Origin of the sequence: Nitrosomonas sp. (genome assembly GCF_019752095.1) — a bacterium.
Taxonomy (GTDB): domain Bacteria; phylum Pseudomonadota; class Gammaproteobacteria; order Burkholderiales; family Nitrosomonadaceae; genus Nitrosomonas.
On the sequence record NZ_JAIEMO010000009.1, the window covers coordinates 1 to 57671 of the forward strand.

At 44.0% G+C, this 57671-nt stretch carries 64 protein-coding genes (1 of these 64 running past the window's edge); 44 read left to right on the plus strand and 20 right to left on the minus strand.

Annotated elements, in window-relative coordinates; all coding sequences use genetic code 11:
• The 13 genes from K2Q13_RS03775 to rfbB form a co-directional block, all read left to right on the plus strand.
• Positions 1-130 (plus strand): integrase core domain-containing protein (locus K2Q13_RS03775; RefSeq protein WP_292919452.1); only part of this gene is annotated, 130 nt, incomplete at its 5' end.
• Between the two features lie 580 nt (positions 131-710).
• Complete coding sequence (locus K2Q13_RS03780; RefSeq protein WP_292919330.1) at positions 711-1784, plus strand: calcium-binding protein; 1074 nt, start codon at positions 711-713, stop codon at positions 1782-1784.
• A gap of 108 nt (positions 1785-1892) precedes the next feature.
• Complete coding sequence (locus tag K2Q13_RS03785) at positions 1893-4385, plus strand: glycosyltransferase (protein ID WP_292919331.1); 2493 nt, start codon at positions 1893-1895, stop codon at positions 4383-4385.
• Positions 4382-6817, plus strand: a complete 2436-nt coding sequence (locus tag K2Q13_RS03790) for a glycosyltransferase family 2 protein (protein ID WP_292919332.1) — start codon at positions 4382-4384, stop codon at positions 6815-6817. The genes K2Q13_RS03785 and K2Q13_RS03790 overlap by 4 nt, the downstream gene beginning before the upstream one ends.
• The gene (locus K2Q13_RS03795; protein ID WP_292919333.1) at positions 6814-8064 is read left to right on the plus strand and encodes a glycosyltransferase family 4 protein; all 1251 of its coding nucleotides are present in this window, start codon (positions 6814-6816) and stop codon (positions 8062-8064) included. The genes K2Q13_RS03790 and K2Q13_RS03795 overlap by 4 nt, the downstream gene beginning before the upstream one ends.
• A gap of 43 nt (positions 8065-8107) precedes the next feature.
• Positions 8108-10243 carry a rhamnan synthesis F family protein gene (locus tag K2Q13_RS03800; RefSeq protein WP_292919334.1) on the plus strand — a complete coding sequence of 712 codons (2136 nt, stop codon included), beginning with the start codon at positions 8108-8110 and terminating at the stop codon, positions 10241-10243.
• 53 nt (positions 10244-10296) lie between these two features.
• On the plus strand, positions 10297-10950 hold the full coding sequence (locus K2Q13_RS03805) for a hypothetical protein (protein WP_292919335.1): 654 nt from the start codon (positions 10297-10299) through the stop codon (positions 10948-10950).
• Positions 10951-10975: 25 nt separating this feature from the next.
• Positions 10976-11530, plus strand: coding sequence for a hypothetical protein (locus K2Q13_RS03810; protein ID WP_292919336.1), 555 nt, complete (start codon positions 10976-10978; stop codon positions 11528-11530).
• 107 nt (positions 11531-11637) lie between these two features.
• Entirely contained in the window at positions 11638-12057 is a 420-nt protein-coding gene (locus K2Q13_RS03815; protein ID WP_292919337.1) for a tetratricopeptide repeat protein, read from the plus strand.
• Positions 12058-12232: 175 nt separating this feature from the next.
• On the plus strand, positions 12233-13120 hold the full coding sequence (gene rfbA / locus K2Q13_RS03820) for a glucose-1-phosphate thymidylyltransferase RfbA (protein WP_292919338.1): 888 nt from the start codon (positions 12233-12235) through the stop codon (positions 13118-13120).
• A complete protein-coding gene (gene rfbC / locus K2Q13_RS03825) occupies positions 13107-13667 on the plus strand; it encodes a dTDP-4-dehydrorhamnose 3,5-epimerase (RefSeq protein WP_292919339.1) in 561 nt (186 codons plus the stop codon). Before rfbA ends, rfbC begins: the two co-directional genes overlap by 14 nt.
• A 46-nt stretch (positions 13668-13713) precedes the next feature.
• Entirely contained in the window at positions 13714-14613 is a 900-nt protein-coding gene (rfbD, locus tag K2Q13_RS03830; protein ID WP_292919340.1) for a dTDP-4-dehydrorhamnose reductase, read from the plus strand.
• Positions 14597-15691 (plus strand): dTDP-glucose 4,6-dehydratase, encoded by a 1095-nt coding sequence (rfbB, locus tag K2Q13_RS03835; RefSeq protein ID WP_292919341.1) that lies wholly within the window; start codon positions 14597-14599, stop codon positions 15689-15691. Before rfbD ends, rfbB begins: the two co-directional genes overlap by 17 nt.
• An 86-nt stretch (positions 15692-15777) precedes the next feature.
• Here rfbB and K2Q13_RS03840 read toward each other — a convergent pair whose 3' ends face one another.
• The 4 genes from K2Q13_RS03840 to K2Q13_RS03855 all read right to left on the minus strand — a co-directional run bounded on the left by K2Q13_RS03840 (position 15778) and on the right by K2Q13_RS03855 (position 21048).
• Positions 15778-18540, minus strand: coding sequence for a valine--tRNA ligase (locus K2Q13_RS03840; protein WP_292919342.1), 2763 nt, complete (start codon positions 18538-18540; stop codon positions 15778-15780).
• A gap of 159 nt (positions 18541-18699) precedes the next feature.
• Positions 18700-19059, minus strand: coding sequence for a hypothetical protein (locus tag K2Q13_RS03845; protein ID WP_292919343.1), 360 nt, complete (start codon positions 19057-19059; stop codon positions 18700-18702).
• Between the two features lie 17 nt (positions 19060-19076).
• Positions 19077-19517: a DNA polymerase III subunit chi gene (locus K2Q13_RS03850; RefSeq protein WP_292919344.1), complete on the minus strand. Its 441-nt coding sequence runs from the start codon at positions 19515-19517 to the stop codon at positions 19077-19079.
• A 34-nt stretch (positions 19518-19551) separates the two neighbouring features.
• A complete protein-coding gene (locus K2Q13_RS03855) occupies positions 19552-21048 on the minus strand; it encodes a leucyl aminopeptidase (RefSeq protein WP_292919345.1) in 1497 nt (498 codons plus the stop codon).
• Between the two features lie 315 nt (positions 21049-21363).
• On the opposite strand from K2Q13_RS03855, the gene K2Q13_RS03860 reads away from it, so the two are divergent.
• The gene (locus tag K2Q13_RS03860; RefSeq protein WP_292919346.1) at positions 21364-22827 is read left to right on the plus strand and encodes a diguanylate cyclase; all 1464 of its coding nucleotides are present in this window, start codon (positions 21364-21366) and stop codon (positions 22825-22827) included.
• Positions 22828-22845: 18 nt separating this feature from the next.
• The gene (gene serB / locus K2Q13_RS03865; RefSeq protein WP_292919347.1) at positions 22846-23676 is read left to right on the plus strand and encodes a phosphoserine phosphatase SerB; all 831 of its coding nucleotides are present in this window, start codon (positions 22846-22848) and stop codon (positions 23674-23676) included.
• Between the two features lie 30 nt (positions 23677-23706).
• Here the strand turns inward: serB and K2Q13_RS03870 are convergent, their stop codons facing one another.
• Positions 23707-25317, minus strand: a complete 1611-nt coding sequence (locus tag K2Q13_RS03870; RefSeq protein ID WP_292919348.1) for an NAD-dependent malic enzyme — start codon at positions 25315-25317, stop codon at positions 23707-23709.
• Positions 25318-25709: 392 nt separating this feature from the next.
• Here K2Q13_RS03870 and K2Q13_RS03875 point away from each other — a divergent pair, with 392 nt between their 5' ends.
• On the plus strand, positions 25710-26135 hold the full coding sequence (locus tag K2Q13_RS03875) for a group III truncated hemoglobin (RefSeq protein ID WP_292919349.1): 426 nt from the start codon (positions 25710-25712) through the stop codon (positions 26133-26135).
• A gap of 24 nt (positions 26136-26159) precedes the next feature.
• Entirely contained in the window at positions 26160-27836 is a 1677-nt protein-coding gene (locus K2Q13_RS03880) for a diguanylate cyclase (protein WP_292919350.1), read from the plus strand.
• A gap of 4 nt (positions 27837-27840) precedes the next feature.
• Here K2Q13_RS03880 and K2Q13_RS03885 read toward each other — a convergent pair whose 3' ends face one another.
• Complete coding sequence (locus K2Q13_RS03885) at positions 27841-28665, minus strand: SH3 domain-containing protein (protein WP_292919351.1); 825 nt, start codon at positions 28663-28665, stop codon at positions 27841-27843.
• Positions 28666-29099: 434 nt separating this feature from the next.
• On the opposite strand from K2Q13_RS03885, the gene K2Q13_RS03890 reads away from it, so the two are divergent.
• On the plus strand, positions 29100-29570 hold the full coding sequence (locus K2Q13_RS03890; protein WP_292919352.1) for a hypothetical protein: 471 nt from the start codon (positions 29100-29102) through the stop codon (positions 29568-29570).
• Between the two features lie 289 nt (positions 29571-29859).
• On the opposite strand, the gene K2Q13_RS03895 is transcribed toward K2Q13_RS03890, so the two are convergent.
• The 12 genes from K2Q13_RS03895 to K2Q13_RS03950 all read right to left on the minus strand — a co-directional run bounded on the left by K2Q13_RS03895 (position 29860) and on the right by K2Q13_RS03950 (position 36772).
• The gene (locus K2Q13_RS03895) at positions 29860-30882 is read right to left on the minus strand and encodes a tyrosine-type recombinase/integrase (protein ID WP_292919353.1); all 1023 of its coding nucleotides are present in this window, start codon (positions 30880-30882) and stop codon (positions 29860-29862) included.
• On the minus strand, positions 30875-31087 hold the full coding sequence (locus K2Q13_RS03900; RefSeq protein ID WP_292919354.1) for a DUF4224 domain-containing protein: 213 nt from the start codon (positions 31085-31087) through the stop codon (positions 30875-30877). Before K2Q13_RS03900 ends, K2Q13_RS03895 begins: the two co-directional genes overlap by 8 nt.
• Positions 31088-31096: 9 nt before the next feature.
• Positions 31097-31303, minus strand: coding sequence for a hypothetical protein (locus K2Q13_RS03905; protein ID WP_292919355.1), 207 nt, complete (start codon positions 31301-31303; stop codon positions 31097-31099).
• A gap of 10 nt (positions 31304-31313) precedes the next feature.
• Entirely contained in the window at positions 31314-32003 is a 690-nt protein-coding gene (locus K2Q13_RS03910; RefSeq protein ID WP_292919356.1) for an HNH endonuclease signature motif containing protein, read from the minus strand.
• A 329-nt stretch (positions 32004-32332) separates the two neighbouring features.
• On the minus strand, positions 32333-32779 hold the full coding sequence (locus K2Q13_RS03915; RefSeq protein WP_292919357.1) for a single-stranded DNA-binding protein: 447 nt from the start codon (positions 32777-32779) through the stop codon (positions 32333-32335).
• A 12-nt stretch (positions 32780-32791) separates the two neighbouring features.
• Entirely contained in the window at positions 32792-33784 is a 993-nt protein-coding gene (locus K2Q13_RS03920; RefSeq protein ID WP_292919358.1) for a hypothetical protein, read from the minus strand.
• Positions 33785-33799: 15 nt separating this feature from the next.
• A complete protein-coding gene (locus K2Q13_RS03925; RefSeq protein WP_292919359.1) occupies positions 33800-33979 on the minus strand; it encodes a hypothetical protein in 180 nt (59 codons plus the stop codon).
• Entirely contained in the window at positions 33976-34572 is a 597-nt protein-coding gene (locus tag K2Q13_RS03930; protein ID WP_292919360.1) for a hypothetical protein, read from the minus strand. Before K2Q13_RS03930 ends, K2Q13_RS03925 begins: the two co-directional genes overlap by 4 nt.
• A 60-nt stretch (positions 34573-34632) precedes the next feature.
• Positions 34633-35490, minus strand: coding sequence for a DUF2303 family protein (locus tag K2Q13_RS03935; protein WP_292919361.1), 858 nt, complete (start codon positions 35488-35490; stop codon positions 34633-34635).
• A gap of 2 nt (positions 35491-35492) precedes the next feature.
• Positions 35493-35834 carry a hypothetical protein gene (locus K2Q13_RS03940; protein ID WP_292919362.1) on the minus strand — a complete coding sequence of 114 codons (342 nt, stop codon included), beginning with the start codon at positions 35832-35834 and terminating at the stop codon, positions 35493-35495.
• Positions 35835-35870: 36 nt separating this feature from the next.
• Complete coding sequence (locus K2Q13_RS03945) at positions 35871-36416, minus strand: hypothetical protein (RefSeq protein WP_292919363.1); 546 nt, start codon at positions 36414-36416, stop codon at positions 35871-35873.
• 47 nt (positions 36417-36463) lie between these two features.
• Positions 36464-36772, minus strand: coding sequence for a hypothetical protein (locus K2Q13_RS03950; protein WP_292919364.1), 309 nt, complete (start codon positions 36770-36772; stop codon positions 36464-36466).
• 294 nt (positions 36773-37066) lie between these two features.
• Between K2Q13_RS03950 and K2Q13_RS03955 the strand changes: the two genes are divergently transcribed.
• Positions 37067-37399, plus strand: a complete 333-nt coding sequence (locus tag K2Q13_RS03955; RefSeq protein ID WP_292919365.1) for a hypothetical protein — start codon at positions 37067-37069, stop codon at positions 37397-37399.
• On the opposite strand, the gene K2Q13_RS03960 is transcribed toward K2Q13_RS03955, so the two are convergent.
• Together K2Q13_RS03960 and K2Q13_RS03965 are read right to left on the minus strand one after the other, a co-directional pair.
• A complete protein-coding gene (locus K2Q13_RS03960; protein WP_292919366.1) occupies positions 37396-38028 on the minus strand; it encodes a BRCT domain-containing protein in 633 nt (210 codons plus the stop codon). The genes K2Q13_RS03955 and K2Q13_RS03960 overlap by 4 nt on opposite strands.
• Before the next feature lie 63 nt (positions 38029-38091).
• Positions 38092-38484: a hypothetical protein gene (locus K2Q13_RS03965; RefSeq protein WP_292919367.1), complete on the minus strand. Its 393-nt coding sequence runs from the start codon at positions 38482-38484 to the stop codon at positions 38092-38094.
• Positions 38485-38566: 82 nt separating this feature from the next.
• Between K2Q13_RS03965 and K2Q13_RS03970 the strand changes: the two genes are divergently transcribed.
• The 25 genes from K2Q13_RS03970 to K2Q13_RS04090 all read left to right on the plus strand — a co-directional run.
• Positions 38567-38809 (plus strand): hypothetical protein, encoded by a 243-nt coding sequence (locus tag K2Q13_RS03970; RefSeq protein ID WP_292919368.1) that lies wholly within the window; start codon positions 38567-38569, stop codon positions 38807-38809.
• A 19-nt stretch (positions 38810-38828) separates the two neighbouring features.
• Positions 38829-39098, plus strand: a complete 270-nt coding sequence (locus tag K2Q13_RS03975; RefSeq protein ID WP_292919369.1) for a hypothetical protein — start codon at positions 38829-38831, stop codon at positions 39096-39098.
• A 105-nt stretch (positions 39099-39203) separates the two neighbouring features.
• Entirely contained in the window at positions 39204-41564 is a 2361-nt protein-coding gene (locus K2Q13_RS03980) for a VapE domain-containing protein (RefSeq protein ID WP_292919370.1), read from the plus strand.
• Positions 41548-41808, plus strand: a complete 261-nt coding sequence (locus K2Q13_RS03985) for a hypothetical protein (protein ID WP_292919371.1) — start codon at positions 41548-41550, stop codon at positions 41806-41808. The genes K2Q13_RS03980 and K2Q13_RS03985 overlap by 17 nt, the downstream gene beginning before the upstream one ends.
• A gap of 36 nt (positions 41809-41844) precedes the next feature.
• Entirely contained in the window at positions 41845-42054 is a 210-nt protein-coding gene (locus tag K2Q13_RS03990; RefSeq protein ID WP_292919372.1) for a hypothetical protein, read from the plus strand.
• Entirely contained in the window at positions 42044-42247 is a 204-nt protein-coding gene (locus tag K2Q13_RS03995; RefSeq protein WP_292919373.1) for a hypothetical protein, read from the plus strand. Before K2Q13_RS03990 ends, K2Q13_RS03995 begins: the two co-directional genes overlap by 11 nt.
• A gap of 13 nt (positions 42248-42260) precedes the next feature.
• A complete protein-coding gene (locus tag K2Q13_RS04000; RefSeq protein ID WP_292919374.1) occupies positions 42261-42689 on the plus strand; it encodes a hypothetical protein in 429 nt (142 codons plus the stop codon).
• A gap of 51 nt (positions 42690-42740) precedes the next feature.
• Positions 42741-43070, plus strand: a complete 330-nt coding sequence (locus K2Q13_RS04005; protein ID WP_292919375.1) for an HNH endonuclease signature motif containing protein — start codon at positions 42741-42743, stop codon at positions 43068-43070.
• A 113-nt stretch (positions 43071-43183) separates the two neighbouring features.
• Entirely contained in the window at positions 43184-43639 is a 456-nt protein-coding gene (locus K2Q13_RS04010) for a phage terminase small subunit P27 family (protein WP_292919376.1), read from the plus strand.
• Positions 43611-45326 carry a terminase TerL endonuclease subunit gene (locus K2Q13_RS04015; protein ID WP_292919377.1) on the plus strand — a complete coding sequence of 572 codons (1716 nt, stop codon included), beginning with the start codon at positions 43611-43613 and terminating at the stop codon, positions 45324-45326. The genes K2Q13_RS04010 and K2Q13_RS04015 overlap by 29 nt, the downstream gene beginning before the upstream one ends.
• A complete protein-coding gene (locus K2Q13_RS04020) occupies positions 45323-46570 on the plus strand; it encodes a phage portal protein (protein WP_292919378.1) in 1248 nt (415 codons plus the stop codon). Before K2Q13_RS04015 ends, K2Q13_RS04020 begins: the two co-directional genes overlap by 4 nt.
• Positions 46539-47234, plus strand: a complete 696-nt coding sequence (locus K2Q13_RS04025; RefSeq protein ID WP_292919379.1) for an HK97 family phage prohead protease — start codon at positions 46539-46541, stop codon at positions 47232-47234. Before K2Q13_RS04020 ends, K2Q13_RS04025 begins: the two co-directional genes overlap by 32 nt.
• 8 nt (positions 47235-47242) lie before the next feature.
• A complete protein-coding gene (locus tag K2Q13_RS04030; RefSeq protein ID WP_292919380.1) occupies positions 47243-48421 on the plus strand; it encodes a phage major capsid protein in 1179 nt (392 codons plus the stop codon).
• Between the two features lie 55 nt (positions 48422-48476).
• Positions 48477-48683, plus strand: coding sequence for a hypothetical protein (locus K2Q13_RS04035; RefSeq protein ID WP_292919381.1), 207 nt, complete (start codon positions 48477-48479; stop codon positions 48681-48683).
• The gene (locus tag K2Q13_RS04040; RefSeq protein WP_292919382.1) at positions 48670-48894 is read left to right on the plus strand and encodes a hypothetical protein; all 225 of its coding nucleotides are present in this window, start codon (positions 48670-48672) and stop codon (positions 48892-48894) included. Before K2Q13_RS04035 ends, K2Q13_RS04040 begins: the two co-directional genes overlap by 14 nt.
• Before the next feature lie 20 nt (positions 48895-48914).
• Positions 48915-49484, plus strand: coding sequence for a phage head-tail connector protein (locus K2Q13_RS04045; protein WP_292919383.1), 570 nt, complete (start codon positions 48915-48917; stop codon positions 49482-49484).
• A gap of 2 nt (positions 49485-49486) precedes the next feature.
• Positions 49487-49840, plus strand: coding sequence for a phage head closure protein (locus K2Q13_RS04050; RefSeq protein ID WP_292919384.1), 354 nt, complete (start codon positions 49487-49489; stop codon positions 49838-49840).
• Positions 49830-50318: an HK97-gp10 family putative phage morphogenesis protein gene (locus K2Q13_RS04055; protein ID WP_292919385.1), complete on the plus strand. Its 489-nt coding sequence runs from the start codon at positions 49830-49832 to the stop codon at positions 50316-50318. The genes K2Q13_RS04050 and K2Q13_RS04055 overlap by 11 nt, the downstream gene beginning before the upstream one ends.
• Positions 50315-50659, plus strand: coding sequence for a hypothetical protein (locus tag K2Q13_RS04060; RefSeq protein ID WP_292919386.1), 345 nt, complete (start codon positions 50315-50317; stop codon positions 50657-50659). Before K2Q13_RS04055 ends, K2Q13_RS04060 begins: the two co-directional genes overlap by 4 nt.
• Before the next feature lie 12 nt (positions 50660-50671).
• On the plus strand, positions 50672-51607 hold the full coding sequence (locus tag K2Q13_RS04065) for a phage tail tube protein (protein WP_292919387.1): 936 nt from the start codon (positions 50672-50674) through the stop codon (positions 51605-51607).
• 14 nt (positions 51608-51621) lie between these two features.
• On the plus strand, positions 51622-51948 hold the full coding sequence (locus K2Q13_RS04070; RefSeq protein WP_292919388.1) for a phage tail assembly chaperone: 327 nt from the start codon (positions 51622-51624) through the stop codon (positions 51946-51948).
• Positions 51949-52022: 74 nt separating this feature from the next.
• On the plus strand, positions 52023-52322 hold the full coding sequence (locus tag K2Q13_RS04075; RefSeq protein ID WP_292919389.1) for a DUF1799 domain-containing protein: 300 nt from the start codon (positions 52023-52025) through the stop codon (positions 52320-52322).
• Positions 52267-55824 carry a hypothetical protein gene (locus K2Q13_RS04080; protein ID WP_292919390.1) on the plus strand — a complete coding sequence of 1186 codons (3558 nt, stop codon included), beginning with the start codon at positions 52267-52269 and terminating at the stop codon, positions 55822-55824. The genes K2Q13_RS04075 and K2Q13_RS04080 overlap by 56 nt, the downstream gene beginning before the upstream one ends.
• Positions 55821-56735, plus strand: coding sequence for a hypothetical protein (locus K2Q13_RS04085; RefSeq protein ID WP_292919391.1), 915 nt, complete (start codon positions 55821-55823; stop codon positions 56733-56735). The genes K2Q13_RS04080 and K2Q13_RS04085 overlap by 4 nt, the downstream gene beginning before the upstream one ends.
• 1 nt (position 56736) lies before the next feature.
• Positions 56737-57671, plus strand: partial view of a hypothetical protein gene (locus tag K2Q13_RS04090; protein WP_292919392.1) — the 5' portion only. 814 nt of this gene lie beyond the right edge of the window; only the first 935 of its 1749 coding nucleotides appear in the window; it begins with the start codon at positions 56737-56739; its stop codon lies beyond the right edge, outside the window.

The following is a 57671-nucleotide window of genomic DNA, read 5'->3' on the forward strand; positions in this document are numbered from 1 at the left end:
TGATGCAAAACAAGGCTTAGAAAAATATTTCATGTTCTACAACCAAAATAGACCTCACACCGCGCTTGACGACAAAACGCCAAATGAGTTCTACTTCGATAACCTGCCTGCAATGCAAAATACAGCGTAGGCATTACCGCGAGATTTCCACTTAAGAAATGGGAAAAACTGTCCAATCAAGTGCGGCCACCTCTATTCCCAATACTAACGCTCCACTTTCTTTAAACCTTAAGGGACCAAAGTTAAGCAGCGCCCGAACACTCGGATCTGTATTTCACTTACGTACCCAAGTACGCCAAGTTTCTATCTTCTGAACTATAAATAACTACCGCTGCCCATTCCGATTCATACTCATTCTGGTGTTCATGCGCTAGTCCGTTAGCCCGTTTCAGAACCCTTCGTGATTAATCTCATTTGTTTTTTTAATGCACTATCTACTCAAGAAATAGAGTCTATGGAGAATCCGCGAGATTTGTCCGATTGCCGAAGAAAATTTCACTTTTGAACTGAGCGTCTGACAAAAAATGTGACATCCAGCATATATCGTTCAGGCTGTCGGGACATTTTATCTAATATTTCACAAAAATACCTAAATTTGAGGGGCAAATGACATCTATTTCTTTAAAAGCTATGTTGGTAGAATCGCTCGCAGGTTAAAAAATAAAATATATTTCCTTGGCAGAATAGTAAAAAAATAAAGAGGAGTAAGTATGGCGACTACGAACTATAGTGTCACGAAGAGTGTTGCAGCAGCCTCATTAAATGCTTCAGATATACCTTCAGACATCGTAAACAAGATTTTAAGCAAGCTGGGCTCTACTGTTAAGGTGGTTCAGTTTGATTCTAACCTGCCGCTGACTAGCCCAACGGGAGCCTCGGTGAGTGGAAAAGATCTTGTTTTGATTGATCCAAACGATCCAGTGGATCTTTCTTCCATTTCAAAAGCAGATATTAAAGGAGTGGATGCTTTTATCTTTACTACAAACGAGAATGTTGATTTTACCTTGTCAGGCTCGAATACACGTACTTTTGACGGGGTGGTAGTTACGAATGCTGGCGACGATATAGTTACCCTGAATAGTAAAATTGGAGTTACCGTCTCCTCTGGTGATGGGAATGATAACGTTACAACTGGATCTGGCCATGATTATGTCAATCTTGGTGCGGGCGATGATACGGTTAATACAGGTGCTGGCAATGACACTATTTCTGCAGACGCAGGTAACGACAGTATAAATAGTGGTGCCGGCAATGATGCTATAACGGCTGGATTGGGCAACGATGTCATTTATACGGGTGCGGGCAATGATATTGTGTGGGCTGAAGGAGGTAACGATAGTGTAAATACTGGTTCGGGCAATGACACGGTGTCGGCTGGAGCGGGTGATGACTTAATATTTACCGGCGTAGGCAATGATATCGTAACGACAGGCCCGGGAAATGACAGCGTTTATACGGGGTCGGGGAATGATACTGTTTACCTGGGTTCTGGTAATTCACTCGTTAATACCGGTGCTGACAACGATATTGTTAAGTTGAATTCTGAATATATCGGAACACTTTCTCAACTCAACGGCAGTAGCGGAAGTATTGATAAGCTGGATTTAACCTTGGTAAATATCGATACGGTATCAAGATTCGGTCCGCAATTAACGATTACTCTCGATAATGGTTCTGTTGTTAAAGCAGCTAATTTTGAAAAATTTGTTTATGACAACAATGGAATTGATACCGAAGGAGGAATTGTAATAGTTGGAATTGATCAATTGGATGCTCATTTCTAGCAGTTAGTATCTATCAACGTTAAAAAAGTATTTTATTCTGGGCAAGCTTAAAAAGCTTGCCCAGTTTATTTTAAAACTCTTCGATAGGTCTGGATGAGTCCGAATAACATGAAATCTGTGCCAAGACTTCCTTATACACTTTCTGACTATTTGAGTATTGCGCTTGAGAAACTTGATGACAACGACCTGATCACTGCGTTCCGATATGCTGATCGTGCTTGTAGACTTACTAAACTTCCTGATGCGAATGCTCTGATTGTTCGATCTGCCGTTCTATCCAAAAGGGGCTATCTGACTGATGCTATCAATGATTTAAAGATCGTCAGCTTGATGATGCCGGGAAATCAAAACATTTTTTTCTCGTTGCTTCAATTGTGTTGGTCAGATTTAGAAAATCATCAAAAAATATTTAATCAATCACTTATTTCTTTATTGAGACAAGCGCCAAAACTCTGTTTCAACTCAGAAGTTGTAACCTGGATTGCAGGTGCAGGTATTTCTGCGATGGGCGCTGCGTGGCGCGAAGGTGAATTTATCACTGGTTGGGCTATAAATACAAATGATCCGGAATCAAGCGTGTTGATTGAACTTGATGGTAATTTTTTTTCTGTTGGAATTGGAATGCCCACGCCCTGGCTGGCAACTGCAGGTATAGGAAACGGCCACAATGGATTTCGCTTGAAACTGCCTGATTCGTTCAATTTACTTAGAATAGGCATCTCAGGCAGCAGCCTATGGGGTTGTCCTTTTGTGGGCAATAAACATTTAATCCCCAATCTTCCATCCTCAGTAAGACTCTCAAATATCGTCGATATTATTGTTCCGGTTTTTTTAGGTTGTTCAGAAACACTGGCTTGTCTAGAGGCTATCAAAGCATCGAATATAAGTGTTCCGCATCGAATAGTCGTTGTCGATGATTGCAGCACTGATGAAAATTTGCGCACTGCACTTAGACAAAGAGCTCAACGAAAGGAAATTGTCTTAATTTCGCGTCCCATCAATGCGGGTTTCTCGGGTGCAGTTAATACTGCGCTGACGCTGGATAGTACTCGTGATGTGATTTTGCTCAATGCCGATACGCTGGTTTATGGAGACTGGCTAGATCGGATGCAGGCAGCGGCGTATCAGAGCGATGATATTGCAACAGTTACTCCCTTATCTAATCATGGCGAGCTGGCTAGCTATCCTTTGCCCATGCAAAATAATCCAGTGTTAAGTGCTAAGCATGCAGAGCTGATAGATCAGTTATTTAATTCGATCGGGCCCAAAGAAGCGATTGATGTACCTGTCGGCGTGGGTTTCTGCCTTTACATAAAAAGAAAGGCATTGAACGAGATTGGTCTGCTCAACGAGGGTTCTTTTGGTCGAGGCTATGGTGAAGACACCGATTTTTGTTTGCGTTTACAAACATGCGGCTGGCGCAATGTGTGCGCAGCAAATATTTACGTTGTTCATTGGGGAAGTCGATCTTTCAATGATGAAAAACAATATCTGGTCGCACAAAATTTACCTAAGCTACATGCTGGATATCCGCATCACTCAGACGAATATGAACAGTTCCTCACCGATGATCCACTCTATGCTTTGCGCCGAAATGTCCAGCGTCTTTGGCTAGCCAGGGTTGTGCCACAGTACAAAGGAACTTTACAAATCGGTAACTCCGATTTTAATGAAGGGATAACGTTTACCCTCAGGTCTATCAAGAAGCGGCACGATCAATGGCATGTAAACTTGGCTATTTCCGGCATCACGGGTCTGGACAACATAGACTATGCATGGCCGCAACAATCATTAGAGTTGCGAGAGGATCTTTCAGCCGCAGGCTTTAAGAATCTTGAACTGAAAACATTTGGCGAATGGCCAGCCGATATTATCGATTACTTGACCGATGGTTCTATTCCTTATGATGTGACACTTGAAGACTACAGTGGATATTGTCCTCGAAAATACCGCTTGAAAAGCAATGCTGTCATTTGTGACGATCCTGTTGACACTAACGAATGCGCGCGTTGCATAGCACAGCTCGGGCCGCTGGTTTATAACTTCACAGGCATAGCTCCTTGGCAAGAGCGTACCCAGCATATACTTTCAAAAGCTAATAAAACCAGCGTACTAAATAATGAAATGCGCAATGCTTATATTCGACGATTCCCATCGCTTAGCGATCAGATTGTTACAGGAGCCTCTAATAATTTAGATAATTCATTCTCTACCCGTCAGAATGAGACACCACTAAAATCTCAAGCGACAGTACCGCTTTCCACAGAATTAAAAGAACCGATGAGCATTGCCGTGTTATCGGCTCGTTCCCTTGACGAAGGCTATTTGCAGTTAATAGAACAAGCGAATAAGGCTCTTGAACAACACTTGGCCATTATGTTCATTGTGCTTGGCGACACACTGAATGACGCCAATTTGCAACAGCTTCCCAACATTCACCTTACCGGAATAGTTCCTGAAGCTCAAATTCCTGATGTCCTGCGTTTGCATAATTGCTATGCCATCGGCAATTACTCTCCTTGCGCTCACAGAAGGATACAAGTTGCCAAGGAAGCTCAACGCTATGATCTTCCGCTAGTTCATGGTTGTTTAACCGGATGACGCAAGTTTTAAGTTTTCACCACAAAAACTATGAAGGAGCAGTGCTGGGGCGCTCTGGAAATTTCTTGATAGGATGGGCACGCAATCTGTCCCGGCCGGATGAAATCATCACCATCAATTTGATTGGTGATGATCAGTGGATAGCAACTACCCGTGCTGCACTAACCCTACAACTGGAAAGCTTGCAGCTAATTATGCCTGCCGAGGCTCATGGTCATGCATTTGCATTTAAAATTCAACCCCAGGATTGGCAGTCGATAGCTCGCTTTGAAGCCTGCGTAGCTAATGACGGACATCGTCTCGCCGGCGTAGTGTTCTCGCACCATGACCCACATAATGCAGCTCGAGTGCTTAGTACCCAGGTTGAAAATTATGATGGTTTGCGCTTATGGGGTTGGGCATGGGATATGCTAGATCCCGATGTCACTCAAACAATATATGCCTATGAAGCAGGACGATTACTAGCAGAGTGCAGTGCTGATCAATACTGTGCTGAGCTGGAAAATACTGGATGCGGCTATGCTTATCACGGATTTAGCCTGACATTGCCGATGGAGTTGGCCAATAGCTGCGTTCATCAAATACACGTAACTACCGCTCATGGTCAAATCCTGAATGGAAGTCCTCTTAGTGTAGTTGTCCCTCCGGTAACGCTGACAACCTGGGTGAATGCTTTAGTGTTGCCACAACAAGAACGCAGCTTTCTAACCGCACTTATGCAGCGTTATTCGTTGCATGTACCGCTCTCTATGGATTTTTCCGGTTATCGAAATTGGTTAGATCGGTTTGGCAGCGTCAATTCTTCCCCATGCACCGCAACTTCAATCACGTGTGTTATTGCAGGCGATGACGATGTGGAAACAACCTTGGATAGTCTGATCAGTCAGGCTCATCCACATTGGACTGCACTGGTATGCAGCGCATCAAGTTCGCTGAAGGATACGAGAATCCACCATGTAACACCCACAAAGTGGCTAGAGCATATTCGGACTGCAATCAGTCAAGGTGATGGCATCTTCAGTTTCATCATTGCGGGGGACACTTTACCCACGGATGCACTGTCATCTGTTGTTGCAGCGTTCGACAATCCCTTGGTGCAAATTGCCTTCACCGATTGTGACCAGATACTTGCGGATGGACAATCCCCACACCCTTGGTTCAAACCAGATTGGGATCCGGATTTATTCCTAGCCCAAACCCCGCTGCATCATCTGTTTGCTACACGTGCCTGCAATCTGCCCATCCAAAGCCCTTATATCGCTGAAGCCAATGCCTGGCCTTGGATTGCCGTGCAATCAGTGGGTGACAATCCTGAAGCGATTTATCACATACCCCGGGTTCTTTACCATCGTCGCAATGGCGCTGCATCACCTGCTCATATCGATGCACAGCACAGCTGTGATGCAATACTTGCACCGGGTTTACACCGGACTGTTGCCGATCATGGTGAAATTAGGCTGGTTTGGGAAAGCCCTGTGAAATGGCCAACGGTTAGCTTGATTATTCCCACCCGTGATCACTTCGAATTACTGCAACGCTGTATTGAAAGCTTGCTTAAGACAGATTATCCCAATATGGAAATAATCGTTATCGACAACGATAGCGTCGAACCCGATGCGCTTGCTTACCTTGATCACGTAAAAAGTAAGGGTGTCAATGTTATCCAACATCCCGGTCCGTTCAATTTTTCAGCCATTAATAACCGTGCAGTGCAGCATACCAAGGCTACTCTAATCGGCTTCATCAACAACGATATAGAAGCTATAGATAGCGGATGGCTTAAAGCCATGGTGCGGCATCTGCTCAGACCCAATGTGGGTGCAGTCGGCGCAAAATTATTATGGCCTAATGGCATGGTTCAGCATGCGGGTGTTGTACTCGGTCTTCATGGGCTTGTCGGACATACAGGAAATAATTGGCATAAAGATGACTTCGGTTATTTTGGATATAACCAGATAACGCGTAGTGCTAGTGCAGTCACTGCCGCCTGCCTGCTTTGTAAGCGCGAAGACTATCTTTCAGTAAATGGTCTGGATGAAATTGATTTTCCTGTCAATTTTAATGACGTTGATTTTTGCCTGAAGCTGCGAAGTATGGGCAAGCGCATTGTCTGGACCCCAGAGGCACAATTGATGCATGCCGAGTCGGCAAGTCGAGGGAGTGATGATACGGCACAACGGCGCGGGCGATTGGCGCGCGAGAAAAACCGGCTGATGCAAAAGTGGCATCAATGGATCAATGATGACCCGTTTTATAACCCCAATCTTAATCTTGATGCATATTGTTATGCCGGTCTTGCAATTTCTCCCCGTGGAAGAGCGGCGTTGCAAAGCTCTGGCAATATGAACGATCGTGAAGATTCAATTGAGTTTGCCGGGCCAGCTGAGCGTAACCTGAACTGCACTTCTAAAACAGATCAGCAGTACTCATGAAAATACTGTTCATACACCAGAACTTTCCCGCGCAATTTCGCAATCTTGCTAAGCATTTGGTTACAACGGGCAAACACGAATTATTGGCACTGAAGCAACCACCCAGTGCAGAATTTGACGGTGTAGGCGTAGCCAGTTACAAATTTCTCCGTAACCCGGAGCCAAACACGCATCCATTGCTTAAAGAAATGGAAGCCAAAATATTGCGGGGCGAGGCTGTGGCTGATGCCGCGCGGCGTCTGAAAGCCAAGGGCTACACGCCTGATGTCATTGTTGCCCACCCGGGCTGGGGAGAAGTGCTGTTTATTAAGGATGTATGGCCGAAAATAAAACTAATTTGCTATTTTGAATATTATTACAGTGCAGTGGGGCAGGATTTCGATTTCGATCCGGAGTTTCATGAATCCACATTCACTGGATTGGCACGTTTGCGTTTGAAGAATACCACCATGCAACAAGCCCTTGAAATCTCTGATGCCGGCTGGACGCCCACTCAATGGCAGAAAAAAACTATTCCTGAATGGGCGCACAGCAAAATTGATGTCATTCATGAAGGTATTGATACGGATTACTTCAGACCCAATGCCAAAGCAAGTTTTAATATCGCCAATAAGAATATCAACCTGACTCGCCAGGATGAAGTCATTACCTACGCCGCACGGGCGCTGGAACCAGTCCGGGGCTTTCATGTATTTATGCGCGCACTGCCTGAGTTACTGGCGCGGCGACCAAATGCACATGTCGTCATTATGGGGCACGAAAAATCATCCTACGGACCGGAGCCGGGAGGTAATAGCAGCTGGCTGGAAAAAATGCTGGGCGAAGTCGGTGCAGACCTTGATCCAGATCGAGTTCACGTTGTCGGTTATCTGGCTAGAGAACAATATCGTGCCGTCATGCAAGTTTCCAAAGCACACGTTTACTTGACATATCCTTTTATATTGTCGTGGTCTTTGCTGGAGGCTATGGCCTGCGGTGCGCCCATCGTGGCATCCAATACGGCTCCCATAAAAGAATTTATCAAGCATGGAAAAACAGGCCTCTTATTTGATTTTTTTGATACCCCTGAACTTGTCGAAGCTGTAATAAAACAGCTAGATGCCAAACGAAGTGAATCTTATAAACTTAACCTCACTGCAAGAAACTTAATTAAAAAAAATTTTGAGCAAGCTGCATGTGTTGAACGATTATTAAAATTAATTGAAGCTGAGGCTAGCACTGACAAAGGTGCAAAAGAGTGTATCTGACCGTACGGTCCAAATCCGATGAATTTAGTGAGTAACCATAATAATGGATGAAGAACAAAATAATAAACTGCTTCTGATTGATGCTATAGGAAATGCTTCACTTGAAGATGAAGAGCGCGGCGCACTTGCCCCAGGACAATGGCGACTCGTTCTGAGTCAAAATAACACTCAACTGCCTTTACTTTATCCAGATCAATCCTGGAATGCTGTTATCTGGCGTTTGGGTGATAATGCAATTAATATCAAACTAATGCAGGAAGAAGCTTACCGTTTAATAGGACCAGGTGGGCGGGTAATACTGATTGGCAAACTCAATGCACGTAAGAAGAACAGTGCAATTAACATAGCAGAATCGCTTGCCGGCAATGTGGAGGTAGTAGAGTTAGATGATGGGCGTTCCATCATCGTGTTTAATAAGCAATCGTTAGCCGAGTCCGGCTTTTCTACTACCGCGATCAGTAATGCTACTCTTAATGATTCAAATTGTGTTAGATCTATTATCGATCCTAATGATACAAAAGGATATTATGGTTGTATTGATTTAATTTCAGAGGAAGGAATTTATGGCTGGCTTCTAAATGGTGAAAACCCAACCGCTTCTATAGCTATTTCAATTTTTTTGAATGGAGAACTAATTGGGAATACTTATACAGCAACATTGCGAGAAGATATTTCAAATGTGCTTGAGTATCCTATTAATTGTGGTCTACATTTTAAATGGGCCGAAGCAACATTCCCTCTATGGATTGAGGAATATGATCTGCAAAATGAAGTAAATTTTACCTTTAGCGTAATTGGCAGCGAATTTTATTTGTCTTATCAAAAGGCAATGCCAACGTTTGAAAAATTGCTCAAATGGAGAGCAATGACACAATCGACTCGCACTGATGATAAATTAATAGGTAATGTCGATAATATAAATGGAAAAAAGATCGAAGGATGGGCGATAAGGCTTGATCGCCAAGATATTGCAGCTAGTGTGCAACTGTTTATTGATGGTCTGCTAATTGAAGAAACTAGAGCATCAAAATATCGAGCAGATCTACGTGAAGCTAATATTCGTTCAGGATTTGCAGCTTTTGAATTTAATATTCCAAACGAATTTTTTGACGGAACTGACCATAAATTTAATGTGATAGAAACAAGCAGTAATACTTGCCTTCCAGGAGTCTCAGAGTTTGCTTTTTATGATCCGGCAATAAGTACTACTCGGATGCAGTATTTCTATGAATCCGTTCTAATTAGCATCAATATTACACCTTCAGGTATCGAAGAGCTTAAAACCAAGAAAAAGGTTGCCATAATTTGTTCTTATTTTGAGTCTTCTTTCTTTTCATCATCACATAAGTATTTGTTTCAAAATCTGCGAGATTGTGGATATTGGATACTTTCAGTACATTCTTTGAGCAGTCAATTTTCAAAATTTGAAAAACCCGATGAAGTTGACGGCATTATATTTAAACGAAATTCTGGGTATGATTTTGGATCATGGCTATGTGGTATCTATTACTTGCGAGATCACCTTCCTGAATTAAATCAATTAGTTCTAATAAATGATAGTATTTTTGGTCCTTTATATAATCTTAAACCTATTTTTGAAAAAATGGATTCGGAGTATTCAGATTTCTGGGGTTTAATTGATAGCTTTCAATCTGGATATCACTTACAAAGTTTCTTTCTTGTATTTAATAATAAAGTCTTATCTTCTTCATTTTTTAACGAGTTTGGGAACTCATTTAGCTATTCAGATAATAAAGAGATTGTTATTCAAGAGGGAGAATTATCACTTACAAATAAACTTGTACAAGAAGGATTTATACCTAACGTTGTTTTTAAATATGAAGATGTAGGTCGGCATTGGCTTACCAAATGGAAAACTTTAACTAATAAACATACCTCTCGATCGAAAAAAATATCAAATAGTGAGATAACTGAGTTATTTGAACAATATATTCAAATGGTGTTCGACGGCATTCCCATGAATCCGACGCACTTATTTTGGGATAGTTTAATAGAACTTGGTTTTCCATTTATTAAACGAGAACTTCTATTTAAGAATCCTATGAATTTGCAAAATCTAAGTTCTGCAAAAAATATCATCCGTAATTGTAAGAGCTATCCTATTGAACATATTGATAATGCAAGTAGATTCTTTCCTATTGAAAGAATATATTTGTAACCATCTAAAAGTAATTGAATATTTATATCTAGATTTTTAAAGGAAAATAAATTATGTATGTATTTAGCAGCGACTCAGAAAAACATCCAAGCAGCATTTGTATATTGGGATGCCCGCGGGGAGGCACATCAATGGTTTCTGGGGTTTTGAGAATACTTGATGTGAGCATGGGAGAAAATATCGACTTAGACAATAATGAGGATATTGATTTTCTTACACATAAAGGGAATCGTAAAATTTTTCGTAATAGATCGAATGAATACGATCAATATATTAATAACTTACAAAAGTTGATAGAAACTCGTAATAACGCTAATAATCTTTGGGGATGGAAGGATCCTTTATCTGGCTACTATATCCAAGATATTTATGAATACCTTCAAAGTCCAATATTTATTTTCATAACTAGAGACCTAGTTGCAATTGCCGAAAGAGAGGCAAAAGAGGAATTTAAAGAACAGTCAACTAACGCGGATAGTTATCTGGCATATATAGATAACGCTCTTGAAATCTACAAATTAGAATTGGATTTTATAGTAAGGAATAAACCACCTACTATGTTTGTAAGTTACGAAAAATCAATACTTAATCCGACTAACTTTGTTTTGGAACTTATAAAATTTATTAATTATTCTTCAGATGATAATTCTAAAATTGAAGCGGCATTAAATTATATTAAGCCAGCTCGTGGAACGGCCAAAATTTAATATTCATATCTAACAAAATCATATCATGCAAACTAATAATTTAGATGTAGCTCATAAGGTTATTTCACTCTTTAAAACTTCACTTGATAAGTTAAACAAATCAGATTTTAATGGCTCCGATGAAGAATGTAATCTGGCAATTTCTCTATTGGCAAAACAAAACGAAATTTTAGGCAAAGGGCCGATTCCTCTATATGTGGCACTTAGAATAGGCATTCCTAACGTTAATGTCTTATCGCTTCCAGATATTATTACGGGTCTATACTATATTAAAGGCATGTTAAATATACACTCTGCCAGATACTTAGAAGCGCGTGAGTATTTCGCAGCAGCTAGTGAATTCGCATATCGCCGGTTGTTATTAAAGGCGAATCCTATTGACACTTCGGAAGTATATTTTTGGCTAGCTATTTTTCATGAGGCGTTAAGCGCAAGAATGTCTGGTGATGTGCAAGGTTTGCTATATGCCCGCAGTTTGATTTTTACATATAAGAATACGTCATTTATTCAAGTAAATAAGTCCTTATTAGCTGGATATAGCAACCTCTCAAAACGTATAGAAAAGGAACTTACGCTTTGATATTTTATATGAACAATCCATTCTTTGAGTACATTTTATAAGATGGCTTCTTTTTTACAAAGATTGAAGTTCGGGAAGATTTGTCGAGTACATTTAAGGAGAATCAAATGATTGATAAACACAAAACATCAGCATCTTCTGATGTTTCTACCCACGTTAATGACGGAGCAGATGATTTTCGTGATACTGGGGTTGCGGCTATTAAGTGTGGCGAGTGGCAAAAAGCACTTGAAAATTTGCTAGAGGCGCATCGACGGCGACCCAATGGTCCTTTCATTCGATTACATCTTGCATGGGTTCTCTTGGAAATGAGTCGTGCTGAAGAAGCGCTTCAGCATTTGGATGCGCTGCTTGCTGAAAATCCGGTTTATTCAGACTTGGAGCCATTACTGAGCGAGCTACGTACTCGTGCAAAGAAAGAATTATTAGTCAATTCCACTACATCGACGAAACTCCAGGACACCTCATTACCGAAGCCTCCAGACGGTTTTATTTCAAGTCTTAAAAAGTTTTTCACAAAACATTGAGGTCCTCCCAACAAATAAAGCTGATTCGATATTTTGTGTGCGAATAAGTGAATGTCGTTAATGATCAGCTTAGTCTTGGTTTTAGTGGGTTCGATAGGGCAATGGCATGATTGCAAAACGGTTATAGAAAATTTTAGACATAATGATTAATAGTAGGCTTAATAAAGAAATAAATATGGGCGCACACTATAAAGGAATTATATTGGCAGGTGGATCTGGTGTCAGATTGCATCCGCTCACTCACTCGGTGAGCAAGCAGTTAATGCCTGTTTATGACAAGCCCATGATCTACTACCCGCTTTCAGTGCTCATGCTCGCAGGAATTCGCGAAATTCTGATTATTACCACGCCTCATGATTTGCCTCAATTTGAGTCACTGCTTGGTGATGGACAAGACTGGGGAATAAGCATTACTTATACGGTACAGCCCAGCCCTGATGGATTGGCACAGGCGTTTATTCTGGGAGAGAAATTTGTTGGCAATGATAATGTGAGCCTTATATTAGGGGATAACATTTTTTATGGTCATGGCATGGGTGAATTGTTGGCAAATGCGGTGGGTAATGACAAAGGCGCCACTATATTTGGTTATCGTGTCAAAGATCCGGAGCGTTATGGCGTAGTGTCGTTTGATACTGATGGCGTAGCCACTGATCTGGAAGAAAAACCGGAGAAACCTAAAAGCAACTATGCCGTAACCGGACTTTATTTTTATGATAATGATGTGATTGAAATTGCAAAAAACATCAGACCTTCTCCTCGTGGCGAGCTTGAGATTACCGATGTTAATAAGGTTTATCTTGAGCGGGGCGATCTCAAAGTGGAGTTGATGGGGCGTGGATTTGCCTGGCTGGATACCGGCACTCATGCGTCATTATTATCTGCCGCCAATTACATGCAGGTTATTGAAGAGCGGCAAGGGTTGAAAGTAGCTTGCCCGGAGGAAATTGCATACCGCAATGGATTCATAAATGCTGAGCAATTGGCGGCACTGGCTTCACCTCTGGAGAAAAATGGCTACGGTCAATACCTAATGGAAATCCTGCAAGATGAAAATCATTGAAACCAGACTTCCCGGCGTGGTGGTTTTTGAACCTAAGGTGTTTAGAGATCAACGAGGTTTTTTTGTAGAAACATTTCGTGAATCGGCATTACTCGAAGCAGCGATTAACGAGACTTTTGTCCAGGATAACCATTCCCGTTCATCCAAAGGTATTTTGCGCGGTCTCCACTATCAGTTATTTCAACCCCAAGGCAAGCTGGTGCGCGTATCGCGCGGAAAGGTCTTTGATGTCGCCGTTGATGTGAGAAAAGATTCACCCACCTTTGGGCAGTGGTTTGGCACTATATTGGACGATGAGAACTTGCGAATGATTTATGTGCCTCCGGGTTATGCGCATGGTTTCGTTGTTTTGTCAGAAGTGGCAGATTTTATCTATCGGTGCACTAACTATTATCATGCAGAATCCGAGCAAAGTATTGCGTGGAATGATCCTGATATCGGGATCGAATGGCCCGTCAGCGATGTTGCGCTCTCAACCAAAGATCAATCTGCGCCTAACCTTTCACAACAAGAGCTAGAGAAGTTGCCAAACTACAGTCCAATCTAAGACAATCTCAGTATTACATGAATAATTCCAGGGAATGAAATCTATTATGACCATATTAATAATAGGTGCAGCAGGTCAATTAGGTACAGAACTTTGTTTGCGCAGCAAAGAGCGTGGCTATAAATTTGTTGGCGTGGATTACAATGAATTGGATATCACCAATGAATCCAGCACCATGGCCTTTGTTGACCAAGTAAAACCAACCGTTATTATCAACGCCGCCGCTTATACTGCCGTCGACCGCGCTGAAACTGATATTGCGTCAGCCTTTGCTGTCAATCGAGAGGGTCCACTATATTTGGCAAGGTCCTGTGTGAAGGCTGATATACCGCTATTGCACGTTTCCACCGACTATGTGTTTGATGGAGAAAAGTCCACTCCCTATCATGAAACAGATGCCCCGAATCCAGGGGGAGTTTATGGTCAGAGTAAGCTGGAGGGTGAGACTGCTGTTGCCAATACGCTGGACAAATTCATAACGCTGCGTACAGCCTGGGTGTTTTCAGCCACCGGCCAGAATTTTGTCAGAACCATATTGCGCCTTGCTCAACAGCGTGACGAACTGAGTGTGGTTGCTGATCAGACGGGTGCGCCAACTTGGGCAGGCGATATCGCTGAAGTCCTGTTGGAAATTGTCGATCGAATACACCAAGGTAAGGCTATTACCTGGGGGTTGTATCATTACACTGGTGTGCCTGTCACTACATGGCACGCTTTTGCCGAAACTATTTGTCAACAGGCTTTTAATCTAGGCATGCTGAGAAAAAAACCGTTTATCAAACCTATCAGCACCTCTGAATATCCCACCGCTGCCAAGCGTCCGCAGAATTCAGCGCTGGCATGTGCGCGCATTCAGGAAGAATTACTCATTTCTCAGGCTGACTGGCGAAAAGGGTTAGAACACGTATTAATCCAATGGAAAAAAAACAATGAATTATCAACCTAAGCATTTATTAGTGACGGGGGGCGCTGGATTTATTGGCAGCAACTTCGTGCATTATTGGTTACGGGAATATCCTGACAGCCAGGTTACCGTGCTGGATGCGCTCACCTATGCCGGAAACTTACAAAATCTAAGAAGTATACAAAACAACAAGGCTTACCGTTTTGTGCACGGCGACATCCTTGATACCGCTTTGGTAGAAAAACTATTGCAAGATGCTTCGATTGATACCCTGGTGCATTTTGCTGCAGAAAGTCATGTGGATCGATCAATCCTCGGCCCAGATGCCTTCCTTAAAACCAATATTGATGGCACTCATTCACTGCTCAAGGCGGCCAAAAAAATATGGCTAGATGGAGGCAACACGTCCCATCGCTTTCACCATGTTTCCACGGACGAAGTGTATGGTACGCTCACGCCTGGCGCCCCTGCATTTACTGAGCAGCATCAATATCTGCCTAATTCGCCCTATGCAGCCAGCAAGGCATCTTCAGATCATATAGTGCGCAGTTACCATCATACTTACGGTCTCAATACTACCATCAGCAACTGTTCGAATAACTACGGCCCCTATCATTTTCCGGAAAAACTGATCCCATTAATTATCGTCAATTGTCTCGAAGGCAAACCCTTGCCTATTTATGGCGATGGTAAACAGATTCGAGACTGGCTCTACGTTGAGGATCATTGTCGTGGTATAGAACGCATTCTCCTGAATGGAAAAGTGGGTGAAGTCTATAATATCGGTGGCAACAATGAATGGACGAATATCGATATTGTTACACTGGTCTGTCAGCTGATGGACATATACCATCCTCATGGCGCACCCCATACCCAATTAATCACTCATGTCACAGATCGTCCCGGACATGATCGCAGATATGCCATTAATGCTGCCAAGATCATGGATCAACTGTCTTACAGGCCAGTGGAAACATTTGAAACCGGTATTCAAAAAACGGTTCAGTGGTATCTCGATAACGAGGACTGGTGGCGTGGCGTTATGGACAATAGTTACAAAAAGTGGCTGGATACGAATTATTCCGATAAAAAAACCCGGTCAGAAGTCGCGGAGTTTTGAAGTAAAGTTAACTGATAAGGCCTCTTGTTAACTGCTTGCTTGATTGACATTCCATCTCAGAGTATTTTCGATTTTCCTGAGAGAAGTTAATTCAGTTTTTGCAATTGTAAAGTTAGATCATCGAGTTTTTTGTTGAAAGTAACCAGGCGCTCTTTTTCTTGTGCGACAACCTGGTGGGGCGCTTGTTTTACAAAACTGGGATTGGAAAGTTTAGTTTGTGCCTTGGATACTTCTGCCTGAATGCGGGTAATTTCCTTGGATAGCCGTTCGCGTTCTGCTTCCACATTTATCTCGATTTTCAGCATTAATTTGAAATCTCTGACAATTGCCACGGGAGCATCTGCAGTGGGTAATCCATCTGATTGAATTTCTACATTTGATAATTTAGCTAATGCAAGCAAATAGGGCGAGAAATTTGACAACGTTTGTGAATTACCACTGGCAAGTAGTGGCACCTTGAGTGCGGGTGATAGTTTCATTTCACCGCGTAGGTTACGGCAGGCATTGATTATTTCTTTAAGTAATAGAATCTCTTCAATGGATTGTTGATTAGTTTTTGTTGTATCCGCAATCGGATATGGCTGACACATAATGCTATCACCTTGTTTGTCTGCCAGCGGTGCGACTTTCTGCCATAGTTCCTCGGTAATGAATGGAATGATAGGATGTGCCAGCCGTAGCATGGCTTCCAACACACGGACTAGCGTTCTGCGTGTTGTTCGTTGTATCGACTCCTGAGGGTTGTTTAATTGCACTTTAGCCAGCTCAACATACCAGTCGCAGTATTCGTCCCAGACCAGCTCGTAGATTTCGCGTGCTAAAAGATCAAAACGATACTGGGTAAATGCCAGTTCAATGGCTTGTTCAGCTTGTTGCAATCGACTGATGATCCATTGATCAGCTGCGGAATAAGTGAGTGGTGACGTTTCATCCAACCCCGTATCTTTTCCTTCACAATTCATGAGTACAAAGCGTGTGGCATTCCAGAGTTTGTTACAGAAGTTTCGATATCCTTCACAGCGTTGCAGATCGAATTTGATATCTCGTCCGTGCGAAGCCAGACTGGCAAATGTGAAACGCAAAGCATCGGTTCCAAAGGATTGAATCCCTTCGGGAAAATGTTTTCTGGTATTTTTCTCAATCGACTCGGCTTGTTTGGGATTCATCAGTCCGATGGTGCGCTTTGCGATCAAATCGGGCAGGGTAATGCCATCGATCAAATCCAGAGGATCCAGTACGTTCCCTTTGGATTTACTCATTTTCTGACCTTCAGCATCGCGAATTAAGCCGGTAATATAAACTTCCTTGAAAGGCACTTGGTTGGTGAAATGTAACGACATCATCACCATGCGTGCCACCCAAAAGAAAATGATGTCGAACCCTGTAATCAGTACTGAAGTGGGCAGAAACGTTTTCAGTTCCGGCGTTTCTTCCGGCCAGCCTAAGGTTGAGAATGGCCAGAGCGCCGATGAAAACCAGGTATCCAGAACATCACCATCTTGTTTTAGATTGCTGTTGCCGGAAAGTTTCTGTGCTTCTTCGAGACTATGCGCAACGGTAATGTTGCCATCTTCGTCATACCAGGCCGGAATACGGTGTCCCCACCATAATTGGCGCGAAATACACCAATCCTGAATGTTCTCCAGCCATTGGTTGTAAACATGCGTCCAGTTGTCCGGCGTGAACTTAACTTCACCAGCGGCAACAACTTCTAATCCTCGCTTGGCCAGACTCTCCATTGCGACATACCATTGATCAGTCAGCATCGGCTCGATGATGGTATTGGTGCGATCGCCTCGTGGGGCCATCAGTTTGTGAGGTTTGGTTTCAACCAGAAAACCTTGCGCGTCCAGATCGGCAATGATTTTTTTTCTGGCCTCAAAACGATCCATGCCTTGATATTCGGTTGGAGCCATATCATTGATTTTTGCGTCCAAGGTGAAAATGTTGATCGGTACCAAATGATGTCTTTGCCCAACCAGATAATCGTTAAAGTCGTGAGCCGGAGTAATTTTTACACAACCGGTACCAAATTCCAGATCGACATAAGAGTCCGCAATAATTGGAATAGTGCGTTCACACAAAGGCAGCCTAAGATGTCGTCCGATTAGGTGTTGATAACGCGAATCCTCGGGATGCACGGCGACGGCCACATCACCCAGCATGGTTTCTGGGCGGGTAGTGGCGACAATTAAAGCATTCGTTTGTTCTATTCCAGAACCATCCGTTTGTTCCAATGGATAGCGAATGTGCCACAATGAGCCATTTTCTTCAGTTGCAACGACTTCCAGATCGGATACGGCAGTTTGCAAAACAGGATCCCAATTCACCAGCCGCTTGCCGCGATAAATCAGTCCTTCACGATATAATCGAACAAATACTTCAGTGACTGCGCGTGATAATGCGTCATCCATGGTAAAACGCTCGCGTGTCCAATCACAAGATGTTCCCAAGCGCCGCATTTGCCGGGTGATGGTAGAACCAGATTCTTCTTTCCATTGCCATACCCGTTCTAAAAATGCTTCCCGGCCCATTTGGCGACGATCGAGATTCTGCTGATCCAGTTGACGCTCAACTACAATCTGCGTGGCAATGCCGGCATGATCAGTGCCCGGTTGCCATAAAGTACTGTACCCTCGCATGCGGTGATAGCGTGTTAGTGCATCCATTAAGGTGTGCTGGAATGCATGCCCCATGTGTAATGTGCCCGTAACATTGGGGGGCGGCAGCATGATGCAATAGGCGGAGCGATCTTCAGTGGCAGTAGGTTTGAAATATCCGGCTGATTCCCATTCGGAATACCAAAAATTTTCAATATGCTTAGGGTCAAAACTTTTTTCGAGATCCATGAAATTTTAAGGGCGTAAGGTAAGTATTGCTAAGAAAATAGCCATTATACTACTGGATGCCATACCTGCGCGTATGACAAGAGGCGCAAGTTATTTAGATGAGGTCGACATATTTATTGCTGCAGTGGGGTGGATATGGCTAACTACTATTTGCAACGGTTATTTGATTTGATTGGTCAATCGAGCTTCCAAAGCGTTTGCCAGTGCTTTTTTGGTCAGAGTATCCATTTCGATATTAGCATCTCTTAACGCGGCATCGAGTATTAGCTGGATTGGTGTTAGGCGTACTGGCTGAAGTTGAATTACGGACGGGTGAAGTACCACCACTTCGCTCAATAGCGGTATTGTACCTGCATCCATGGAGGCTGTTTTGTCGGCATGCTGCGCGCTTGCAGAGAGTGTGACGTTACTTATTGCAGGAGTGATTTTACCTTGACTCTGATATTTGTTGAGTAAGCTACGAAATTTCTCCAGTATTGCGGCATCATCAAAATCGATTTCAGGTTTATTCTCATCCATGATAGAAAAAGTGGCTGTTAGTGTGGATCAAGCTGATCATTTAGATGGTAATGTTGTATCTCATAACCGGCATTTTTATAAAAACGGAAGCGTTCGCGTGCTGCCAGTTTATCCTCATGAGAAGTGCCTGCAATCTCGATTAATCGCTTAAACTGATCCAATAAATTTGGAGGTTGATCATGCAGATTAATCAACACATCAAACGGAGAGCTTGCTTGAATTTGATTACTTAAAATCACCGGTGTTACGCCTACCAGCTGATCATCGTCCAGGATATTGCAATGCGGAATAAAGCTGGTAGGTGAAAACTTCCATAGTAATTCATCTAACTGATCTAGCAATGTTGATTCGGGCGTGTAAATCAATACTTTCATATTTTTCTGTACTGCTTTGGCGCAAAGCCGACACGTTGTTTGTAACTTATCGCTTGATCCCGAGTAGAAGATAATATGTGTCATAAAATCAATGTATTGAATTTAGACTGATAGAACTCTAGCTAGAACCCTTGGATTGTGCAATCAAGAATTGTGTTAATAACGGCACTGGTCGACCGCTTGCTCCTTTATCTTTACCTGATTTCCAGGCTGTTCCTGCAATATCCAGATGCGCCCAGCGGTATTTCTTGGTAAATCGGGATAGGAAGCAAGCAGCCGTGATGGTTCCTGCAGTTCTTCCTCCGATATTCGCGATATCTGCAAAATTGCTTTTCAGTAAATCCTGATATTCATCCCATAAAGGCAGTTGCCAGGCACGATCAGCTGCTTGTTCTCCGGCATCTAACAAATCTTGCGCAAGCTTGTCATCATTACTCATCAGGCCAGTGGTGAGATTGCCTAATGCAATTACGCAAGCGCCTGTCAAGGTGGCGATATCAATTACTATTTTGGGGTTGTAGCGTTCGGCGTAGGTTAATGCATCGCATAAAATCAGGCGTCCCTCCGCGTCGGTATTCAAAATTTCAATGGTCTGGCCGGACATACTGGTTACTACGTCCCCAGGCTTTGTCGCGTTACCGCTGGGCATATTCTCGGTTGCTGGAATGATCACAACCAGGTTGATCGGTAATTTCATTTCGACAACTGCAAGCATCGTTCCTAACACGCTACCGGCTCCGCTCATGTCGAATTTCATTTCATCCATTTCAGCGGCAGGCTTGAGCGAGATGCCACCAGTGTCAAAAGTCACTCCTTTGCCAACTAAAACAATGGGGTGTTCTTTTTTACCCAATCCATAGTATTCCAGCACAATTAGCTTTGCTGGTTGTTCGCTGCCGCGGGCAACAGAGAGAAGAGATCCCATACCTAATTTTTCCATATCTTTTTCATCTAATATGGATGCCTTGAGTTTATACGTTTTGGCAAGATTTTTAGCTTGCGTGGCAAGATAAGTAGGGGTGCAGATATTCGGAGCAAGATTGCCTAAATCTTTTGTAAGGTTCATCCCATGAGCAATAGCTAAACTTTGCTGCATGGTATGTTCACACGCAATGAGTTCTGCTTGAGTATCGATGCAAAATAATATCTTGCGTAATTTGCTCTGATTGTTCTCAGGCTTACTTTTTAGCTGATCAAATCGGTAAATGCTACTGATTGTGGCAATGACAGTTTGGGAGATTTTCCAATCATTTTTGCGCACTTTAATAGGAAAATCAGATAAAAACAGCATGACATCAGCCACTGCTGTTTTGTGCAAGGCATTTAACGTTGAATTGATCACCGCTAAGAAAGTTTTTTCATTAAATTCCTGTTCTTTCCCTAACCCAATTAATAAAATTCTTTTAAACTGCGTACCCGGAACATTATGAAGTAACAGGGAAGTATTCACTTTTCCGTCGATATCGCCCGACGCGAGTATGTTTTTAATATGCCCTTGTGTGGCTATGTCCAATATTTTTGCCGATTCAGTCATTTTTCTTGATTCGAAAATTCCAACCACAGCACAAGCGCCTCGTTGTTTCTCCGGGGTTCCAACTTTAATTCCAAAATCCACGTTTGACTCCTTTAGCAAGAATGTTCTTCCGAACAATTGATTAGATTAGTTTAGTATTTATCCAGTTGATTGTCTTATAACTGCTTTGTTCCAAATAATCAAAACAATTTCTACGATAATGTAATCACATACAATTTGATTAAAAATGAGCCTCTGTTTAGAGCCGAAAAGGTATGGTGCATACTTTCAGAGGTTATAGTAGATAAGATAATTCTCTAGTAATAAAACAAAATGCTGAGTTATGTATTATAATAGAAGTATAATCAGTATGTTACTCAATAGTATATAAGTATTGTATAACAATAAGGGCGATAAGTGATTGATGATGTATTGAAAAGAAAATTAAATTTTTGTGCAACGTTGCCGAGCTTGCCTGCGGTTGCTGTCAAAATAATTGAACTGGCGAATGACCCTGATGCCGATATCGGAGCGGTTTGTCAATATATTTCAATGGATCCGGTACTTTCTGCAAAATTACTTCGTACTGCTAACACGCCATTGTATAAATCCCGTCGGATTGCAACAAATATTCGGCAAGCTGTCAGTATACTTGGTACGCATACCGTACTTGTTATTGCCCTATCTTTTTCCTTATCGAATTCTCTAATAAAAAGTCCTTTGTCGAGCCAGGGCTCCGCTTTTGATAGCAATATCTTCTGGCGTAGGTCGATAGCTACAGCGCTAGCTAGTCGTGCGTTTGGGGAAAAGCTCGAATTGAATTTTCTGGATGATTTATTTCTAGCAGGCTTAATTCAGGAAATTGGCATCCTTGCATTTTGGGTTATTATGCCAGAAGAATATGGGCAGGTTTTTGCATCGACTACTGATCATGATACGTTGCTTAAAAACGAGCGTGAGGCATTTGGGGCTGGACATGATGAATTAGGGTATGCTTTACTCAAAAAATGGCATCTCCCTGATTACATAGCTTTATCCTGCATTAATAGCCATAGCCAGCCGGAACCGAAAAACTTAGGCCCAACCTTGCAGGCATGTTTGGCAGTTTCTCGCTATATGGCGGATTATTTTTTGTACCCTCATGATGCTGATAAAATAGCCGCCTTAAATCAAGCGGCACAAAACTGGCTTGGATTTGATACAAATGTACTCATTGATGTTGTTAAAATTATGGAAGTCGGGTTGAGTGCTGTTGAGGATTTGTTTGAAATGACGTTGCATGATTCGTCAGAAGTCAATGGAATTCTGGCTGAAGCTAAAGAATTGTTGATGATTCACAGTCTATCCAGAATCAGGGACTTGGAGGATAAGTCGCAGCGTGATGGATTGACCGGCGCTTATAATCGTACGTATTTTGACGATACATTACGGCGAGAATTTAATCTGGCAACACAATATAATTTGCCTTTGACGGTTGCAATCATTGATCTTGATCATTTTAAACATGTCAATGATACTTATGGCCATGTTGCGGGGGATTCTCTTTTGGCCGCTGTAGTAAAAACTGTTTTTGACCAAATCCGCCAAGATGATACCTTGAGTCGTTATGGTGGTGAAGAATTTGCTTTGATTCTTCCGGGAACTCCGCTTTCTGCTGCAAGGAACTTAATCGCCCGCCTAAAAGATTCGATTGCCGCAATTTCGTACAAATTTGATAGCAGCAGCATCATTCAGATTACTGCCTCCATAGGGGTTGTTTCATATCATGAAAATGCTGCACATTTTCATGATGCAAAAGACTTAATAAAGGCTGCGGATTCAGCGCTCTATGCGGCTAAACATGCGGGTCGAAATCAAATTATAGAATGGAGTCCTGGCTAGACTGGGGCTGTGCTACTTATGAATCTAATTATCCAAGGGCTGGACGTAAATAACAGCGATTTACGGTCTGTTGCAAAATTATCTCATGCAGATGGAATTGAGCGGATTACCGGTCAAGCATTCCGTTTGACAAATGCGATGCAGTCCAATGATATTCAAGAGTATTGTTCGCACTCGGAATTGGATTGTGCGTTTATAACCCCTGAGCAAAAGCTTTCCGACATTAAATTAATTGTAATGGACATGGATTCCACGTTGCTGGCAATTGAATCCATAGACGAAATTGCGGATATGCAAAATATCAAACCTCAAGTTTCAGCCATAACACAGCAAACGATGAAAGGCGAAATAAGCTTTGAGGAAAGCCTGACACGTCGAACTTGGCTATTGCGAGGTGTGCATCAAGATGCTTTGCAAAAAGTCTATGATGAACGTGTCAGACTTAGTTCCGGTGCCGAGAAAATGTTACAGCAGGCTAAACGATTTGGCATAAAGACAATGGTGCTTTCTGGAGGCTTCACATTTTTTACCGAACGGATTAAAGAAAAACTGGGGCTTGATTTTGCGGCTGCCAATGTACTGGAGATTGAAAATAATAAATTGACCGGAAAAGTGGTGGGAGAAATTATTGGTAGACAAGGAAAGGCGCAAGTATTAAAGCAGGTGCGTGATGCACTTGGATTGAGGCGCGAACAAATCATTGCGATTGGAGATGGTGCAAATGATCTGGACATGATGTCCGAGTCTGGATTTAGTATTGCTTATCATGCCAAACCCATTGTAAAACAGCATGCGACGTATTCGATTAATTATGTGGGTTTGGATGGTGTTATCAATTTATTCACCTGAATCGACAGGTTTTTTAATGCGGTGCGTTATCTAATAATTCGGTTCATACATCAATGACCTTATGTAGCCACTAAGATCCTCTGGAAAACTCAAAGTGGTTAGTTTTTCTTGGATTGCTACTTGGCAGACAATGACCGCGATGGCGTGAGATGCTTCACGTACTCGGGTCAGAGAGGGATAAACTGCGCCACTGAGGATTTCTTGTTCTGAAACAATGCTTGCCAGTACCTCTGCGGCTGCCAGAAACATACTTTGTGTTACAAGTCGCGCGGCACTGGCATAAATACCAAGGCCTATGCCTGGAAAGATATAAGCATTATTACCTTGCGCAGGCTTAAATAACTGACCCTTGAAAGTTACGGTGTCAAATGGGCTACCGCTAGCAAAAATAACTTGTCCATTACTCCAATGATAGGCTTGCTCAGCCGTACATTCCGTATGCGAGGTTGGATTAGATAAGGCTATAATGACAGGACGTTCATTGGCTGTAGACATTTCACGCACAACGGCCTCAGTAAATGTTCCAGCTACCCCGGTAGCGCCAATCAGCACGTCCGGCTTGATTGCACTGATGGCATCAACAAAACTGCAAGCAGCATGATTGTGTGCAAAGGGTTGGATGCGTGGCTTAATATTTTTGTTGTGCGAGGTAACAAGCCCTTTTCTGTCGATAAACCAAAGTCTTTTCTGTGCTTGCGATTGACTTAATCCAGCGGCAAGAAATGCATTTACCACCAGTTCCGCAGTTCCGCTTGCTGCAGACCCCGTACCCAAGAACATAATATTCAGGTCGGTGAATTTTTTCTTGGTAATACGGCATGAGGTATAGATGCCCGCTAGGGTAACTGCGGCGGTTCCCTGTATATCGTCGTTAAAACAACGTACTTCCGGAGCATAGCGATCTAAAAATTCAAATGCATGAGGCGACGAGAAATCTTCAAACTGTATCAATGCATTCGGGTAACGCGATTGCACTGCTTTGACAAATTCATCCACTAATGAACGGTAGGAATCATCGTTCATACGTGGGTAGGGATAACCTAGATAAAATGGATCTTCGCGCAAGGGTATATTGTTGGTGCCTACATCGAGCATGACTGGCATACATTGCGCTGGATGGATTCCGGCACATGCAACATACAGGGCGACTTTGCCGATGGAGATGCCCATGCCATTGGCGCCTAAATCTCCCAAGCCTAGAATCCGTTCCCCATCGGTCACAACAATGACTCGAATATCTTCTTCAGGCCAGTTTTTTAGGATGGTAGCAATTTTGCCATGGTCTTCAGGGGAAATATAAAATCCTTGGGCACTCCTGAAAATATGCGCAAATTCTTTGCAAGCTTCACCAACGGTCGGGGTATAGACTAATGGCATAATTTCTTCGATATGATTAATCATGGTGCGATAATAAAGCCGTTGATTGCGCTCCAGTAAGGCATTCAAAAATATATATTTTTCTATGGCGCTATTTTTGTGGCGCAGGCTGCCGAGAACGCGTTCGATTTGCTTGTCTATGCTTGCAACATTGTAAGGGAGTAATCCTCGCAGGCCGTATAGTTCACGTTCTGCATGTGTGAATCCAGTTGACTTGGTATGAGCTGGATTTGTAAGTAGTGTTCTTCCGCGTAAGTTTTTCATAGTAATTGGGATTTCTTAGAAGGATAGATGATCATACTACTGTCTTGCTATTCTGGATAATTCTGAGTGATTCCAAGTTGGACAATCCAGGCAACGAAAGATAGACTTATTCGTTCCAGTAAAAAATATTTAAGAATTTTATTTTCAGTAATTTGGTAAATTTTTTCAGGATAAATTTAGTCGGATTTGAGTAATCGCAACAAGCTTGGTGAAATTGTGACAACGTATTTTGATGTTTTTCTTTGTATCGCAAGGTAATGCAAAGAAAATTCACACTGTAGTATGCATTAATTTTCCATGACAATAGATTCGATTCAAGTTTGAAAATCCTGTTGTAAAACTATCCTTAGTTAACTTTAATCAATAACCATAATGAGGTAATCAATAGAATTATGAATCAAACACATTTTCCCATGCCTAATCCCAGCTTATATACTGAAGAAGATGTAGCACAATTGGTGCATATTTTTTATGCGAAAGCCAGAAAAGATCCCGCGTTAGGTCCTATTTTTGAGGCGCATGTGATCGACTGGGAAGCGCATTTTGTACAAATGACTAATTTCTGGTCAGCGCAATTACGCGGTACTAGCAGATTTCGTGGGGCGCCGATGCCTAAGCATATTGCACTGCCGGAACTTACTGCCGAATTATTTGAACGATGGCTTCAAATTTTTCGGCAAACGACTGAGGAGCTGGGCAATCCGAATTTACAGCAGCAAGCCAACGCAATCGCATCTTTTATCGCAGGTCGATTGTGGCAGGGCTATCAAATCAGCAATCATCCGGATAAACAACCCGTAGCGCTTCGTACGATGTAACTTATGATCTGATCAAGGTTGAACTTGAATATTAGTAGCAAAATTATTGTTTTCTCTATTCTAGCCACACTGATTCCTGCTGTGGGGCTGGGTATATTGTCGTTTCAGCAAAATGAAACTATGATCAGCGAGAATGTTACGCGTGAATTGCGTGCGCTGGCTAATTATGCTGGCCGGGAGTCGGATTTATGGATTAAAGAGCAAATTTTAATTGCGCGCGATCTTTCGACATCTATTTCAACATCTAAGATTCTTATAGAGGAACTGTCTTTAGAAAATCAATCTCAGGAAAATATATCTGTAGCACATCAAGGAGCTTTGGAACTTTACTTAAAATCAGTGCATAGCCGATTAGAGGATGTATTGGAGTTGACGGTAGTTGATGTAGAGGGTGGAATAGTTGCAAGTAATGTAGCAATACCGTTTTCAGTAACATTGTCACAGGACTGGCCAGAAGATGCTTCTATTCAGGGAGATGTGGTAATTTCTCCAGAATGGAATGAAAATTATGCAACTGCGATCTTAAGTGTCTCGGTGCCCATATTGTCGATCGATGACTATATCTTGGGAGCGCTAATTGTGACGTTTGATATGCGCAGCATTCGATCAAGTTTGAAAGATAAAGTTAAATCTCCTCCAGGCGAAGTTCTACTGTTAGATAAAGCCGGAAATATAATGTTGGCCAGCGATGCCGGGATTCTTAACACAAATGAGTCCAAGTTGTTTGATTCAGGCATGATGAATCGCTTGCAAGAGAAACCGGGAGAGTACGAGATTTTTCTTGGGCCACAGCAAGAAAAAGTGGTTGGTCTGGCGTATGAGTCGGAGAAACCTTCTGTCACAATAATTGCGCTTAGAAACTATCAATCTGTCTATTCGGCTTGGGAACAACAACGCGATTTGTTTGCTGGTCTGATCGGCATAATGATTCTTGTAGTAGCAGCTATTGCATTGCGTATGAGTCATGCCATTGTGACCCCTTTGCAAAAACTAATTAGTGCGACAGAGAAAATTGTAAAAGGTGATCTTAACGTCAAATTGGTTAATGCACAGCACGATGAAATAGGGCAGCTTACGCAAAGATTTAATCAGATGACTGATAAGTTGCGGCAGAATCAGGTCGAAATAAACGCTGCAAGTGATGCTATGCAGAAAAAAAATCAATTATTGGAAACGTTATCGGTTACCGATAGCCTTACGGGTCTTTATAACCGCAATAAACTAAATATGATCATTAGCGATCAGCTAGCTCGATATGAACGGAACAAACGCCCTTTTGCTGCACTGATGATCGATGTTGATTATTTTAAAACTTTAAACGATAACCTTGGACACATAGCTGGTGATGAGGTTATCGCTGCGATAGCGAAAAAGATTTCACAATCAATTCGCAATGTCGATTTCGCGGCTCGTTATGGGGGTGATGAATTTATTATTATTCTGACTGAAACCTCTGTAAATGAGGCAGTGAAAACTGCGGAGCGGATACGAGCGCAAGTGGCTAGTGTGCATTGTAGTTCGCTTAATAAAACGCTGAAAGTTACGCTAAGTATTGGGATCATCCAAAGTGAACCAGAAGATTTATCTTTGACGATGCTGCTATCTCGTGTGGATAGCGCGTTGTACCAAGCAAAGCGTTCTGGACGTAATCAGGTGCACTGCGCAACGCCTATACCTAAAGTAAAGCAGCAGCATAGTTAATACACTATGGGGCGTTGTTTTTTCTTACTTCAAGTCCTGTATTAGAAACCCATCCTTGATCCTGGTCAAATTGGACTCGTAGCCATGAACCTAGGCTAGCATTAGCTGACACCTTTGTATCTTTTTTTAGCATGCTGATTATTTTTGCATTGGCGCTTGGAGACGTGCGCATATTAACATTCGTTTTTGTGTGCAATTGTATCGGCGTATTAAATTCAAAGAAGGAGTTATTTTCATCGGTTGTTTTCTTGCGATTAGGATGGGTAATCAAATCAATTAGCTGCTTTGCCTGTGCAACGTAGTTCATGGCTGCAGAAAATTGATCCTGAGTAAAAAGAACTGAGGCTGTTTCAACAAGATGCTGTGCTTGTACCTCCAGGATTTGGTCGGTTGCCGGAATTTGAGTTTGTTTGAGGCGCTCTAGGATTACTTCAGTTTCTGCTATTGCAGAGGCAGTGCTTGGCTTAGTAGCTAATCGATGCAGTTTTACTTGGGTTCTGGTCACCTCCTTGTTGACTTCTTGTAGTGTTTGAGCCTGATTATCTTGCTTAATCTGCTGATTTTTAATTATTTGATCTTTTTCTACAATTATTTTTTCTAAGCGATCAATTTCCTTTTTTAAGCTTTCATCCTGAGATATAACTACCGGTGCTGGTTTGATATCTGGAATGGGAATCGGTTCTTGGGATGCGCACCCGGTCAAATTTAAGGTTAATAAACATAGGATAACTTGAGTTAATAATGAGCCAAGAAATTTTATATTTTTTATGTCTAATAATTTTGGATCGCTTAGCATAACATTCTTGGTGACATTTATTAATTGACTCATATCCATGTGCTTTAAGGTTGAACTGGTTTAATTGTAGTATGGATGCAAAAATTTTTATTGCTCACTTATACTTCCGTAAATTAATTACAAATCTAAGAAATTAATAAAATAGAGTGTACTGAAGAATTATCTGATTTTACAGGTTTAAGAAGAAATGTCGACAATCGAATGTACTTGAAACTGGGCTTTTATTGCTGCCAGTTTTTTGGTTTTCCCCTTGTGGGAATATACAAGCCGTTCTAATTATTTGATGAAAATTGTTATTACCGTAAGCAATCTTTCTGCATACAGACATTCTTTGGTGAGCTCAACACAATAAACGTCAATTATCAATCCAGATCGCTGCGATGTTCTGAACCAATGATGAATTCAGATTCACTGATCAATTTTCTTTCCTAGGGGATCAAAATAAATTTTTATAATAGGGGCTTTCTATGAAATGGCTTTTCGGGATTATTGTTTTAATCTTGCTTGTAGTATCAGCACGCTTTAGAAAATTTGCAGGTTTTGCTGTTTTGATTTGTATTGTGGGAGGTGCTTTACTTTGGGGGTATCAAGAATATGAGAAAAATAAATCCAAAAGCAGAATTTCTGCTTCAGAAGTAACTTTGAAAAACATATCTTTTGGAACTAGAGACAATAATTATGAATTGACGGGACGCATTGTTAATAATTCAGAAAAATATAATTTGAGTGGTCTCCAGCTAAAAATTACTGTAAAAGATTGCGCGAATAATGATGATATGCGTTGCATCATTTTTGCAGAAAAAAAAGAATACATCTATCTCTCTATTCCTCCCAGGCAGGCTAGAGATTTTAAAAAAGATATTTATTTATACTCAAACCAGAGTATAGAGAATAAGTTAGTATGGGATTACTCGATTGAATATGCGGAGTCAGAATGAAAGAAGTTTGTAAATTTTCTAGTGCTGCTAAACATCAACCGCTAACAAGAATATGGCGTTGTATGAAAAATACAAGAAATAAAAGGTATGTAGGGAAACCTAGAAAATTTGGTGCCGAGAGGGGGAATCGAACCCCCATGATGTCACCATCGCGGGATTTTGAGTCCAGACCCGTATAATTTGCATTCAAATACTTAACTTAGATACTCGTTCCGCAAAAGCATTAGAGCGGCATCTCTGTCAGCCTTTATCCATGCGGGTCATTTTATTTTTGCGGAACAGAATCCCATTACTTTGTGGGTGTAACTTTATCGCCTTTTCTGGCCTTCACATATCGCTCAGTCATCGCAATATTAGAATGTCCCAGTTGCTTTTGAGCTTGCCTGATGTCCCCGCTAGATTCCGTCTTATCCGTTGCCGCCTTGCCGCGCAAATCCCTGAATTGAAATAGTCGCTGATCTATACCTGCGGCTTCACGCGCTCTGAAGAAATGCCCTTGTAATGTCCTGAGCGTGATCCTTTGCCCATTCTCGTCAACAATCAGATTGAAACTGCGAATCTTGTATCCTGCTTTGCGCGTCACGATTCTTTGCAGCAATACGGCAAGTTCTCCTTCGATGCTGATTCTGATCTTTGCTTTGGTTTTATTCTGTGTGACGGTTAGCATGCCGTCCTGTATGTCGTGATCTGTCATTTTGAGCACGTCCGATGGTCTTTGCCCTGTCAGGTATGCCAAATCCATAGCATCTCGCAGTGGTTGGCTTGCTGCCTGGTGCACCGCATTAAATGTGGCGTCGTCAATATAAACGTCTTTGCGGCCTGTCTCTTTGAATCCTTTAATTCCTGAGCATGGGTTTGGTAGGTCGGTATATCCCCATTCCCTGGCTTTGTTCCAGATGTGGCTGAACAGCGCTTTCTCTCGGTTTGCCCGGATTGTTTTGCGCCAGTCGAGATATTGCCTGATATGGATTGGTTTGATTTCGCTCAGTGGCGGCGGGGGATTGCCAAAGAATTTATAGAGTTGATCCAGTTCGCGCAGGTTATCTTTTTGCGTTGCAGGCGCTTTGGTTGGGATGATTTCTTTGATGTATCGATTGGCCGCATACTGAAACGTGATGATTGCCTGGTGACGGTCCGGTTGATCCATTTCGATCTCTGACCATTTCTTAATGGCGATGGCGTAATCACAGCCTAGTGGTATTTCTTTTCTCGGTTTAGCTCCGGTGTCGTAGTAATACCAAGTCTTTGCGCTACGTTTACGCGCGCGCATGCGTTTGGGCAAATTTTTATTTATTGTGGGTGCTCTACCCATGATGATTTAAAATTGATGGTTCCCATGCTGCTTTTGGTTTGTTTGAAATTTCTTTACCTTCGACGGATGCTTTTGGCACTACTGGACGTCCAGAAGGGTTCACAAAAAAGGCTATTCCCATTGTCCGCAATGCTGCAACCTGGCCGGATTTCGTTTTCTTTCCGGTCAGTATAGCAACATCGTCGGGGTCAAGGAATATGCTCATTTTTTGTGATTATCTTAAATGTAATTTATTCCGATTGCCCATTGCATGAGCATAGCCGCCGCTTTGATCTTCAGGGCCTGGATTTTTTAATTGTTCTTTAAAGAATCCGGTAGATGTTACCAGGCCAGTCTGGCGCGTGAATTCGATCTCGGCCTTTGCGGTGTTGATGATGACCTGCGCCGTGTCTCCGATTGCCTTGGCGCGTTCTATATCCATCGGTTTATCTTTATCCTTGAGCTGCCTGATCGTGTCGAACAGGATCGATCTCAGTGTCGTGATGTCGCTTTTTTCTTCGTCCGTAGTAGGTTCCATTTATTCTCCTTGTGAGCGATGTTTTCAAATAGACAACTTCTTTCAATTCTTTTGGCAGCGTATGGACCGTATTCATCTGCATTAGCTGAGCTCTGGTTACCAGTTGAAGGTTTTCGACCTCGCAGTTTTGTTTGTTACCATCTTTAAATATCAGGGCGAATCCTTTGGGAGGATATTTTCCGTGGCGTTTTTTCCAATTTTCCCGGTGCAATAGCCTGAACTTGTGCATTCCACTTTCTACTTTTATCTCGATGTAACCGTCTTTAGAGATTCTTGTTGCTCCAATCGGTCTTTGGTTCGGCGGTATTGTTCCGGGTTTAAATTGCGTTTGCTTTGAACGTCCACCTGCTTCGTAGCTGATGCCCTTGTTCCAAGGTTTCGCGCCTGGTTTTATTCGTCCTGACGGGCAAATGCCATATTTTTCACAGTAAGCCTGGCTCTTCTTGATGCCCATTTTTTTTGCTTTGTGATTGATTGATCTGCGATCAATTGAACCACCAAGCAGCGATTCCATCTCTTGCGGCGTTGAATCAGCATAGTGATCTTTGATGATCTGCTTTTGCTCGTCAGAGAAATGGTGACGTTTTCTTGTGTGCTTGGGCATGATTTCAATTAGAAACTAAAGACAAGGAATCCCAGGCAAACGAAAGTAACAGTACATGAAACGATCATCATGACTGTCGAGTATGATGATTTATCCATTTCGTGGAGTTTATTTATTCTCTCTATCTCAGTCATCTTACGCCAGAATGTGACTTGATCATCTTTATTGCGGTCAATTACCTCGTTTTTCCTTATTGTTCTGTAGCATCTATCCAATTGATTGTTTACTATCATGAATGCATCTTTAATTGCGGTTCGTGAATTTTCTTGGTCTTTGTCTGTAGTTGTCATTTCTTTAAATCCTCAATAAGGTTGTATGTCAGGTGCCCGCTAAAATGGGATATCCAGATCGTCGTCACCAAATCCGCTATTATTACCGCCGTCTGCGCGAGCATTGCTTGGGGTGGATTTGCTTTCAGAATCTGATTCATCTGCGTTTCCAGTTAATTTGTTTCCCAGCATCTTCATATCTTCAGCAACAATCTGCGTGGTGTACCGTTCAATGTTTTGCTTGTCAGTCCATTTCTTGGTTTCAAGGCGCCCTTCGATATAAACTGAACGGCCTTTCTTGAGATATTCACCTGCGATTTCCGCAAGCTTGCGATACATCACTACGCGATGCCATTCGGTTTTGCTCTGCTTCTCACCGTTCTTGTCTTTCCATGTGTCCGTTGTGGCCAGGGTGATTGTAGTAACCGCATCACCGTTGGGCATGTAGCGAGTTTCAGGGTCTTTCCCGAGGTTGCCTATGAGTATTACTTTATTGACTGATGCCATTTGGTGATCTCTTTATTCGTTAGCGTATTTTTTCCGGTCACCGGACTTGTGCACGTAACTTCCGACTGTTTGTGCTCTGTCATCAAGCAGCTCTTTCAGCTCGTCATCGATTCCGGTGTGTTTTTTGGGTTTATTAATCACTTGCGCTGGTTCGATTACATTTGGTTTTGATTCCTGATGCGGACTATTCTCGAGTTGAAGTATTTTATTTTTCAGTACATCTATGACCAGCTTCTTTGCAGCCGCAATTTGATCCGACTTGGCGCCTGATTCGCTGGAATCTTTTTGGTGAAAGTCAAATGCTCGGAGCGCGCGGCAGATGATTTCTTCTTTGTATAAGCGCGTTTGCGCTTTGCCGTCATTGACCTGCCTTACGAGCGACATCGCAGCTACAGACATGCTCTGGAAATCCAGCAGGCACAGTGCGCGGTATTGTTGCATCGCATAATCAGCATCGCCGCCATTAAGGATGGTAATGCAGGCAGCCAGTTTCACTGGCGCGGAGGAGTAAAATACTCTGGCCGTGCCGCAGAATTTTACCAGCTCCTTGGCGACGTCAAACAACCCAGTATTCATGAGTGGGCGCATCTGATCAATCGGTATTGTTCTGCGCTGGTTGTAATATATTTGCCCTGCAGCATTCAGGACGTCGGTTACTCGCTTGTTTTCCGCGAGAATGTCGGACATGTTGCGACGGATGCCAGTGTCGGTGACTTCATAAGCGCTCATTGACAGGCCCATGACGACAGCGCTTCTGATCGTCACTCCGGATTTAACCACGGCCATCAGTCTGTGATGTGCGTCCCTGAGTTGGCCATTTCTATCAATGCCGATGCCCTGGCTTGTGACCCGCCATTCTCCCCTGGCCATCGATCCGGCCAGGATGTCTACATGCCAAGAGCGAATCTTCCTGTTGCCGGGGCTGGTGCTCAGTAAATGCCGGGCAATGTCCGGATTGATATCCATGATGACGGATTCTTCTTGTTGCCTTTCGAAGTCAAACATTTTCAGTGGCTCCTATTATTTAATGCACTGCGCAGCAGCTGCAGCTTGCACTTCATTCAAATATGATTCACGGTCCATCTTGTCCAACCAGCTGAGCAATAACATCAGGGCAATGGCTGCAAGGATGTGAGGCACATATTTGCGTAACCAGCCAGGTTGGTTGGCGCGAAAGTCTTTGGTGTCGTATGGGATCATGATTCCTCCGTTATGGATGGATGCAGAATCAAATTAATTTTCTCGGCCAGCTGATCGATGTCGCAGTCATTGACGATGACAATGTCGCGCTCTTTATCCACGTCCATTAGTTTTGCGCTGGTGTGCGTTGTGTTGATTTCGTACGGGTTGCTCGGTCTGTGGATATGCCAGATCGTGCCGCCCTGGCTGCGGATGTAGTCGTATTCGTTTTGGAATCGCACATCGGTTGCAACGATTCCTTCAATGTAGGCGTTACCGGCTGCTGCGAGCTTGCTTAAATAATCTATTTTTCTGTCTGCAATCTTTACCCAAACGTCGCAATCGACATAATTCCTTCCCCATTCCGTTCCCAGCGTTTGCATTAGTTGCCGTGGAGATTTGTCGCATAATTCCGGTATCTGGATTTCTTTAAGATTGCGGTCAGTGAAATAACTTTTAGATACTCTGAAGCCTGCAACGAGCATATCGATCAGCGGCTCGGCAAAAGATACGCTCCGGAATTCCTGAGTTGCGCAGAGTATTTCCGCGACAGTATCCTTGCCGCAACCTGCGGGACCGTGTAGGCCGATTATTTTGATTGGTGTGTGATCCATAATTTTCCTCAAGCATCCTGATCAGTTCGCGATTATGTGCAAACTGATCAGGGGATGAATTTAATTTGCAGCGCCAAAAAATAGCGGAACGCCTGTCGCAATTTTGATTTTGTTAATCATGTTTTTTGTGGCATCTTCTAGCACTTTGTCGTTGCGTATTAATTCGTACCAGAATATCAAATTCCCTTCTTTAACGCGGTATCGTAGGCGTGCCGTGATCTGATATGCATCGCCATTCCAGAATACGGGTATGCCGATGGCGATTTTTTCAAACAGTTTCATTTGTGAGAGCGTTTGATTATCGTCGTCCTGCACAAAACTCATGTTGACTCCCCCATTTTGCAATCTGATGGCTGATTTAAATCGCATATCCTGATTGGCCTGGAATGATGTTGCCATTTCAAGCAATTGTTGGCCGGTAGGATAGCCATCAACCGCGGCGATATCTTGTAGGTTTTCTTCGATGAATAAAGCCATTGATAATTGACTTAATGGCTCCTTGTTTTTTCCGATCCATCGATCCCATTCTTCTGAGAATTCAGGCTTGTATTTGGCCGTTAGGTCTTTCCAATTTTGCGAATCGATTTCTCCAGTGTTGGGTCCGTGATCGTTAAATATGCAATTGAAATCAATTTTAGATTTGCGGTAGTCTGTGTCACAATAAATAGTTGTGAATTCCTTCTCTTTGTGCCGGTTGATGTATTCGATGAAACTATCAGCATCGTGCATCGTTACTGATCCATTCTTTCTTGCGGGAATCGACATCAGTTTTTCATCGTCACGGTCTTCCAGTTTCCAACCTGGTGGTAGTGCAACGCGGCGTGTGTTATAACGACTTGCTATTTCTATTGGCTGGATTTTAGATGCCAGGTCAACAATAGCCTGTGTTTCGCTGTTCTTGATTTCTAAGTTATCCATGATTATTTATTGACCTCTATTGTTTTTAATGGTTTGGTGGCTTCATCAACAACAGTCAGATTGAGCTTTTGTTGATGCGGGTTATCCGGGGTTAATGTGCCGTCTTCGGTGGCGAATAGCAGTGCTTCCATCGGTTCATCGGCCGGCATGTTGGCTTTGAATTTGCCGGTGATCTGCATGGCGCCATTCTTAACAATTTTCTTGACGCTGATTTTTAGATCGATGCTGCCTGGCTTTCCGGATTCGTTAACCTTTTGCACCAGCTCGGCCAGTTTGTCGCTGGCTGAGCTGATAAAGAATCCGTTTCCGATGTGGTGTAGCGTATCTGTTATGGGTTTGCTCATGATGTTTGTCCTGGTTGTCTGAATTAGTTTGTTGGATTAAGAAGCAATCTCGAACGGCTCAACAACTCTGATTCTTTTCTGTTGTTGCGCGTCTTGTTTTGGTGCGGGTGGTGTGAAGAACATAACGTTTTCTTTGCTGCAGCCGAGTTCACAAAGTGCTTTGATGATCGATGGCGCTGCGTACATTGCGCCGTCGGTTTGTTCCTCTATGCCAAGTTCCAACAGAACCTCATTGAGCGAGAAAATGTCGCCTTTCTTTTCTGCGATAAATTTTTCCAGGCGGTCATGGTATGGGTCTTGCTGTGGGTGGTCGCGGCGCATGGTTCTCAGTATGTGTTCTTGTATTTCAACGAATGCTGCGTTGATGCTGATGAACTGGATGCTGGCATCTTGCCGGTGTGGGGTAAATGGGCCGTCCTCTAGTTTCATGACTGCCAGGGTGTTATTGGGTAATGGAACGTTCAGATCGTGCTCAAATACCAGTCTTCCCGGTTGGTAAAAGTTTTGCAGTGCTTCTACTTCTTCGAGCATGAGTTTATCTTCGTAGTGATAAACGATGATTCCTGGTGAGTTGTTGTTCATGATTCCTCCTTAAACCGGGCAGATGCCCGGTATCGATTCTTGATTAATTACTTGACCGGCACGCACTCAACGTTGCCGATGACCTGAAAATTGCCGAATGTGCCGGAAAATGAGGCGGGTAAAATATTAAGCATGCCGTTTAACGCTAAGTCTTTGGCTGCGTTGCATGCGCTTAGATTATTGAACCTGGCGTTATAGTGGCTGGTGAATGGCACGTGCCATGCTTGGTTGTACATTGATGCATTGACGTGAGTGACTGATCCAATTAGCTGGTGCGGCACCACGGTTGTTGCATTCGCGGCATTAACTAAAAACGATGATGCGATCAGAATTACAAAGATAGGCAATAATTTCATTTTTATAAATCTCCAAAGTTATTTAAGTTTTTATCAACTGTCTCGGTCTAGTGAGTTTTTGTTGATGTGGCAATATTAAACAACTTGTTTAGTAATTGTCAACATAATGTTTAAATTCTGTTTAAAATATTATTCTGAGGTGGTGTTCTTGGTGAAGAAAAGTGATGGGTGTGGTGGTTTGTGGGGGGCTGCTAATTGTTGCAATTATTTATATGTGATTACATCATATGTGGTTAAATATTTGAATTTCTATATCTATAAAAAATGAGAATATATAGAGCTATCTCAGATCCCGTGAGAGACATACTTTCTTACGAAGAACGAATCGAAGGGCCAGATAGAGGGTTAATTAATTCCTGGTATGTGGGGCGGAGACTTGCATTATCTGATCCTGATATATCAGTCAAAGCCAAGAATGGAGAGCTTCCTGTGCTTGCGGTCAAGGGTGGGGTGGAGCGCAAGATTAATCAGAGTAAGATTGGATCATTGTGGTATTTGGCAACATGGCAGGGATTGCGCGGCGATGATCTTGATGTTGATCTGGATGCTGAAGTTGAGATGATGTGTTCGAGAACTGGCGTGAAAGTATTGTTTACTGGTGATATCAAGAAGCTTGGTGATATTTAGCCAATTTCCTGGATTGATTTGATCCAATGTTTTTCGGCGATTATCAGGATGGGGTGATCTTTTTCTTTTAGGCGCATGGCGTGGGCTATTTTGTGGCCGAAAGACTCGTGCACCCATGCAGGAGAACCTATCCCGCCGATGACAAGATAGTTGACCTTCTTGTTCATGGTGTCAGCGGTCATTGCGCCTAATTGTTCCGTAATCTTTTTGCAATAATTCCTGGTTCCTGAGACAAATTCTCCAGTGAAGCAGAATATATTCTGAGTGAATATCAGGGTCGGGGTATCAAACGGTAATTTCATTGTCTCGTGTTGTGCCGATCCGGTGTCAGTGAAGTGGTTTCCTGTGATTTGTTTTAGTGTATCCAATAGATTGTGTCGATCTTCATCGGTGATGATGCCGTCCTCCAGAATATTCCTGACGCGCTTGGAGATAATTGAGCCTGGCCAGACGTTAGACACCGAGTTGTATTCTGTTAGCCAAGTATTCAAGAAGTGCACCTCGTTGTCACTGATGTAATTATCTGCGGCGATTCCTGTGCATATTCCAAGCAGCGTTTGCATTGACTTGGTGAGTTGGCGATTAGCTATACTTTTGAGAGCGGCTGAATCATTTCCTTCGTAGGCCATAATTACCCTTTTTTACATTTGCAAATTTCTATTTCACACCAATCTCTTAGCATTTTGATGTTGTCATTTTTTGCCGTCGGCGGATGCCTTGTTGAGGAGGTAATGAGCAAGATTCTCGCTAACATCTTTAACTTGGCGAAAGTCGTCATCCGGCAGTATTTTTAATAATTCTGTAATTTCAGATATTTCTTGATCTCTCTTGGTGGCTAATTTTGCGGGTTCGTTAAGGTGCATTTCTCCTTTTTTATCTTTTAGCCACCTCGGATTGCAATCATATTTGTCAGATAGCCCGTCAATTTCTTTTGGCGGTATTCCTCGCTTACTCCAGTTGTATAGTACCTGGTGATCCCTTTCCATATGGCGAGCTAAATCGGCTGTCGTCTCTATGGAAGCATACTTTGCGTTGGCCGCAATCATCAATCTTCCGAATTGTGTTTGATCGTTGAATTCCTTCATTACATAAGTCTATTAAGATTAAACAGAATGTTGTTAAACAAATTGTTTGCAAATATTAAACAAACTGTTTAATATATTAACCATGAAGAATAATAATCATCACTCAAAACTAATTGATGATCTCGGCGGGCCAACAGTGCTCGCAGAGAAGCTCGGTTACGATAAAAAAAATGGTGGTGTGCAGCGGGTATCCAATTGGAGATATCGCGGCATACCGGCTGCGGTTATTTTGAAAAATCAGCACATATTTTCGCTAACCGGCAACAGCAATGATCAGACCAAAAACAATCAACACCAAAACCAACTTATCGACACTGCAGGTTAATAACTTTAGAGAGATAACCATGATTACAAAAACAGAAGCTCAATATTCAACAGGTAAAGAGAAAGAATTCATCGAGAGCATTGGCAGTTTTTCCAATTGCGGCAAGACACGAAAGGATTTATTGATTGGATATTTGAAAGCATCTCATAAGCCCAAAGATTGGGGTTCGGTCAATAGAGATGAGGTGATTGCTTTTGCTACACGAAAATTGAGCGTTCTCTGCCTAGATGAGTTTGATCCTATGGTATTTAGGGAGCAAGAAACAGAATCAAGCGTTGCGGCCATCTAGGTTGCTAGAGATCATGAGTTTTCATAGGCCCTCCTTATTTTATGAAAACACCGCACCATCCTGTGCGCAGCGTATCGCGCATAGTCGGAAGGATGGATTAATTCTGTGAATAAAAACAAATCAAAGATTGATTTCAAACTCATTGCCGATGCTGCCTTGGGCAGTGCCAGGCGTTTGCTCAAAGAGTGGATTCCGGGTGGTGATTGGAGTGGGGATGAATACAAGCCGCGGAATCCTACGCGCGATGATAAGCGGCCAGGTTCTTTCGTCATCAATGTTCGCACGGGTAAATGGATTGATAATGCTACCAGTGACGCTGGTGGCGATCTGGTCAGTTTGTATGCGTATATTAATTTTTGCGATCAGATCTCAGCAGCGCGAGCGGTGGCAGTATTCGTCGGCATCCAGATCGATGATGATAATCGTGTAACCCTCCCTCCTAAGCCTAAAAAACCTCCGCAACCAAAGCCAGAGAGCGATATTTCAGAGCATCGCAAGTCGCCTTGGATGCCGGTCATGCCTGTGCCTGATGATGCTCCGGTGCCGCCGGTTGCGCATTATGTTCGTGGTAAGTCGGATGTTGTTTATACCTATCGTGATGTTGATGAGCGTGTGAATGGTTATGTTTATCGATTCACGACATCTGACGGCGGAAAAGAGACTTTGCCTGTTTGTTTTTGCCGCAATCGTGATACAGGTGCCACTGATTGGCGGTGGATGGCTTTTTCTGATCATGCCAGGCCGTTGTATGGTTTGCATCGTTTAGGTGGTCACAAGCTTCCTGTTTTGCTGGTTGAGGGTGAGAAGTGCGTTGATATAGCAGCTGGTGAGCTTAACGAGTTATTCGATGTAATCAGTTGGCAAGGTGGCACGAAGGCGATTCATAAGACGGATTGGCGTCCATTGGTCGGCAGAAAGATATTCGCATGGGCTGATTGTGATTCCAAGCGCAGGAAACTGACTTCGGATGAGAAAGCTGCGGGTGTTGATCCTGATATTGTTCCGTTGTTACCCGAGGCTGATCAGCCAGGGATGCGAGCAATGCGCGAGATTCATAAGCTTTTGCTGGATATTGATCCCAATATTGATTTTAATTTTGTTGATATTCCGAAGCCTGGTGATAAGCCGGATGGTTGGGATATTGCGGATGCGGTTGCTGATGGCATGGATGGCGGTGAGCTTGATTCGTTTATCCGCAATGTTCGAAAGAAGCCTGAGAAGGTAAGTAATTCAAGTTCAAACAATACTTTGTTCGTCAAGAATGGCAGTGTAGTTGCTTGCCATTGGAATATTTACGACATTTTGAGCACCGATGATCGTTGGAGTGGTGTTCTTGCGTTCAATGAGTTTTCTTATGTGGTGAGCAAGCTTAAACCTCCGCCGTATGAAACGGGCAGGGTTGGCGAGTGGGATGATACGGATGATGTGCAAACATCGATGTGGCTCACTCGTGAGTATGGTTTTGCTCCTAAGCCTTTGCAGATACGTGAGGCCGCCGAAGCGCTGGCGCATGCTAATGGATTCCATCCGGTTCGTGATTATTTGCGTTCTTTGAAGTGGGATGGTGTGCCGCGAGCTGATGATTGGATTTGCGATTATATCGGCGCTCCAAAGTCTGCTTATGTGATGCGCGTTTCCCGTTGGTTTTTGATGGGTATGGTGGCGCGCGTTATGGAGCCTGGCGTTAAGTTTGATTGTTGCCTGGTGCTTGAGGGTAGCCAGGGAAGGCGTAAATCGTCGATGTTGCGCGTTTTGGCGGGTGATTGGTTCGGTGATACTGATCTTGATCTGAACAGCAAGGATTCAATGAATTCGATTCGCGGCAAGTGGTTGTATGAATTCGCTGAGCTGGGTTCTCTGGCTCGTGCTGAGGCTACCAGGCAGAAATCTTTTTTATCCCGCCAGGTTGATATATACCGGCCTCCTTTTGGGCGCGGTGATATCCGCAGTGCGCGCCAGCTTGTGTTCGGTGGAACCACCAACGATTGGGCGTGGAACAAGGATGAGACGGGCGGTCGACGATTTTGGCCGATTGAGTGCAAGTCTGATATCGATTGCGATGGTTTGGCTGCTGTGAGGGATCAGTTGTTTGCTGAGGTGTTTGAGTTATACAAGCAGGGCAAGAGGTTCTGGCCGACTTCCGAGGAGCAGCGGGAGATATTTGATCCTGAGCAGATCAAGCGGCATCAGACGGATGGTTATGTCGAGATTCTTTCTGGTTTTGTTAATCAACAGGTTTCTTTATTCAAGATGACGGATGCTGCCGAGTATTTGAAGATCGATGCGGCAAGGTTGTCTCGTGATCATCAGACGCGGATCGGCAAGGCATTGACTGCCTTGGGCTGTGTTCGTGTCGAAAAAAGGGCAAATGTGGTCAGGTTTTGGTATCAGCCGCCGGTTACTCCAGGCGGAACTGGGGACAAGGATGACCATATTGAAGGGGGTGCTGATGGCATCGACTTCTAAAAACTTCCATACCTCACGCGAGGTATGGAACAAGTATGGAACCTGGAAAGGCGCATGGACATTAGTTGTTCCATACCTTCCATACCTTCCATACTTACCCCGCGCACACACGTATGCACACACGCGCGTACGTGCGCGCGCGTATACGTATATTTTAAATTCCAGTATGGAAGGTATGGAAGTATGGAAGTGCCGCATGAATAAAGGCTCTCCAACTTCCACACCTGTTCCATACCTGCATTGAGGTGTGGAAGTCGTGAAAAAGGATGAGGTCAGGCGGTTGTTTCCAGAGTGTGTGGCTTTTGCTGATGTGTGCCGGGAGGTGTTTGGCGATGGAGTGAAGCTGGTCTATGCCGAAGAGAATGGAAGATCGATCGGCAATCGGTCTGAGCATGATCCTGAGTCGGTTGTGAACTTGAAGGATATGGTTTTGGATTCAAGGCCAATGGGCGAGATTATCGCAGAGAGGGATAAACGTCGTGCGAAGTAATGCGGTACCACATTTCTTTTACGGTGATCCGGCTGATGTTGTTGAGCGTTTGCAGTTGAATGATCTTGGGTGCCGTGCTTGTGTGTCGCACAAGGTTGTGTTTGATCGTGTGGTTTGTAGCGACGTAAGGAATGAGCGTCAGGCTGGTGTGCCAAGGATTGGGCATCGTTGCCGATGGTTTAGTGATCAATAACGGAGGATGTGCAATGGATAGATCAAAGTTAGAGATGTTCGATAGTTCTATTGTTACTTCACGATTGGTTCGTTGGGGTGCTTGGAAGTTAAACAGTTGCGTTGCTCTTGGTTATCCGTCGATGTCTACCTTTATGAAAATGACTCCTAGTGCATCGATGTCTACCATCCAGGATGAGATTGATTCTGAGTGCAAACAAACTAACGAGTCTGTGTTGCAGTTGAATGATCTTCATCAATTAATTATAAGAAATGAATATGTGTTGTATTCTGATAGAAAAGCTGTTGAAAGGGCTGCTATTACTGGGTTTAAGAAGCGTCAATACTATGATCATTTGAAGTGTGCTCACATAGAGATTGCAAAGAGATTAAACTTATTGTTGATTAGCCCGCACACTTCTGGTATAAATGTGCTAAGTGTTTCAGAAATGCGTCTAGCATAACTAAATAATTAGGTAAGAAACGAAGCCAGCCATTGCGAGCTGGCTTTTTTTATGTCCAAAGCACGTAAATATGATGATAGAGAATCATCTGCAAAGCGCGGATATGGTTACAAGTGGCAACAGGCAAGGGAAGGTTTCCTTAAGAAACATCCATTGTGTGTTGATCATGAATCACGGGGTCAAGTTGTAGCTGCAAAGATTGTTGATCACATAGTTCCGCATCGCGGCGATATGAAATTGTTTTGGGATAGAAGCAATTGGCAATCTTTGTGCAAGACATGTCATGACAGCCACAAGCAGCGTATAGAGAAATCAGGTGTAGATGCCGGGTGCAACACAAATGGCATGCCGATAGGTAAGAATCACCACTGGAATTTGTGACTGGGGGCGGGTTAAAAGTCTACAGCTTTTACGCTCAAGACCGTTCGCTTAAATTTGTTTGCAGAAAATTGAATTAAAGGTAGGGGGGGTCAAGATTTTGACTCACAATTTATATGAAGCCAGGACCAATACCAAAGAAAAATAACGTCACAGAGCTGAAAACATCAGGAGACAACAAACCAAAATTTGTTGCTCCGGAATGTCCAAGTCATCTGAACGGATCTTCCCGTAAGGAATGGTTGCGGATCATTGTGCTTCTGGAAAAATATAAACTGATTACTGATATCGACACTGCGGCGCTTGCTCTTTATTGTGCATCATATGGACGGTGGCAGGATGCAGAAAAGAAGATTCATGAGATGAAAGAAAAGGGCGGTGATGGGTTGATTGTTAAATCACCATCTGGATATCCGATACAAAACCCTTATCTGTCCATAGCAAATCGAGCGATGGAAGATTGTTATAAATACTTACAGCAATTCGGATTATCACCATCGGCGCGCACACGTGTAACGCCAGGTGTGAATGGCGACTTATTTAATGAACCTGGTCAAAAATACTTCACGTGATCCAGTAACAACATACGCCAGGAAAGTAGTCCAGGGGAAGATCATAGCAGGTGAGCCGGTAAGGGCAGCATGCCAGAGACATTTGGACGATCTTGAAACAGCCGCACAGCGCGGCTTTTTTTTCGACCTGGAAAAGGTCAGGCGGGTTGTTGGATTTTTCCGTGATGTGCTAAAGCTCAATGGCGGTGATTATGAAGGTGAGCCATACAACTTACTAGATTGGCAAGCATTCATCGTTGGTAGTTTGTTCGGATGGGTTGATTCAGAAGGATTGCGTAGATTCAGAGTGGCTTTCATGGAAACCGGGAAAGGTTCCGGAAAATCACCGATGATTGCAGGGATCGGACTATATGGCCTGGTTGCAGATGGTGAGCAGCGCGCGGAAGTTTATGCCGCTGCGACAAAGAAAGATCAGGCAATGGTACTGTTTCGAGATGCGGTTGCCATGGTTAATCAATCGCCGATTCTATCCAAAACGCTCAAGAAAAGCGGATTAGGTGATCAAGTATGGAACCTGTCATATTTAAAGAATAATAGTTTCTTCAAACCGATATCGTCGGATGATGGACAGTCAGGTCCTAGACCGCATATAGGATTGATCGACGAGGTTCACGAACACAAGACTGCACATGCAATAGACATGATGCGCGCAGGTTTCAAGTTCAGAAATCAACCGATGATTGTGATGATCACGAACAGTGGCTCTGACAAGAAAACACCGTGCGGAATACATCACGATTATGCGATAGAAGTCGCAACAGGTAGACGCGTAGATGATGAGTTCTTTGCATATGTTTGTGCGTTGGATGAAGGTGATGATCCGTTCCAGGACAAGAAGTGCTGGCACAAGGTTAATCCAAGTCTGAGGTTTGGGCTTCCCACCAAGCGTTATCTGATGGGTCAAGTCAAAGACGCCAAAGGTATGCCAAGCAAAGAAGCTATTGTGCGGAGGCTGAATTTCTGCCAGTGGACAGAAGCAAAGAGTCCTTGGATATCGCGTGATGTCTGGACGAACGCTCGCAAGGTTTATGACTGGCGCGATTTACAAGGGCGCAAAGCATACGGCGGCCTTGATCTTGGTTCAACCACTGATCTTACTGGATTAGTGTTATGGGTTGAGCCCGTTTCACCAGGAGAACCGTGGCACATTGTTCCATTCGCCTGGTTGCCTGAAGATGGTCTTGGTCAGAAAGAAGAGCTAGATCGCGTGCCATATTTTGCGTGGAAAACAGCAGGATTCTTGGAAACAACGCCAGGAAGAGCGATCAGCAAGCGGTTTATTCTGCAGCGCATTGTTGAATTGCAGGACTGCTTCGATATTCAGTGCATCGCATACGACCGTTGGCGCATGGAAGATCTGATCCAGATGGCATCGGATGACGGCTATAACCTACCTGAATTAGTTCCATTCGGTCAAGGGTACAAGGACATGAGTCCGGCTCTTGAGATGTTCGAGACAGCGTTGCTGAATAATGAAATTGTTCATAACGGACACCCAATCATGACGATGTGTGCAGCCAATTCAGTCACTGCACAAGACCCTGCCGGGAATCGTAAGTTAGACAAGGTAAAGGCAACCGGGCGCATCGATCTGATGGTTGCTGCTGTGATGGGCGCAGGTGTTGCTTTAACAGCTGTTAGAGAAATTGACATAGACGAATTTATAAATAGGCCAATCATCGCATGAGTCCATTCAAAGCTGTATACAGATGGTTTGGATTTGGTGGGAATGCTCTAGGCCAGTCAAATGGCGTTCAGGTTTCATCACCATCAACAAGTTTGGTTGAAGATTCAAAGACCATTGGAACAGATTCTGCGCTGCAAATATCATCGGTATGGAGAGCAGTTGAAATAATAGCAAAGACGGTTGCGACATTGCCTTTGATGGTTTACGAGAGCAAAAAAGGGATGCGCGAATTAGCTCGTGATTCAGATTTATGGAATTTATTCCACGAATCTCCAAATGCTCGCATGACTCCGGCAGAGTTTTGGACGGCCATGATGATGAATCTTTTGTTGCGTGGCAATGCTTATGCCAGGATCGATAGATCGTCTAATGGGAACGCATACGCACTGTGGCCAATGCCAGCAGATCAAGTTGATATGCGCGTTAATGATGATGGAACTGTCTTGTATTACTACAGCGTCAACAATGACCTGGCCGTGCTTTCAGATGAAAGCGTTCTGCATCTTAAAGAGATGGGAAACGGCACTACTGGACTGTCGCGTCTTGAATATATGCGCGCAACAACAACAGAAGCAAGTAATTCTCAATCATCTGCTACCAAGCTATTCACGAACGGCGGAAAGCCTACCGGCATATTGATGGTGGATAAGCTATTGAATAAGGAGCAGAGAGCCGCGATTCAGGGAAATTTTTCCGAAATGGCATCTGGCAGCACATCGAGATTGTTCGTCCTTGAAGCGGATATGAAATATCAGCAGATCAATCTCACTCCTGAAGATATGCAGTTGTTGGATACCAGAAGATATGGCGTAGAGGAAATTGGTCGTTGGTTTGGTGTTCCAGGCGAAATGATGAATGCTGCGAATGTCTCAAAATTTGGCTCGGGAGTTGGGGAAACGATTGAAGGGTTTCATAAATTCACTTTGCGTCCCTGCTTGGTAAGTATCGAGCAAGCCATTAGGAAAAGAATACTGACATCTAAGCAAAGGGTTTCTATGACGGTTGAATTCAATCTGGATGCATTATTAAGGTCTAGTTTGAAAGATCGGATGGAGATATACGCAAAAGGCGCACAGAACGGCATCAAGACACGCAACGAATGCAGACAGTTGGAGAATGATCCGCCGATTCAAGGCGGTGATGGACTAACGGTTCAATCTAACCTGATCGATATCAAAGATATTGGCAAGAATCTAAGAGGAGTACAGCAGAATGTTGGCACACAAGACACTATCGCTCAGTAACTGCCAGATCAAAACTGACGGAGAAGAAGGCTCATTCAGCGGATACGCTTCTGTATTCGGCCTGGTCGATACTTATGGCGACACTATTCTTCCTGGTGCGTACAAAGAAACCCTGCAGAAGAACGGGTTCCCTAAAATGTTTTTGATGCATAACTCGTTCGATCTGCCAATTGGGAAATGGAAATCTGTCAGTGAAGATGATTATGGCCTTCATGTAGAGGGTGAGTTGACGATGGGTATGAGCAGGGCAAATGATGCGTATGCGGCCATGAAACATGGAACCCTTGACGGATTGTCGATTGGATACATGCTTAAGAAAGGTGATTACACGCCATCTGTGGAAGTTGAGGGCGGAAGGATTATCAAGAACGTGTCTTTATTGGGCGAAATCAGCCCGGTTGTTTTCCCTGCTGACAGTTCGGCGCGTATCGATCTGTCGTCAGTGAAGAGCGAAATATCTGAAATTGAAACAATAAGAGATTTTGAATACTTTCTGCGGGATGCAGGGGGGTTCAGTAAAGGGCTGACAAACGCACTGATCAGCCGCGCTCGTGTTTTGTTTGGTCGTCGGGATGACGGTCAAGATGAAATCGACGCGAAATCAGCACAGGTGCTTAATGAAGCGCTCGAACGTATCAAGCGAGCAATCCCAACTACCCTTTAGGAAATAACATGGACCAAGAACAAGTTCAACAATTTATGAAATCTGTCGAGGCAATCGAGAGCAAGATCAGCGCGTTTTCAGAAAAAGCTGATAATGAGATCAAAAGCATCGGCAAAGTATCGCAGGATACTCAAACCGCAATTGATAACCTCGGAATCAAGCAGAGAGAGTTGGCGGACGATATTCTTCAACTGAAACAACGTCAGGTTTTGCCTTCTGATGAACACGGCTCTGACGGATGGGGGAGTCAGTTCACTAAGTCAGATGAATACACAGGACGCTTGCATCTGCTGAAAGGTAATCGTCAGTTCGGATCGATCGGATTTGAAGTGAAAAACACGCTAACTGGATCTGATGCTACTGTTGCTCCTGATCGCAGAGCCGGAATAGTTCCAGGGGCATATGCTCCGCTTACCCTGGAATCATTCTTGCAGAGTTTGCCGACATCGAGCAATGCTATTGAGTTCACGAAAGAAAACGTTTTTACCAATAGTGCAGCAGAGGCAGCAGAAGGCGCTGCTAAGGCAGAAAGTGCACTAACTTGGACTCTGGTTAATATGCCAATTTCAACGGTTGCGCATTGGATCAAAATCAGCCGTCAATTGGCTTCTGATAATGCTGCGTTGGCTGCTTATGTCGATACTCGCATGCGTTATGGTGTAAACCGTAAAGTTGAAACTCAGCTTGTTTCAGGTGATGGTACAGCTCCAAATATCAGCGGTATTCTCGACACTGGCAATTTCACGGCGCATGGTTATGCAGATGCAGCGCTTGGATCGACGTTAAAGAAATTGGTGTTGATTCGTAAGATAATCGGCGATCTACAAGCTGCCGGAGATGATCCAGATGGCATCCTGTTGAATCCTGCTGACTGGGCGACGATTGACATTGATCTGTTCACCACTGCAGCAGGTCAAAGTCTGCGGACTCTGAACGAAGCTGGGCAGCCAATGCTATTCGGCAAACCTGTCATCGTCTCTGTCGGCATGACCGCAGATAATGTTGCTGTTGGTAATTTCGCAATGGCCTGCACAGTATATAACCGCGAAGGTGTGGTGGTTGAAATGTCAGATAGCGATTCTGACAACTTCACCAAAAACTTGATCACTCTGAGAGCTGAAAGACGTCTTGCTCTTGCAACGGAGCGTCCAGCTGCAATTCGCGCCGGTGATCTAACTCCTGCTTAACCATAGCCACTGGTATTGATGCCGCTTTCGGGCGGCATTTTTTTGAGGTCGAATAATGGAACTTGTTAGATTAGAAATTACAGGCACTGTTATAACTGCCAGATATGGAGCGTTGTCACCTGGAGACAAGCTCAATACTGATCTTGAATTCGCGCGTCATTTAGTAGATGAGTGCAAAGCGGCTAGATTTATTGATGACAAGACATCGGCATCCGTTCCTGATAAGAAAAAAACTAAGGGAAGAAGAAATGAACAGGAATAAATCCACTAAAAGCACGATGCAACAAGCTCGCGTTCTAGGTGGATTTAATCTGGATGGTGTTCAGTACAACTCCAACGACATTATAGAAGCTGATCAAAAGATAATTAAGCAGCTTGGTAGCTCTGTTGATGTGGATGGGGGCGCCATCGAGCGTCGTATTAAATTGGATAATTCAGTCATCAAGAAACATGCTGGCGTAGATTCCGAATAACAATCATCACAATCACTCCCATGCCTGAAAAAATCATTACCGCCCCAACATCAGAGCCAGTCACCTTGGCTGAGGCTAAGGCGCAGCTGCGGGTTACAAACAGCTATGAGGATGCGCTGATTGCATCGCTGATTGTTGCCGCTCGTGATTTGTGCGAAGCGGAAACTGGACGGGCATTGATGCCGCAGACGTGGGAATTATCGCTGAATTGTTTCTCGGATGAAATGTGCTTGCAGCATGTCCCGGTTGCCAGCATCACCAGCATAAAATATACCGATGCGGATGGCGCTGAGCAAACGTTGGCGAGCACCGAATATGTTCTGGACACATCGAGCAACTGGAAGTCGCGCGTTGTCCTTGCAGTTGGCAAATCCTGGCCGCAAATATATAGCGGCATTAATAATGTACGCATTCGATACGTGGCAGGTTATCCCAATGCATCAGCAGTGCCGCAATCGCTCAAACAGTGGATGCTGCTACAAATCAGCCATTGGTTTCGCAATCGCGAGTCAGTCAGCATGAATGGTGCGGGTGCCAAGCTTGAATTCGTAGATAACCTGTTGAACGCCTACCGTATTTACAATCTATAACCATGTCAGCACCGGGCGCAGGCCAACTGAATAGACAAATTAGCATCCAGCAACGCAGCCAAACCAAGGACGCGGAGGGCGGAATGGTTGATGCGTGGGTTGATGTATTCCCTGCTGTATTGCTATGGGCTAGAGTGAATAACCTATCTGGCAATGAGAGATCATCGACAAAGCAAGGTGGTCAGGTTTCAGACGCTCGCACAGAATTCACTATTTATTATCTTGCTGGTGTGACCAATGAGATGCGCATCAGCTACAACAGCAAACATTACAACATCCGGCATGTGAATAATTACATGGATTTGAACGAATATTTGATCATCACCTGCGATACGGGCGGGAATCATGGCCGGTAATGCTGAGATTCTTGGCCTGGGTGATCTGGCGCGGAATTTCAAAAACTTAAAGTCTGATATGGTAGTTAAGACATCGCGCAGGATGGTTGCATCAGCTGGCGGTGTTCTGCGTAGAGAAGCAAGGATCATTGCGCAATCACTGGGGTTGAAGAAATCTGGGGCATTAATTCGCAATATTGCAATAAAGCGTGAGCGTAGAGCTCCAGCTGGAACAGAGCAATACAACTTGGGCGTGAGACATGGCCGCGATCTCGGCAATGGAAAGAAAGTCATTAAGTATCTTGAATTAGGCAAATCAGGACGGGTGGTAACTCGCCGTGCAAACGATCCATTTTATTGGAAATTCCTGGAATTCGATATTAAGCACCGGAACGCAACACCATTCATCAGCAAGGCGCTGGACAACAAATCGCAAGAAGCCATCACCGCAATGGAAGATCGGCTGAATAAAGACCTAGAGAAATATAACAAACCATGACCATCGGAGCCACAATCAACACAGCATTGACTGCTGTGCTGGTGAACTCCTGGGCGGTCGAATTGCCACCGGAGCCAACTTTCCCTGCGATCACATTCGAGATCGACAGCACTCCTGAGAGTGACTGGGTGATTGGTGGCGGATACACGCAGCACGTCATAACCGTAACCACGTTCGCTTACACCAAGACAGAGTTGGCGACATACAAAGCATCGATCCAGGCGGCAATGGAAATCATAGATGGATTCATCACCGAAGAAGAATCGGGCGATGCAGCATTCGAGGATTTGCCCGGCGTGTATGCCTATTTTCAAGATTTTAGAATCAGAACTGCAACTTAACAGGAGGCAACAATGGCAGGTAAATTAATGCGCAACGTAGGCTTGGGCATAAAAGAAGAAGTCACCTACGGCACTGACATTGTGCCGACTTCTGCGGATAACTCTATCCTTGCGCGGGTATCAGACGCGCAGCCAGCATCAACCGAGTTTGCCGAGCGGAATATTGTGCGGTCCTATCTCGGGTCTAATGGCCAGGTCGCAGTATCCAACCACTCGGAAATCACGGTTGAATTTGAGCTGGCAGGAACCGCTGCTGCTGGTGATGTTCCAGGATGGGCTCCATTGCTTAAAGCATGCGGATTTGGTGAAACCATTGTCGCAGCGACCAGCGTTACTTATAAGCCGATATCCACTGCATTCAAATCTGTGTCAGTTTATTACTGGCTGGATGGCCTGTTGCATAAAATGGTTGGTTGCATGGGAACGCCAAGTTTCAGCCTGAATTCCAGAGGGATTCCGGTTGTGTCAGTCAAGCTGACCGGGCTTTATTCTGCCGTGTCTGATGTCACGTTGCCGACTGATTTTGATTACTCTGCTTTCCTTGCTCCTAAAGCCGTGAACAAGGTCAACACCACAGCATTCACATTGCATGGCACAACCGCGCCATTTGACACTTTATCAATAGATGGTGGCAATAATGTTGTTTATCGCAACATGCCAGGTCTTGAAGAAGTAATCATCACTGACCGTAAAGTGACCGGATCAATCTCTATCCAGATGACCACAGTTGCTGCAAAAGCCTGGCACGATACGGCGATATCCGGCACCTTAGCAGGATTATCAATGACGCATGGCGCAACAGCAGGTCAGATTTTCACGATCACCGCGCCGAAAGTGCAGCTCACCAATCCACAATATGCAGACAAAGATGGTGTTGTGATGCTTAACCTTGGCCTTGATTTCCAGCCAAACGCTGGCAATGACGAATTGTCGATTGCGATTACATAAGAAAGGCAATAATAATGGCATTCAAAATCACCAAGAAACCAACCTTTTCCGCGCAGGTTGAAGTCTACACGCCGAACGACAAGCGCGGGCATGACTATTCCACGTTTGATGCTGTGTTTAACCGAACATCAACAGACGAGCTGGATGAGTTAAGGAAACTCCCGCAAAAAGATGTTATGAGAAGAAAGCTTGTTGGTTGGGAAGGTTTCAACGACGACCAGAATCAGCCGGTCGAATATAACCAGGAAAATCTTGAAATCCTGATTAGCGTACCAGAAGCATTGCATGGATTGACACTGGCCTATTGGAACTCTTTAGTTAAGGCGCGCGAAAAAAACTAGAAACGGTTGCCCGTTATTGGGCGGGTGACCGTGAACAGAATGCACCGAGTATTGATCAAGATGTCATCGATGGATTGATTGCATGCAATGCACCGCCACACGTTATTGAAACAGCTAAGCGCAACTTCTCGGGATCGCAGGAGAATGATTGCGATGTGTGGGAAGAAAACTGGGAATCCGTCATGCTGTTCCTGGCAATGGGGACGCAGTGGACCGTCAGCGCAACCGGTCACGCTATCGGCATCAATTACGTATCGCTTGAGTCTGCCATGAAGCTTGCGAACATCAAAAAGAAAAAACGCGCATCGTTGTTTATAGATGTGCGCATCATGGAATCAGCGGCACTCGACGTTTATCGGGAGAAGCAAAATTAGCGCACTTGGATCACTCGTTGTCAAACTTGCACTTGAGCACGCTCAGTACACGCAAGGACTGGATAAATCTAGCCAGGGCGCATTGAAGTTTGCAAGAGATACGCAAAAAAGCTTTGATGAGGCGGGCGCTCGTGCCAAGGAATTTATGTCCGGCATTGCTGCCGGTGCTGTTGGCGCGATTGCATCAGTGGTGGGAATACAACAATCGATCCAGAGAGTTGGCGACTCGATTAATCTTCTTGCAAGCATTAATGATGCGGCAGAAAAAACAGGGTCATCGGTCGATGATCTTTCCCGAATTGAGCAAGTTTCCAGAAATTTTGGTGATTCTTTTGTCGCTATAGATACCGCCCTGGGTAGATTATCCAGGGGATTGGCAGAATTTAAAGACCCTAGCAATGAAGCTGTACGCGCTCTGGATTCTATTGGCGTGGCAACTCATGACAGCAATGGCGAGTTACGCAAGGCAGCAGATGTTTACATAGACGTTGCCAGGTCGTTGCAGCAATATGAAGATGGCGCACAAAAAACAGCGGTTGCCAATGCGCTGTTTGGCCGCACTGGGATTGAATTGCTACCAGCAATGAACAATCTTGCAGCTGGTATAGATAATGTCAGAGGGGTATCTGCTGCAACCACATTGGCCGCAGACGACCTGAAAGATGCGATGGCGTTAACCAGGGCAAATGTTGATAATCTGTTTGTGACGATGGCGGCAAATTTATTGCCCACATTGAGCAACATCATTGCGGCTGTCAACGGATCATCCAATGAGATGACCAACCTGTCCAATTCCAGCAGCATTGTTTCGTCCGTTCTAAAAGGGATGGTCATTACTGGATACACCGTGATCGATGTATTCAAGGGCGTTGGCCGAGAGATCGGTGGCCGGGTTGCTCAATTGGCGGCATTGGCCAGGCTTGATTTCAAATCCGCCGGATTTATCGGTGACGAAATAGCCAAGGATTCTATCAAGGCTCGGGAAGAATACGACAAGTTTATCGATACGGTGTTGAGTGGTGAGCAAAAAACCGCGCAGGCAGTAACGAGTGGTGGCACCAAGAAGATTATCGACTTCCAGCAAAGGATGCCGACTGCAATTGATGCGACTACCCGGTCGATTGAAAAACAAACCAAGGCGTTTGATATTGAGGTCGTAAAACTCAAACAATATGAATCCGAAGCCAAGCGCGCACGAGATATCACAGCCAGCGTAGCTACCAAGCAAGAAATCTACAATCAAACACTAGAAGAGCTAGAACGCCTGCGTCCGTACTTGAGCGTTGATGCATACAGTAGGGCATTGCAGAAAGCGCAAGTAGAGCTGCAAGGAACGGCCCAGGTCAACAAGACAGTTACCAGTGAAATGGGTCAGATGTGGATTCAGACTGGCCGCAATATTCAATCTACACTCGCTAACAGCATATTTGATTTCTTCAATGATGGCCTTGATGGCATGTTGAGAAACGTCAAGAATGCAGTCGGTAGAATTGCGTCAGAATTCGCTGCTCTGAAGATTGCTCAATCGATTGGCTTAAGTTCCATTTTCGGCGGCGGTTCTGGTGGAACTGGATCGCAATATGGTGGCAGTAATCTGCTCAATATTGCATCTTTGGGAACCAATGCGCTGTCTTTTGTGCGTGGTGGGTTTGGCATACCTAGTGTTGCTGGAGCAGGTCTTGGTCTTTTTGGAGGCAATGCTGCTGCTTTTGGCGGCGGATTGGCCGGCGATGCTATTGGCGGTCTTGCTGCTGGAGGATTTACATCAAGTGCCGCAAGTGCCGCCAGTCTAGGAGCGTCGGTTGCTTCTTTTGCTGGGCCCGCAATTGTTGTGGCAGCAGTCGATCAAATTGCTCGATTGCTTGCTGGAGACAAAATGCTAGGTGGTGCGGCTGGTAAGATTCTTAATTATGTTCCTGTTTTGGGACCATTAATTAATGGGCTATTCGGTCGCGGTCCACTCAAGCAAAAGTCAACCTCACTTACCGGCAACATTGGAGCTGATGGATTTCAGAGCGGTTTTCTTCAAACCGATTTCGTTGCGAAGGGTGGTTTGTTTCGCAGTGATAAGAACGATTTTGCCAGAATCGATGCGGTTACCGGCGCGATTGAAACTGACAATCGGAAGCTTAATGAATTCGCCGCCGGGCTATCCAAAGTATCTAAAGACGTTATCGGACTGATCAGCGACACGACGGTACAGACATCGGCTGGTCTGAGGAAGATTGGAGTTGATCTTGGTTTGAGTTTGGACGGCATTAATAACTTCAGGCATACGATTGATCTTGTTTCAGAAAAAGGAGAGATGCTATCTGACGAGCAAATCTCAGAAGAAATAGCACGAATTACAGATGGTTTGGCTCGTGGATTGCTGCCTGAAGTTGATAGCCTAGCCAAGCGCGGCGAGACGGCGGTTCAAACCATTAATCGGTTGGGAATGGAATTCAGTTCGCTGGCGGAGGCTGCGCAAAACCTGGGCGCATCGGCTGAATATGCAAAAGGATTAATCGGCAGTCTGTCAATTCAGCAGCGCACCGCATTTCTTGATAATTACGGCGGATCAGAACAATTATTATCCGATTCTGCAAGTTTCAATCAATTATTCTTAACCGAAGCAGAGCGCATGGCTCCGGCGATTAAATTCGTTGAGGATGGCTTAACCAGCCTTGGATTTTCGGCTGATCTTACCAAAGATCAATTCAAGGTGCTTGTGCAGACTTTGTTTCAATCGTCATCGGAGGCCGACATTGCTACAGCGTCTCTGCTGCTACACAATAACGCGCTGTTTGCTTCTGTTGCTGATTATAAAGCAGCGGCCAAACAAGCGTCAGACACTGCTGCAAAGGTTGGCGAGCTGGGTCAAGCGCAGGAAAGCTATATTGACTCTATCATCAGATCAATACGTGCAATGCAATTCGATTCTGCAGCAAACCAGATTGCGTTGATCAACGAAGAAATAAACAAACTGACTAACTTTGCGGATTCACTGAAAAATACGGTTGAGCAAATCAGTCCTCAGAGTCTGGATAGTGCAAAAAATCAGATCATCCAGGCGACACAAGCAGCCAGGGAAGGAAAAGTGACTGATGTTTCAGCCGCTTTAGCCACATTATCAAGTCAAGATAAATCAGGATTCACTGACAGTTTCTCTTTTGCTCGCAGTAAAGCGCAATCGGTTGCGTTAATAGATCAATTGTCTCAGGCAATATCTGGTGCCATCTCGTTTAAACAATCATCCATTGCTGATGATCTTCGGATTGCTTCAAGTAGGGCAAGAATTCCTGCTTTTGCTGATGGTGGTTTTCATCGTGGAGGCTTGCGTATTGTTGGCGAACGCGGACCTGAATTGGAGCGCACTGGCCCTAGCCAGATCACTGGCAATAGCGATCTTAAAAAATCGATTGGGAATGACAAGGTGATCGAGGAGCTTGGAAAATTAGTGAAAATACTTAGCTCTGTGACTCAGGGCGGAACGGCATTCAGAACCAAGGCGCAAGCATGAGGGCATTTATTCCGATCACAATCATTGATTCGATGCTGATCAGCAGCACGGTTGCGGAGCCAGATGCATCAGAACCTGCCTATGATGTTGCCACGACTTATGCCGAGTTAGATCAGGTTAGCGTGGTGACGACAGACAGTCACTTGGTTTATGAGTCGCTGGTTGCCGGGAATGTCGGTAATCCGGTCACGGATGAAACGAAGTGGATTCTGAAGGGCAATACCAACCGATTCAGAATGTTTGATTACAATCAGGGCATGCCAAGTATCGGCACTTCTCCGATGACTGTTGTATTGCGTCCAGGTCGGCGGATTGATTCTTTGATGCTTGATGGATTGAAAGCATCGCTGCTTGATATCACCGTGCGCAATGGAATTGATGGGGATGCAGCTTACACGCTGGATGGATATCTTCTTTCTAGGGCGGTTACAACGTGGTATGAGTATTTCTTCGCGCCGTTTATTTACACCAAGACCGTCGCCACGTTCCAGATTCCTCCGGTTGCTGATCCGGTTATTTATTTAACTCTGTCCGATCCGTCTGGATTGGTGGAACTGGGGCGGTATGCAACAGGCCAATCGATCCACATCGGAGATATTGAATGGAATCCGATTGTAGATTCAGACAACTACAGCGAAATTACCTGGGATGAATTCGGAAAAGCAACGCTGACTCCTGTTCCAAGTATTCCAACCAACGAGCACAAGATTTTGACCAAGAAATCCAGGTTAAATGCCGTGCGTCAGTTCAGGGACACGGCGAATGCCAAGGCTGTTGTTTGGTCTGGTCTGGATGACATGACCAGTCCTTACCAAGAATCTTTGGTTTTGTTCGGGGTTTATAGAAATTTCCAGATTGATATCAGCAACCAGGCTGAAGCTGTAATAAATTTATCTCTCAAAGGTATCTAACATGGTCACACAAGTCACGCCTTTCTCAACGCCGCTGCCCGACACATTCAACCAAACTGCGGAAGAATTTGAAGCTTCTGCTAATACGCTGGTTAGTGAATTGAATCCCAGGTTCACGCAGATGAATTCAGCTATTTTGGAGATGAATGAATTGGCGTTGAATGCAGAGACTGCCGCCGGAGAGTTGGCTAATACAGTTTGGGTGTCCGGCACAACGTACACGGCTGGCCAGGTTAGATATAGCCCGGTTGATTTTTATAGTTATCGCAGAAAAACGAATGGCGCCGGGACAACTGATCCAAGCCTTGATTTAACCAACTGGGCATTGCAAACCAAAACCACATTTGGCAACTCTGACACCGCATCGAGCGCGGTTGATGTGACGTTAACATCATCAAGTGGTCGATTGCAGATTATCAGCATGACTGCTGCCGACAAAAAACTGAACTTGCCATCAGCCACAACACTGGCTAAAGGCGCTCCATTGTTCGTGGTGAACAATAAAGGGCTATATCGTTTCTCTGTGCATAGAAGCGGCGGCACTTTCCTGTGCTACGTTAACCCAGGCCAAGTGCTTGCATTTGGTTGCTCAGATATCTCCACTGCTGCCGGTGTGTGGTCAATCAGTGGCAGTGATGCTGAAAAGATTTACAGCGGCAATACAGCGGAAGTTTTAAACTCGGTTGACTCTCGCTTTATTGCGGTATCAATGTTGTCTGCAACCAAAGCGATCTGCGGGTACAAGAATAATGCTACCGGGATCGCATACGCCGTCATTTTGAATTATGGATCAGCATCAGGAACTCCGGTCATTGTTAATGCTGATTCAATAAGAAACATCAGCATAGCTGCTCTATCAAGTTCCAAGGCCGTCATGGTCTACCAGCAGACAGCGAATAGCAACATCAAAGGATGTGTCCTTGATGTGTCTGGCAA

What these genes read in the sequence shown, in the direction of transcription:
- K2Q13_RS03875 (WP_292919349.1), top strand. Translation starts at nt 25,710, where the DNA reads ATGAATCAAACACATTTTCCCATGCCTAATCCCAGCTTATATACTGAA.
- K2Q13_RS03870 (WP_292919348.1), bottom strand. Translation starts at nt 25,317, where the DNA reads ATGAAAAACTTACGCGGAAGAACACTACTTACAAATCCAGCTCATACC.
- K2Q13_RS03950 (WP_292919364.1), bottom strand. Translation starts at nt 36,772, where the DNA reads ATGAAATTATTGCCTATCTTTGTAATTCTGATCGCATCATCGTTTTTA.
- K2Q13_RS03935 (WP_292919361.1), bottom strand. Translation starts at nt 35,490, where the DNA reads ATGGATAACTTAGAAATCAAGAACAGCGAAACACAGGCTATTGTTGAC.
- K2Q13_RS04015 (WP_292919377.1), top strand. Translation starts at nt 43,611, where the DNA reads ATGAACCTGGTCAAAAATACTTCACGTGATCCAGTAACAACATACGCC.
- K2Q13_RS04030 (WP_292919380.1), top strand. Translation starts at nt 47,243, where the DNA reads ATGGACCAAGAACAAGTTCAACAATTTATGAAATCTGTCGAGGCAATC.
- K2Q13_RS04000 (WP_292919374.1), top strand. Translation starts at nt 42,261, where the DNA reads ATGGATAGATCAAAGTTAGAGATGTTCGATAGTTCTATTGTTACTTCA.
- K2Q13_RS03960 (WP_292919366.1), bottom strand. Translation starts at nt 38,028, where the DNA reads ATGGCCTACGAAGGAAATGATTCAGCCGCTCTCAAAAGTATAGCTAAT.
- K2Q13_RS03810 (WP_292919336.1), top strand. Translation starts at nt 10,976, where the DNA reads ATGCAAACTAATAATTTAGATGTAGCTCATAAGGTTATTTCACTCTTT.
- K2Q13_RS04065 (WP_292919387.1), top strand. Translation starts at nt 50,672, where the DNA reads ATGGCAGGTAAATTAATGCGCAACGTAGGCTTGGGCATAAAAGAAGAA.
- K2Q13_RS03915 (WP_292919357.1), bottom strand. Translation starts at nt 32,779, where the DNA reads ATGGCATCAGTCAATAAAGTAATACTCATAGGCAACCTCGGGAAAGAC.
- K2Q13_RS03780 (WP_292919330.1), top strand. Translation starts at nt 711, where the DNA reads ATGGCGACTACGAACTATAGTGTCACGAAGAGTGTTGCAGCAGCCTCA.
- K2Q13_RS04050 (WP_292919384.1), top strand. Translation starts at nt 49,487, where the DNA reads ATGTCAGCACCGGGCGCAGGCCAACTGAATAGACAAATTAGCATCCAG.
- rfbC (WP_292919339.1), top strand. Translation starts at nt 13,107, where the DNA reads ATGAAAATCATTGAAACCAGACTTCCCGGCGTGGTGGTTTTTGAACCT.
- K2Q13_RS04010 (WP_292919376.1), top strand. Translation starts at nt 43,184, where the DNA reads ATGAAGCCAGGACCAATACCAAAGAAAAATAACGTCACAGAGCTGAAA.
- K2Q13_RS03845 (WP_292919343.1), bottom strand. Translation starts at nt 19,059, where the DNA reads ATGGATGAGAATAAACCTGAAATCGATTTTGATGATGCCGCAATACTG.
- K2Q13_RS03905 (WP_292919355.1), bottom strand. Translation starts at nt 31,303, where the DNA reads ATGGATATAGAACGCGCCAAGGCAATCGGAGACACGGCGCAGGTCATC.
- K2Q13_RS04055 (WP_292919385.1), top strand. Translation starts at nt 49,830, where the DNA reads ATGGCCGGTAATGCTGAGATTCTTGGCCTGGGTGATCTGGCGCGGAAT.
- K2Q13_RS03940 (WP_292919362.1), bottom strand. Translation starts at nt 35,834, where the DNA reads ATGAGCAAACCCATAACAGATACGCTACACCACATCGGAAACGGATTC.
- serB (WP_292919347.1), top strand. Translation starts at nt 22,846, where the DNA reads ATGAATCTAATTATCCAAGGGCTGGACGTAAATAACAGCGATTTACGG.
- K2Q13_RS03895 (WP_292919353.1), bottom strand. Translation starts at nt 30,882, where the DNA reads ATGGGTAGAGCACCCACAATAAATAAAAATTTGCCCAAACGCATGCGC.
- K2Q13_RS03815 (WP_292919337.1), top strand. Translation starts at nt 11,638, where the DNA reads ATGATTGATAAACACAAAACATCAGCATCTTCTGATGTTTCTACCCAC.
- K2Q13_RS04025 (WP_292919379.1), top strand. Translation starts at nt 46,539, where the DNA reads ATGTTGGCACACAAGACACTATCGCTCAGTAACTGCCAGATCAAAACT.
- rfbA (WP_292919338.1), top strand. Translation starts at nt 12,233, where the DNA reads ATGGGCGCACACTATAAAGGAATTATATTGGCAGGTGGATCTGGTGTC.
- K2Q13_RS04020 (WP_292919378.1), top strand. Translation starts at nt 45,323, where the DNA reads ATGAGTCCATTCAAAGCTGTATACAGATGGTTTGGATTTGGTGGGAAT.
- rfbB (WP_292919341.1), top strand. Translation starts at nt 14,597, where the DNA reads ATGAATTATCAACCTAAGCATTTATTAGTGACGGGGGGCGCTGGATTT.
- K2Q13_RS03885 (WP_292919351.1), bottom strand. Translation starts at nt 28,665, where the DNA reads ATGAGTCAATTAATAAATGTCACCAAGAATGTTATGCTAAGCGATCCA.
- K2Q13_RS03850 (WP_292919344.1), bottom strand. Translation starts at nt 19,517, where the DNA reads ATGACACATATTATCTTCTACTCGGGATCAAGCGATAAGTTACAAACA.
- K2Q13_RS03925 (WP_292919359.1), bottom strand. Translation starts at nt 33,979, where the DNA reads ATGATCCCATACGACACCAAAGACTTTCGCGCCAACCAACCTGGCTGG.
- K2Q13_RS03805 (WP_292919335.1), top strand. Translation starts at nt 10,297, where the DNA reads ATGTATGTATTTAGCAGCGACTCAGAAAAACATCCAAGCAGCATTTGT.
- K2Q13_RS04035 (WP_292919381.1), top strand. Translation starts at nt 48,477, where the DNA reads ATGGAACTTGTTAGATTAGAAATTACAGGCACTGTTATAACTGCCAGA.
- K2Q13_RS04005 (WP_292919375.1), top strand. Translation starts at nt 42,741, where the DNA reads ATGTCCAAAGCACGTAAATATGATGATAGAGAATCATCTGCAAAGCGC.
- K2Q13_RS03900 (WP_292919354.1), bottom strand. Translation starts at nt 31,087, where the DNA reads ATGAGCATATTCCTTGACCCCGACGATGTTGCTATACTGACCGGAAAG.
- K2Q13_RS03975 (WP_292919369.1), top strand. Translation starts at nt 38,829, where the DNA reads ATGATTACAAAAACAGAAGCTCAATATTCAACAGGTAAAGAGAAAGAA.
- K2Q13_RS04070 (WP_292919388.1), top strand. Translation starts at nt 51,622, where the DNA reads ATGGCATTCAAAATCACCAAGAAACCAACCTTTTCCGCGCAGGTTGAA.
- K2Q13_RS03800 (WP_292919334.1), top strand. Translation starts at nt 8,108, where the DNA reads ATGGATGAAGAACAAAATAATAAACTGCTTCTGATTGATGCTATAGGA.
- K2Q13_RS03790 (WP_292919332.1), top strand. Translation starts at nt 4,382, where the DNA reads ATGACGCAAGTTTTAAGTTTTCACCACAAAAACTATGAAGGAGCAGTG.
- K2Q13_RS04040 (WP_292919382.1), top strand. Translation starts at nt 48,670, where the DNA reads ATGAACAGGAATAAATCCACTAAAAGCACGATGCAACAAGCTCGCGTT.
- K2Q13_RS03840 (WP_292919342.1), bottom strand. Translation starts at nt 18,540, where the DNA reads ATGGATCTCGAAAAAAGTTTTGACCCTAAGCATATTGAAAATTTTTGG.
- K2Q13_RS03920 (WP_292919358.1), bottom strand. Translation starts at nt 33,784, where the DNA reads ATGTTTGACTTCGAAAGGCAACAAGAAGAATCCGTCATCATGGATATC.
- K2Q13_RS03965 (WP_292919367.1), bottom strand. Translation starts at nt 38,484, where the DNA reads ATGAAGGAATTCAACGATCAAACACAATTCGGAAGATTGATGATTGCG.
- K2Q13_RS03970 (WP_292919368.1), top strand. Translation starts at nt 38,567, where the DNA reads ATGAAGAATAATAATCATCACTCAAAACTAATTGATGATCTCGGCGGG.
- K2Q13_RS03785 (WP_292919331.1), top strand. Translation starts at nt 1,893, where the DNA reads ATGAAATCTGTGCCAAGACTTCCTTATACACTTTCTGACTATTTGAGT.
- K2Q13_RS04080 (WP_292919390.1), top strand. Translation starts at nt 52,267, where the DNA reads ATGTGCGCATCATGGAATCAGCGGCACTCGACGTTTATCGGGAGAAGC.
- K2Q13_RS03890 (WP_292919352.1), top strand. Translation starts at nt 29,100, where the DNA reads ATGAAATGGCTTTTCGGGATTATTGTTTTAATCTTGCTTGTAGTATCA.
- K2Q13_RS03945 (WP_292919363.1), bottom strand. Translation starts at nt 36,416, where the DNA reads ATGAACAACAACTCACCAGGAATCATCGTTTATCACTACGAAGATAAA.
- K2Q13_RS04060 (WP_292919386.1), top strand. Translation starts at nt 50,315, where the DNA reads ATGACCATCGGAGCCACAATCAACACAGCATTGACTGCTGTGCTGGTG.
- K2Q13_RS03985 (WP_292919371.1), top strand. Translation starts at nt 41,548, where the DNA reads ATGGCATCGACTTCTAAAAACTTCCATACCTCACGCGAGGTATGGAAC.
- K2Q13_RS03930 (WP_292919360.1), bottom strand. Translation starts at nt 34,572, where the DNA reads ATGGATCACACACCAATCAAAATAATCGGCCTACACGGTCCCGCAGGT.
- K2Q13_RS03910 (WP_292919356.1), bottom strand. Translation starts at nt 32,003, where the DNA reads ATGCCCAAGCACACAAGAAAACGTCACCATTTCTCTGACGAGCAAAAG.
- rfbD (WP_292919340.1), top strand. Translation starts at nt 13,714, where the DNA reads ATGACCATATTAATAATAGGTGCAGCAGGTCAATTAGGTACAGAACTT.
- K2Q13_RS04045 (WP_292919383.1), top strand. Translation starts at nt 48,915, where the DNA reads ATGCCTGAAAAAATCATTACCGCCCCAACATCAGAGCCAGTCACCTTG.
- K2Q13_RS04085 (WP_292919391.1), top strand. Translation starts at nt 55,821, where the DNA reads ATGAGGGCATTTATTCCGATCACAATCATTGATTCGATGCTGATCAGC.
- K2Q13_RS03795 (WP_292919333.1), top strand. Translation starts at nt 6,814, where the DNA reads ATGAAAATACTGTTCATACACCAGAACTTTCCCGCGCAATTTCGCAAT.